We start from the raw sequence: 57,239 nt of genomic DNA, 5'->3' as shown, positions 1-57,239 counted from the left end.
CCTGAAGCAAGGTACGGTCATCCAGCAAGTACAGGGTATTTGCTGCGTAACTCCCCGATTCCACCATCTGCTGCGACTGAGCCTGCGCAGATTCGGTGGCCACCGTACTGACCCTCCCCAGGTAGACGGCATTGGTCGGCAGATGATGAGTCCCCGCATAGTCGGCCAGCGTCATCCACTGTTCCGAGTAATTCTGCGGGCGAAGCCAGCGCACAGACTGGTAATGCTTCGCGGCTTGCTGCCAGAACGGATCGACCAGCGGCGTCTTCCATGTGGACGACGGTGCGGTCATGAAAAACCCACGCGATACCGCCCACCCGGCACGGGTATCCAATACCTGAATCACCAGAGCGATGCTCAACAGCAACACCGCCGTGCGTGACGAATGGCCCCGCACCACCAGATAAAGGATGGCAAAAATGGCCATGTACATGACCGGCCAGATCATCCGTCCCGAACCGCGAAAAATGGTGGCGACTGCCACCAGGGCATCAGGCAAGGGAATCTGGAACTCGAACGTCCCGATACCGATGTTGTTGGATACCGCGAATATCGCCAGGCCTGCCAGCGCAAGCAGCAACAACGGGTATCGACGCACCTTGGCGCCGAGGTCACTGGAGCCTTGCAACAGCACCACCAGCGCGCAGACCAACAGGAAGATCACACCAAGACCGGGGAACGCGAAACCCTCGCCGTCACCCAGTACACCCGGCATGTCCCGCAAGGTGTAGGACCAGGTACCCGGGTCGAAAAAGGTCAGGACATTGGCCCGAAACAAACCGTATCCCATTAACGCCAGGCCACCGTCACCGACACTGAAGTAACCCGCCTGCCAACAACACAGGCTAACCAGCAGGAACAGACCGACGAACTCGATCAGTGCCTTGGCCGGGGTCAGACGGCGCTGGAGGGCTTTGGCGGCAAGGTCCGCAATCCAGATCAAGGCGACCATCGCCAGCAAATAAGCGTGCACCAGTGCTGTCGCAGCCAGCAGCACTCCCCACGCCAGGCAGCGTTTGTGCGTAAAGGGTCGCAGCGCCAGATAGAGCGCCGCCAACACCAGAAAATGACCACCCAGGGACAAATGCACACCCATCCGGATAATCATCGCCGGCATGAACAAAAACAGCCCGGCGCCGAGCAGTTGCACCGCCACATTGCGGCTGGCCAGCCCCATCAGTTTCCAGGCGAACCAGCTCTGCAGGATGAAACACGTCAGGAACCACAATCCAAAATACTGAAATGGCTCCGGCAGCAGGGCCGAAAACGGCTTGAAGATCAGCGCAAACAGCGGATTGGAATCGGAGAAAATGACCGCGTTGCTCAACTCGAGCCCATAAGCAGGGTTGAGCCCCAACGGAAATGTCCACGGCGAATGCCTGAAAAATACCCAGCCCAGATAATGAGTGGCCGGATCGCCAGCGCCCAGCCAGGCAATGTTCTGTGGATTGAGCGCCCGCGGCCCAATCACGATGAAAAAAGCCAATACCCCAATCAGCAATGGCAGCAGCGTGACAGCCAAGCGCTTTCCCGAATCCTTCATCGATACGTCCAGAAGTTATGCAATACAAAGGTGAAGGCCGGAATGGTCAACGCCACCGCACCAATCCCCAGCAAATAATTGAGCCCGGCGATTTGCGCCGCCCAGGCCACGAACATCGCCAACAAGAAGCCTGCGCCCGAGACCGTCATGAAGCGCATCAAGGTGCGGCCATGCAACCGAGCGGAGAAGCTCCAGGTCGTATTGATCAAGTAAGACACCACGGTCGCCACGGCAAATGCCACGCCATTGGCCAAAGGTGGCATCGGCACCACGAAATTGATGAATAGCACGGCGACCACCGCGTGAAGCGCCGTGACAAACAACCCGGTCACGGCAAACCTCAGTGCTCGCTTGATCAATGCGGATTTTTCAGCGGATGTCACGGCTTCTGCGCCAGCACGAACACCGTCAGACCGGCCAGGCGATTCGCGCCCATGAAGGGCAACTCGATGCTGCACAAGGTCCGCAGAATCGAATTCACCACCGGATGATGTTGTTTGAGCTGCGAACGCGGCGGCGACGGTTGCGCGCCTTTGGGCAACAGCCGCAACGTCGCCGCAATCGGGAACACCGCACCAAAATAGTAAGCGCCCTGCTTCACCGTCAATCCGGCGTCCCGGGCTACTGTTTCAAATTGCGCCAAGGTGTAGCGGCGTTTGTGTTCCAGGAAGTCATCGTGCCCGCTCCAGAGAAACTGAAACGCCGGCACCGTCATCAAAAAACGGCTGCCGGACGGGACTTTATCGACGTATGCCTTGAGCAACCCGACGTCGTCGTCGACATGCTCAAGCACGTCCATCAGCAATACGAGATCGGCGTCGACCGAATCGATGCCGCGCCGATAGTGCACCGGTTTTCCACTGGTGCTGGCGTCCGAATCGGCGTCGTAACTGATGTCGACGCACCAGGCTTCGTTCGCGGCCGTGTGGGTCAGCAAATGATGGGTAAAAAACCCGGAGCCGGCCCCGACGTCGAGGATCTTTTTGATCGGGGCATCGCCCAGCAGACGCTTGGTCGCCGCCGCTTTTGACGCGTAGTACCAATGCTGGTCAATGCTTGAACCGAGGATGTCGGTTTCCTTGAGATCCATGGTTCAGTCCTTCGGGTTATAGACGCGACGCACCAGGTAAACCGGTCGGCGTTTTGATTCGATGTAGGTGCGGCCCAGGTATTCGCCGAGCACCCCGATGCCGATAAGTTGCAGGCCACCCAGAAAGGTCACCGCCACCATCAGCGAGGCATAACCCGGCACATCAATGCCGGTGAACAACGTGCGCACCACAATGAAAATGGCGAAGGCAAACGACACCACGGACACGAGCAGCCCCAGATACGTCCAGATCTTGAGCGGGTCGGTACTGAAACTGGTGATGCCTTCCAGCGCGAAATTCCACAGGCGCCAGCCGTTGAACTTGGTTTCACCCGCCACCCGCTCCGGACGCTCGTAATCGACGTGCGTGGTGCGAAACCCGACCCAGGCGAACAAACCTTTCATGAAGCGCCGGGACTCGGGCAACGATTCCAACGCCTCGACCACACAGCGATCCATCAATCGAAAATCACCGACATCCTTGGGCAGCGGTTGATCAGAGATTTTGTTGTGCAGACGATAGAACCAGTTGGCCGAGGTTTTCTTGGCCCAGGAGTCGGTCTTGCGACTCACACGATGGCCCAGCACCACTTCATAACCTTGCCGCCACAGGGCAATCATTTGCAGGATCACTTGCGGCGGGTCCTGCAGATCGACATCAATCGGCACCACCACCTGACCGGAGGCGGTTTGCAAGCCAGCGGTCAACGCCGCTTCCTTGCCGAAATTGCGACTCAGATCGACGACACGCACACGCGGATCAGACTGCTGATGCTCAAGCAGCAAGTCCAGTGTCGTGTCGGTGCTGCCGTCATTGACGAACACCATCTCCAGACCGACCAACGCCTCATCTTTAAAGACGTCAGTAATCCGCGCGATGAATAAATCAATGGTCGCCGCTTCATTGAATACCGGGATGACGAGCGAAAGCGCCACATGCCCGGTCAGTTGCGTTCCGTGCTGATGAGTCAATTGATTGCTCTTTTTTATAGTGTTTTCTCAACAATCTTCGGGCGCCGGGGTGTTTTCCAGCGCCATGAGCCGAGTCGTATTAAGCAGGAGCAAGGGAGGTGATGCAAGGACGAAACAGCGGCGGTTTTGGCCATTCTCCCAGACCCCGCCAGCTGTAGGAAAAGCCTTCAAATCATTGGAAACAAATGCCCGATAGCCAAAAAAACCAGCTCCGCTAGGCTTGCTGACATGCGGCACACAGGTTTTCGCAAATAACGAATCGCATGGAGCGAGCTGAATGTATTTCGAGATTTACAGGCAATCGAAGGGCACCCCGAGCACAGGGCAAGGACAGTGGCGCTGGCGGTTACGGGCGGGGAATCATGAGACGGTTGCCAGTGGCGAGTCGTATGTGAACAAGGCGGATTGTTTGCATGTGATTGAGTTGATCAAGGGGGTGCATGGGGCGACTCCGGTCAAGGAGATTTAAGGGCGAGGCGAACGCCCCTCCCCTCAAAAAGAATGGCCTCGTGGCGTTTCAGCGACGAGGCTTTTTCAGTACTTCACGCCCTCTTGCTCATCCTGTTTTCAACGATTATCAATGCCCAACGCAACGCAAAGCACCCCGTTCCCAGCCTTGATCCAGACGCTTGCGATGCTGTATACCTAAAAAGACCTACCGCCACACCGCAGGAAATAACACCGCCTTATGCATGGAATCACACGTATCGATCGCCTTGTCGGCCCACTTTCCGCATCCCTGATTGCGCACTGTGGGCCTCACGTCAAACGCTGCGCTGGCGCAGCCACAGGGCTTGTTTCCCGTCTCGTTGCACTCCTCGCTTTACACCGCTTGCGACCTCGTTTGTCGGACTGGTGCGCCCATCGGCGCCATTGCTCCGTCCCTCCGCCCGCTTGTTTCTGATCGTCAGCCACTGAATCGACGCCTGCATCTCCCGTTTTTTCGCGGAGTTTGTGCTCGCTTGGCTTTTCTATCTGAACCCATCACTTCCTGAGCGAGACATCGCCCGGTCGGCCTTTGCGCCTCGAACCGTGCCCGTCAGCTCCAGGCCACCACATTTTGCTGGCGCAGTGCCCCTCATGAGGCGGATTTGCGTCGAGCCTCCCCACGGTACAAGGAGTATCAATCGATGATTTATTTCCAGGGAAAAAGAATATTCAGCGCCATCTTCGACATGGATGGCACCATGTTTGACACCGAACGCCTGCGTTTCAAAACTCTCAAGCAGGCATCCAGCGAGATTTTCGGCAAGCCGCTGAGCGAAGAAACCCTGATCGGCTCGCTGGGCCTGAGCGCCAAGAAGGCCGAGGCCCTGGCGAAGGCGCATAACGGCGAAGACTTCCCCTATGCCGAGATCCGCCAGCGTGCCGATGAGCTTGAGTTGGCGTATGTGCGCAATGAGGGCGTGCCGATCAAGCCAGGTTTGCTGGAAGTGCTGGAGCGCTTGCGCAAGTACGGCCTGACCATGGCGGTCGCAACCTCAAGCCGTCGGGCGATTGCCGAGGAGTATTTGATCAATGCCAACGTGCTCAAGTATTTCGACATCACCGTGTGTGGCGACGAAGTCAGCCAGGGCAAGCCGCATCCCGAGATTTTCCTGCGGGCCGCCAGTGCGCTCAATTGCGAGCCGGGCCACTGTTTTATGGTCGAAGATTCGGAAAACGGCCTGCTCTCGGCGATCCGTGCCGAGGGGCAGCCGATCCTGATCGAGGACATCAAGCCACCCGCGCCGGAGGTCAAGGCCGGTGCGCTCAAGGCTTACGGCAACATGCAGGAATTTCTCGGTGACCTGACCGAATGCATGCCCGACCTCGGCACGCCCGAACTGACCGAAACTTTTCCTCAGGCACTCAACCAGTTTCGCGTGGGCATCCACGGCTTCGGCGCCATGGGTGGTGGTTACCTGACGCAGATTTTCTCCCACTGGGATGGCTACACCCGCCCCTGTGAAATCATCGGCGCCACCCGCTCGCGGATGCTGCGTGAAACGGTCGAGGCTTTCGGCCGATTCAGCGTGCGCTACAGCGCAACATCCTTCGACCAGACCATCGAAAACCTGCGAATGATCGACATGGACGACGCCGAAGCGGTGATCGATATGTATGACGTCGCAGAAATCGTCGGCCTCAGCCTGCCCGAGCCTGCCATTCGCAAACAGGCGGATGTGATCGCCAAGGGCTTGGTCCGCCGCTTCGAACGCCGTCGACGCGAGCTGACCATCCTGATTGTGCTGAACAAGGTCGGTGGCGCCGCCTTCGTCCGTCGCCACGTCGAAGCGCAGCTGCTGCTTCTGGTTTCACCAGAGACCTGCGCGCAGATACTGGAAAAGACGCACTTTGCCGAAACAGTCGTCAGTCGCATCGTCTCGAAGATTTCCAACGAGGCCCTGCTCCGGCAACTGCGGATCAAATCGAAGATCTTCCAGAACAGCTTGAGCGATGAGCCGACCGCCCCACAGACGACAACGACCGACAAGGCGCCTGAATACGAACGGCTGATCGGCCGCTTCCGGCCCTTCGCCCAGTCCAGCAACGCGCTCAGCCAGATGCACCTGATCCTGTTCAACAGCGAACCGGACATGCCTCTCTATGTCGAGCGCGGTAGCAACTTGCTGGAGCGATTGCGCCAAGTAAAAACCGTGGAAGACATCACCCAGACCCAGGTGATCAAGAATCTCCTGTGGAACGGCCCTCACGCCATCATTGCCTGGTACGCCAGCCTGCTGGGTTATTCGTGGCTGGGCCAGGGCATGGGCGACCCGCGCGTCAGTGCCTTGGCCGAACGCTTGATCCGCCAGGAAGTCGGGCCGGCCCTGGTCGCCGACAACCCGCACATGAGCGACGCCGTCGCCGGTTTCGCCAAAACCTTCCTCGAACGCTGCAACACGTCCTTTAAAGACCCGTGCGCCCGCGTCGGCCGCGACCCGCTGCGCAAACTGCAACGCAACGAACGCATCCTGCGCAGCATCGACCTGGCCAAAAAACACGGCATCGACTCATCCGGCCTGGAGTTCGGCACTGCGTTGGCACTGCACTACGCGCTGCGCTCGACGGACAGCAAGGATCAGGAGAGCCAGTTGATGCGCTCGCTTTATGAAAAAAGCGCAAGTGTCGAGGCGATGTTGACGTATACGGGGAGCTACAACGGAAAACCCTATCCGGGATTGGAGCCAGTCAGGGATGCTGGGTTGATTGAGGGGATTGCCGAGCATTTCGAGCGGCTGGTGAAACCGGATTCCGTACATTGGGGATGGCCGGTGCAGGATTAACTAAAAGTGGACTAACCGTAGCAACGTGTCTGTCCTGAAACAGGTTTACACCTGTTTCCCCCTGACGCCCGATGCACCGCATCGGGCGTTTTGTATTTTGAAGACTGCCGCGGCCTTCTCACTCAAGACTCGCTGAACCCGGCTCTTACGCAGGAGTCACAATAAGTGACGGCATCGCGACTGATCTCAGGCTTTGGGCCTGTTTCATTCAAGCGCGAAGCTTGCGACTCACACAGTTTAGGGTGCGCCGGATAACGTTCAGTAGGCTCGATTCCTGTTTGATGCAGGCGCGGACTGCTGCTCCCCTCCAATGCTCCCTTATCGGAGTACGGATATGACTCAGTCAATGCGCTTCTTTCTATCGATCTTCCTCGCCACTGCATCATTGGCATCGACAAGCCTCCTGAACACGGCAGGTGCGGCCACTGCCGAGGATCTGAATACCGACTCTCGGCAAGCGTTGCAAAGGCTCTATAAGACCACTCCCTTCGCCGAAACCGTTGCACACAATGCCAAAGCTATTCTTGTCTTCCCGAAAATCATCAAGGCGGGCCTGGTGTTCGGCGGTAGCTATGGCGAGGGCGAATTGTTACAGGGCAAGCAAGTAGACGGTTACTACAACTCCGTCACCGGCTCATGGGGACTGCAGGCAGGCGCCCAGTCGTATGGCTATGTGGTTTTTCTGATGACCGATAAAGCGGTGAAATATGTCCGCGAAACCAAGGGTTGGGAAATCGGTGTAGGGCCAACCGTTGTTGTGGTTGATGAAGGTGTTGCGAAGAACTTGTCCAGCTCAACGCTGAAAGACGACGCTTACGCGTACATCTTCGACCAACAAGGGTTAATGGCCGGGGTCAGCATTGAAGGTACGAAGATTTCACTGATCAAGCGCTAAAACCGGCTGTTTAGTTAAGTATCGGGTGAGTGATGACGGCGCATGGACGCGCCTCGCCACGTCCACTTGGTGTGGCAACCCCTTTGCCCCCGAGAAAAAAATGAACAAGAAAGAACTCATAGACACGCCTCCGGCTGTTGCCCATCGCTCATGGATTAAAAAACTGGGGCCTGGCCTTATCACGGGCGCGGCGGATGATGATCCAAGCGGTATAGCGACCTATTCGCAAGCGGGCGCGCAGTTTGGCTTGAATACACTTTGGACCTTGTTTTTCACCTATCCCCTGATGGTCGGCATTCAGATCATCAGCGCCAAAATAGGCCGAGTCAGTGGCCACGGACTCGCTACCAATATCCGCTGCCATTACCCTCGGCCGCTTCTATATGGCATCGTCGCTCTATTGATGTTTGCCAATACCATCAATATCGCAGCCGACATCGCAGCAATGGGTGCGGCGTTGAAGCTGTTGATCGGCGGATCGCCCCATTTTTATGCAATTGGCTTTGGCGTTGTTTCTCTGCTTCTGCAGGTGTTCATCCCATACAAGCGTTATGTGCGAGTACTCAAGTGGCTGACACTCGTGTTGTTCGCTTACGTGGGCATTATGTTTGCCGTGCACATTCCATGGGTGCAGGTCTTTCGCCAGACCGTATGGCCTCACATGTCCTGGAAACCGGAGTACATCACAATAGTGGTGGCCATCTTTGGAACAACCATCAGCCCTTATCTGTTTTTCTGGCAAGCATCTCAGGAAGTTGAGGACATGGCGGCCGACCCTGAAGCTCAGCCGCTGATCAATGCGCCACACCAGGCAGGAGCCAACTTCACCCGCATCAACATAGACACGATGGTGGGGATGGGCATTTCTAACATCATTGCTTATTTCATTATGTTGACCACCGCTGTCACGCTAAATATGCATGGCCTTACAGACATTCAATCATCCGAACAAGCAGCGAGTGCATTACGACCGATCGCGGGGGAGTTTGCTTTTTGGTTATTCAGCGCAGGCATCATTGGCACAGGAATGTTAGCGGTTCCCGTGCTGGCAGGCTCTGCGGCGTATGCAGTGGCCGGAACGTTTCGATGGCGAAATAGCCTGGCGGCCAAACCGCAGGCAGACAAAGCGTTTTACAGCATCATCACCGCCGCAACATTACTGGGTGTGTTGATCTGCTTTGCGCCGATTGACCCCATTAAAGCGTTGCTTTGGAGTGCCGTCGTCAATGGCGTGATTGCGGTGCCCATCATGTTCATCATGATGTTGATGGCATCGCACAAAAAGATAATGGGATCTTTCGTCATTCACCCTGTGTTGAGGGTATTGGGCTGGAGCTGCACCGTTGCGATGGCTTGTGTCGTCATCGGTATGTTCTGGGGGATGTTTTCTGCGTAGAACTGAAAACGAAAAAGCCCCGTAGATTTTCATCTACGGGGCTTTTTCTATGTAATGGCGGAGAGATAGGGACGTTCAGAAACATACTCTGCAGCCCGCCAAAACCAATAGACACAGGAAATTTAGACTATTTTGCTACAAAACTCTGCTACAAAATGACGTACCTCCTGCTGTTAGGTTTTTTTGGTATCACGAACTTTTTTCAGGATACTTGCCCAAGCTAGATGAGCTTAACGACGCACCTATTACTTCATAATATTATCCAGGCTTAATTTTCCGCGACCATTAAAGCCATTAGCAAACCAAACACTAGACTTGGTAAGTAATCAATATTTATGGCTTAGTAATTACTCGCCAGATGAAAAACATCACCCCCTCAAAACAAAGCCCCCATCACCCAAGCTAAAAGTAACCTTTGTCTCTTGATTCGAGTACAAATTAACAAACAAAAAACCAGAATCCTCTCCACATATACCATAATAAAGAGCCACTTCAAAACCCTCATAAGAAGCGACTACCGGCGGACACTCTATAAAATTACCAAAAACTTCTATTAGAACCCTGACTCCATCACTAATACTAAAATAAACACCCTCAACCCCAGAACAAAAATAGCTAGCTAATTCAGGGTCAATCGAATCCATCCTTTGTGAAAAAATAAGCGAGCCATATTCTAACGGCTGCAGCACTGCCCCCTTTTCAAGCTGCAAAAAACTCTGTGAGAGCAGTACTGAGTCCGTATCCAAAGGGGAATGCTTTATATATAAATTATCAGATAATATTTTTGAAAATCCGTGCAACGCACACAGGGCACTCAAACACTTCTTAAAACTTATCGTTGATTCATTATTTTGTATATAGCACTCAGCCTTGGCAGGTGGAATCTGAACAAGGGTGTCCGCATTTTCATATTCAATTAGAAAGCCGAATTCTGCAACCGAGTCAAGGTACCTACTAGCCACTAAGTATTTTGGAAGATGCTTGAGCCCTGAAACCAAATTCCCAAACCAAGACTCAATTGATGTCTTAAATTCAATAAATACATTTGAATCTATAGCGTTAACTTTAAAGCAAAAGCTTAAGAATCCATCTAGCGTCTCACCATCGACCGTTATCACCTTCTCCCCACCGACATAACTACTTTCAAATGTACAAAGAAAATGACGAGAATTCGCAGACACCAGATACAAAGAGCTTTGAACCATTAAAACAGCAGGCTTTAGATATAGATATGAACCGGGACGTGATTGTTTGAACGCCTGAAAAATATCATTATTTATAAAATTTATTTTTGATGAGTCAATTTTGAACCCTTGGCCTGTCAGCCGATGATTTTCAATTTTGTCCTGTAATTCAGACGCAGCTTCACCGGTTGCAACAACTGAAAACCGGGAATCAGAAATGTTTTTGGCCGACAGTACGTGAGTGATAGCACCATCAACTACTGTCTTAACGCTGAAGCGTGGATCAAGCTTCTCTATTGCTTCGCTATAAGAATGATGAATGGACTGAACAGGAAATTCGAAAGGATTGACCATATTATTAAAATTGCACGTCAAAGCTCTAACCACTTCAGCACGAATACTATCAGCCAATTCAAACTGGGTCAGAGATTTGGTTCCAACCATAGTCATTGCACGTTTTTCAGCCTTAGCCTTCCACTCACAGAGTAGATCAACCGGATAGCGTGACTCATCCCGATCGATGATGATGGAGCAAGACCCGCAGAGCCAAATCCCATTCTTGTACGAGCTACGCTCTTCTTTCGTCTGATGTTTATTGTAGCGAGCAGCACCGGGGCCGGGAGCGGCAGCACAAATGTGAGCGGCGACACCGTTACCTGCATAATCGTTTCGCTTAAGATTCGAGCCTATGGTGTGACTCAGGCAATCAGGGTTGGAGCAGACACCTGCCGCCATATGTTGCAAAAGCAAACGTGTTGGCTTATCGAAATTATGGCGTGGATGCATATCAACAATCGACCCATCCGCCAAGATGACTTTGTCATTCTTTATTTTAACTTTGCTAAGCTTAGCCACCCCAACTCCTTGTAAAGCTTAAATCTGGCTTTCAGTTAATTACTTGGCATGTTTACGCAAACCAAAGACGCTCTATTTGATTCCGATTATAAAGTAACGCCTAGCTCACAGGCCTACACCTCAAGCCGATCGAGCCTCTATTGCAATGGCTCACCTAAGCTTAACTGCCCTCGCTTTTGCAAATCATTGGCCAGCCAGAGTCCGGCTTTTGTCATTAAAAAGTAAGTAGCAGCAGTAAACCCAGCTTGAAAATTATCTACGGCATTTACTACCTTGCCATCCGAACTAATTTTTTCCTCCCTCACTGGCCCTTCACAACCGTGGATCATACCGACATCCACTTTAAACAAATCCACCAGCTCAAAATATTTATCCATATCAGACTGCATGATTTTATGATCGAGGTTGTGAGCAAAATGGTTTCTAATTTTATTTATATGCTTTAAAGCCCTTGCCAACTCAGCAGGCAAGCCAGAAGCTATCGATGTAGTTAGTCTTTCATTAAAATGGCGGAGAATTTCAGCACTCTTGCCTTTTCCACTAACGAAAAACTCAATATTTTCTGGAGAAATCCTTTCTTTCAAATAGACGCTTAAAAACCGCTCGCATATCAGCTGCAGCCTTATCACGCAAATCCCATCATCACTTTTATTAAGAACATCGGCATACAAACCTGGATCAATAAATTTTATAAAATCGTGATTTACCTGAACATAAGTCATGTTTTTTCTCGACGAGTTAAAATTTTTTATAAATTATGATGCCAGCAAAGCTTTTATTTTTTGTGCTATTTCGTCTGGATTGTCTTGCCACACAACATAAAGCTTGTCGCTCATCAAAAAATTATTATTGAGGATTTTTTCTTTATCTCCATGAATTAATGGCAGCAGTCGTTTGGTTCCACCAGAAATATCCCCATTGAGAACGGCGTTGATTTCCTTTTGCGGCCACGCTTTCACAACAGAGTTATCAGTCATTACCGCAATCACATATTGCGACTTAATAAGGGCTTTGTTGATTGTTTCGATAAGAGAATCACCCCACGCAATTTCCTTAGAGTCATAAAATGCATGAACACCAATTTTCGTAAGTGCTTCATACAACGGCTCCACAATGGCTGCTTTGTCTTCTGATGCATGACAGAGAAAAACATCGTACATTTTATATTCTTCCTTAATGGATTTTAAAAATTTAGGAGGGGTTTTATCATGCTCGGCCATTTTCAATATTAGTTTAACGTATGTTGGATCGTCTTTTCCTTTCACCATTGCGATAAAAGATAATCTACCATATATGTTATGCTTTAGTTTTCGCCCATCTTCCGTCAGCTCCACTTCGTCGGGATTAAGCTTTAGTATATCAATGAAATACTTACGCTCCGCCTCTTTTGGGTCTTGAATCCAGTGGTATATCGCGGTACGGACTTTGTTTTTATACTCAGCAGGAATGTTTACTTTTTTATTTGTTATTAGCCCTGTCACTTCCTGCCTATCATATTTTGATTGAAGCCGACTCTTTTTTTCATTTATTTCAAAGCTGGCCCTCGAAAAAATATTGGCTAAATCTTCCCCAATGATTGTTCGTCCGTCGCTAACATGAGCTATTTCTCGGGGAAAATTCCTTTTCGCGGAAAGTGTTATATCATCAGCGTATCTTGAATAAATAAGACGATGGCTTCTAACATGTTTTATAATTCGATTATCCAAAATACTGGCAACAATATTCGACACAACTGGAGAGGTTGCAGCACCTTGGGGAAGATAATTATTGAAACAGCAGATTTGAGCAATAACTGTCGCTACGTCCGGATGAATTTCGAAAGGCTTGGCGATGAAAACAGCACGAACCCTACCAAAATTAATTGAACCAAAAAAATCTTTAATATCTACGTTTAACACCCAGTTAGATTTTTTATGCAAAATGGCATTTTGAAGTATGCCCCTTCCTTTAATAAAACCCTGAACGCAAGGTTTGAACTCTAAATTCTCAGTCAAAAGCTCTGCCAACTTTTGCTGAACCACCCTCAATCCCTTTTGAGGTGAATCAATCTTACGAAGACCGCCACGTTTTTTGGGAATCTCAAAGGATTTATATTTTTGTTCATCTGCTCGCTTGTAGCAGATATAAAGAAGTTGTCCTTTTTTTACACCCAGAAGGTTGCAAAGAAGATCAAGAGAATCGAGCTTATGGATAGATCGACTTGGGGGATTCAGTAGCTTCAAGGCAGCCTCCGGCCTGTACGCTACCGGAGTAAGAAGCGGCACCCCCCGCTATTTACCTTACGCCCCGCGAGACTCATAACATTGCGAATCGATAGTCTCAGCGTAACTCACAGTAGCATATGTCCTTACATTAACGATCATTGCAGTGGTAGCACTGCATAGTTAAAGCTTGGAGGGGTGCCCTCGCCCTTTATGCCCGAAAGGCAAACACATGGCAATAGGACATTAGGACAAAGAGAGAAAAGCCAAAATAGACAAGTGGCTCCCCGGGTGTACCCAGTCAACCACCGGCAGCCAAGCAGGCACACCAGACACCCTCCAATACGTCTCAACGGGTCCGGACGCACCTTCCCCGGTCGACACCCTTTCACAAACCATAGACGGCCACAGAGGGTAACGGCTGATGGACAGGGCGTTAACACTCATAACTCAATCGAAAAAGGACAGACGAAAAAAAACAGCGATTTATTCGCTGTGTTTTGCAAAACCTGCTGCAAACCACTGCTACAAATCGCTGTTTCTTAACCTTCGCAACTCATTGATTTACAAAGGTTTTTTAAATATGGCGGAGAGATAGGGATTCGAACCCTAGGTACCGGTGAAGGTACAACGGATTTCGAATCCGTCCCATTCGGCCACTCTGGCATCTCTCCAACGGCGCGCATCATAACAATACTTTCGCAGGAAGCGAACCCCCCTAAGCGAAATTTTTCCGTGCTATCAGATGCTTGCGTCGATTAAAGCGGTACGCCCAGACGATTGGCGACTTCTTCGTAGGCTTCGATGACGTCACCGAGGCCCTGGCGGAAGCGGTCTTTGTCCATTTTCTTGCCGGTGGCCTTGTCCCACAGGCGGCAGCCGTCCGGGCTAAATTCGTCGCCCAGGACGATGGAGCCATCGGAGAACACGCCGAATTCGAGTTTGAAGTCGACCAGCAGCAGGCCGGCGTCGTCAAACAGTTTGCTCAGGACTTCGTTGACCTTGAGCGACAGTTCTTTCATGCGAACCAGTTGCTCGGCGGTGCCCCAACCGAAAGCCACGACGTGGGATTCGTTGATGAACGGGTCGCCCTTGGCGTCGTCCTTCAGGAACAGTTCGAAGGTGTAAGGGTTGAGCTTCATGCCTTCTTCGACGCCCAGGCGCTTGACCAGGCTGCCAGCGGCGTAGTTACGCACGACGCACTCGACCGGGATCATGTCGAGTTTTTTAACCAGGCATTCGTTGTCGCCCAGTAGTTTGTCGAATTGGGTCGGCACGCCGGCTGCTTCGAGTTTCTGCATGATGAAGGCGTTGAACTTGTTGTTCACCATGCCTTTGCGGTCGAGCTGCTCGATGCGCTTGCCGTCGAACGCCGAAGTGTCGTTGCGAAACAGCAGGATCAAGCGGTCAGCGTCGTCGGTCTTGAAAACCGATTTGGCTTTGCCGCGGTAGAGTTCTTCACGTTTTTCCATGATGGGCTCCGCTTGCTAAGTAGGTGGGCTAGGCGATGTGTCGCCAGTCGAGCCCTGAATCTTGATCGGCCAGTTGCAGCCAGTCCGGGTCGCACCCGAGGGTGTCGACAAAACATTGCCGGGCCAGCTGCGGCAGGTTGTTCTTGCTGCTCAGATGGGCCAGGACCAGGTGTTGCAGGCCTTGCCAGCCCAACTCAGACACCAGGAATGCCGCCTGGTGGTTGTTCAAATGTCCCAGTTCACCGCCCACCCGCTGCTTCAGGAAGTAGGGGTAGTGACCGCGAGCCAGCATGTCACGGCAATGGTTGGACTCGATCATCAACGCATCGAGGTCCCGATAGCCGTCCAGCACCTTGTTGCAATACGAGCCCAGGTCGGTCAACAGGCCGAAGCGCCGCTCACCGTCATTGAAAACGTACTGGGTCGGTTCCTGCGCATCGTGGGCCACGGCAATGACTTCGATGTTCAGGGCGCCGATTTGCAATTGCTCGCCGCCGGCCAGGAAGCCTGCGGGTTCAATCGGTTTGCGCATCCCGCGCAGGGTGCCGCGACTGAGGTAGACAGGCAGATTGTAGCGCCGAGACAGCAAACCCACGCCATGCACGTGGTCGGCATGTTCGTGGGTCACGAGTATCGCGCTCAACTGCGCCGGGTTTACACCCAGGCGCAGCAGGCGTTTTTCGGTTTCCCGCAGGGAGAAACCACAATCCACCAGCACATACGTATCAGCGCTGGCTATCAGCGTGCCGTTCCCTTGGCTACCGCTGCCGAGAACGGCAAAACGCATGTGATCAGCCCAGGTTGTCCTGAATCACGCTCAACACTTTGCGGGCCACTTCTGCCGGCGCCACGGTGTTGATATTTTTCTCGACGGTGACCTGGACGTTCTCGCCAACCTTGCTCAGGCGAACCTGATAACGCTCGGCACGGGCTTCAACTTCTTCCTTGTTCGGCTTGCTGCCGAACAGACTGCTGAAGAAACCAGGCTTCTCGTCTTTCTTCTCGGCTTTTTCAGCCAGGTTGATGTAGTACAGGCCCAGGCTGCGGTTGATGTCTTCAACGCGCCATTCGCCCTGTTCAAGCGCACGGCCGACGCTCGACCAGGCGCGATCCAGGTCCGGACCAACGTTCAGGATCGGGTTGCCGCTGCCGTCTTCGCTCAGGCTGACGCGATTAGGTGTATCGAAATCACGGGAAGCCAGCATGGAGACCGAACCGCCCTTCTCGGACGTGCGGCTCATGCTCGCGAGCATGTCATCCACCAACGCCGCGTCCAGGCCAGTGTTGACCGAACGGTTGGTGAAATCGACGTTGGCGGTGCTGCCAGCAGGACGCTGGGCACTGACCACGTAGATTTCACTGGTGTTGCGCTGCACGCCTGGCTCGATGCGGACCCGTACACGGGTTTCGTTGTCGGCGCTGATACCGGCTGCGCTCAGGCGCTTGGCCATGGCCGCGGACAGTTCGTCGGAATGCTGCCAGGTCGTGGTGAATTCGCCGGTTTGCGGGCGTTGTTCGTCCAGGCGGAAGCCGTTGTCCTGGAAGAATTGCACCGCCACTGGCCAGACTTCGGCCGGTGGGTGCTGGCCCATGACCCAGCTCGAATCACCGCTTTTTTGCAGGGTGTAGTCACTGGCGTCAGCAAGCGCCGACAGCGGTTGCGGGCGCGGTACGATGTATTCGCCCTTGGCGGTGTCATCGGCCACGTTACGCGGGATCGGCAACAGCGGATCCAGACGTTTGGCGGTGCTGACATCCGGTGGCAGTTGCATTGGTGCTGTCTGTTGCGCTTCCAGGTAATCGCTACCACGGTCACGGAAGTAACCTTCCGGGCCCCAGATCCATCCGCAGCCACTGGTGCTGGAGATAATCAAGGCAAGTGCGGAAAGTCCGGCCATTCGCTTCATGCGTTGTACTTCCTCAATTAAACCAGGACGCCGGACTGGCGCATGGCCTGCCGCAGCGGTTCGTGACAGGCAGCGCTGAGCCAGGTGAGCGGCAGACGGATACCGTCCGGCATCAAGCCCATTTCATGCAGTGCCCATTTCACGGGGATAGGGTTGGATTCGATAAACAGGGTCTTGTTGAGCGGCATCAGCTTTTCGTGGATGGCTCGCGCAGTTACGGCGTCGCCCTTGAGCGCGGCGTTGCACAGGTCGGCCATGTCACGCGGGGCAACGTTGGCGGTTACCGAGATGTTGCCTTTGCCGCCCAGCAGGATCAGCTCGACAGCGGTGGCGTCGTCACCGGAGATCACCAGGAAGTCTTTGCTGACGCCGTCGATGATTGCCTTGGCGCGACTCAGGTCGCCGGTGGCTTCCTTGATGCCGATGATGTTTTTCACGGTCGACAGGCGGATCACGGTCTCGGCCTGCATGTCGCACGCGGTGCGGCCAGGCACGTTGTAAAGGATCTGTGGGATATCGACGGCTTCGGCGATGGCCTTGAAGTGCTGGTACAAGCCTTCCTGGGTTGGCTTGTTGTAGTACGGCGTGACCAGCAGGCAGGCGTCGGCGCCGGCGACCTTGGCATTAGTGGTCAGCTCGATGGCTTCGCGCGTCGAGTTGGCACCGGTGCCGGCGATCACCGGGATGCGCCCTGCAACCTGCTTGACCACGTAACGAATCACTTCGATGTGTTCGTTCACGTCTAGCGTGGCCGATTCACCTGTCGTGCCGACCGCCACGATGGCGTGGGTGCCGTTTTGCAGGTGAAAGTCCACCAGTTTGCTCAGGCTATCCCAGTCGAGATTACCTTGTGCATCCATGGGTGTGACCAGTGCCACCATACTGCCCGCAATCATGCAACCGCTCCTGCCGGAAAAAGAGAGCCGTAATGGTACTGGCGCCAAGATGCTTGTACAAGCTAAGTACTGCGCTGCTGCCATTCCCCTTGGCGCTGCTTTTCGCTACCCTTCAGACTTTGATCGGTACTGATAAGCTCGTACGCCGGGTTCCAGCCTCCATTTTCGGCATCACAAGCCCCGATCCAGCGTTGCCACCCCTCGCTCCCGCCACTCTGGAGCACGTTGCAACCTTCGGCTCGGGTTTTCTGAATTCGTCTGCGCAGGGTCGCCCCCGGTAAAAAAAGCCCGTAGAAGTATCGACCGCTCATCGCTTTAGGAATGCTGCATGTCCACCCCCACAGTTCGCGAACAATTCCTTGTCATCAGTGCCCTCGGCGCCAACCCCATGGAGCTGACTAACGTCCTGTGCCGCGCCAGCCATGAAAACCGCTGCGCCGTGGTCACCTCTCGCCTGACCCGTCATGGCGAGTGCAGTGCCCTGATCCTCGAGATCTCCGGCAGCTGGGACGCTCTGGCCCGCCTGGAAGGCAGCCTCCCAATCCTCGCCAAGAAGCACGCTTTCACGGTCAACGTGGTGCGTAGCGCGGCGTTGGAAAACCGTCCGCAGGCTCTGCCTTACGTCGCCTATGTCAGCTCGGCCTACCGCTCGGACATCATTAACGAGTTGTGCCAGTTCTTCATGGACCACAACGTCGAGCTGGAAAACCTGACCTGCGATACGTATCAGGCACCACAAACCGGCGGCACCATGCTCAATGCCACGTTTACCGTGACATTGCCGGCCGGCGTGCAAATCAGCTGGTTGCGCGATCAGTTCCTGGATTTCGCCGACGCGCTGAACCTGGACGCCCTGATCGAGCCGTGGCGCCCACAAAACCCAATGTAAGGAAGCTTTCATGGCCGTTGCTATCGACCAACCGGTTACCGATTTCGAAGCACCCGCCACCAGCGGGCAGACCGTCAGCCTCGCGAGCCTCAAAGGCAAGCAGGTGGTGATTTACTTCTATCCGAAGGACAGCACGCCGGGCTGCACGACCCAGGGCCAGGGCTTTCGCGATCAACTGGAGGCTTTTAAAGCCGCCAACACCGAAGTCTTCGGCGTGTCCCGCGACAGCCTGAAATCCCACGAGAACTTCAAGGCCAAGCAGGCATTCACTTTCGAGCTGATCAGCGACAAGGAAGAAGCGCTCTGCCAGCTATTTGATGTGATCAAGCTGAAAAAGCTCTACGGCAAGGAATACATGGGCGTTGATCGCAGCACCTTCCTCATCGACAAAAACGGTGTGTTGCGTCAGGAATGGCGCGGCGTGAAGGTGCCGGGGCATGTGGATGCGGTTTTGGCTGCGGCTCAGGCGCTGAACAAGGCCTGATTCATCTGGCGTCTATTCGGACGCCTTCGCGGGCAAGCCTCGCTCCTACAGGTTTTGAGTCGCACCCAAGAACCTTGTAGGAGCGAGGCTTGCCCGCGAAGAGGCCCTAAACGATTAAAGCAACGGCGCCACCACCGGCTCCTTGCGCGGCCACGCATCGAGCACAGCCTTGAACAGCGTTGCCAGGGGAATCGCAAAGAACACCCCCCAGAAGCCCCACAACCCGCCAAACAACAGCACTGCGCAGATGATCGCCACCGGGTGCAGGTTGACCGCCTCCGAGAACAGCAGCGGCACCAACACGTTGCCGTCCAGCGTCTGAATGATCCCGTAGACCGCCATCAGGTAGATGAACTGATCACTCCAGCCCCACTGGAACAACGCGATCAGCAGCACTGGCACCGTCACCACCACCGCGCCGACGTACGGCACCACCACTGACACCCCCACCAGCAAAGCCAGCAGCGCCGCGTAATTGAGGCCCAGCGCGACGAATGCGATGTAGGTCACGCCGCCGCAAATGATGATTTCAATGACCTTGCCGCGAATGTAGTTGGCAATCTGCCGGTTCATTTCTTGAGCGACCCGGGTGATCAACGCCCGCTCCCGCGGCAGGTAACCGCGTACCCACTGCCCGATCATTTCCCGGTCCTTCAGGAAGAAAAACACCAGGATCGGCACCAGCACCAGGTAGATCATGATGTTGACCAGCAACGGCAGGCTCGACAACGAGAAGGTCAGCGCCCACTGACCGAACTTGCCGATCTCGCCCCGGGCCACTTCGATGGCTTGCAGCACTTGCTCGTCGGACACCAGATGCGGATAGCGCTCAGGCAGCAGCAATAACAGCGACTGCCACTTGGCGAGCATGCCAGGCAACTCGTTGAACAACGTGATCAGTTGATGCCAAAGCAACGGCACTACGACCACGATGAACACCAGCAACAGCCCCATGAACAAGGCGAAAACCAGCCCCACGGCCACGCCACCGGGCATGCGCAGACGCTCGAGGGTGACGACCAACCCCTGCATCAGATACGCCAGCACCATCCCGGCCAGCACGGGCGCGAGCATGCCGCCCAACGTGAGCACCGCGGTGAACCCCAAGACCAGCAGCACCGCCAGCACCACGGCCTCTTCGTCGGAGAAGTAGCGCTGAATCCAGTCGCGTAACACTTTGAACATTAAAAATCCTTAGCAACGAACGCAGCCGGTTTCAGGCTTTTTTCAACCAATAGCGGTAAACACCCGCCTCGTCTTCTTCACGCAGCAGCGTATGACCGGCCAATCGGGCAAAGGTGCGGAAGTCGCGCTGGGAGCCCGCATCCGTGGCGATCACCTTGAGTACCGCGCCGCTGTCCATCCGATTGAGCTCCAACTTGGCCTTGAGCAATGGCAACGGACAATTCAGACCACTGGCGTCCAGCTCAACGTCATGGGCTACAGCATCTGTCATTGCATCACTCCGGTTCAGGTGGTTGAGCGGCTTAGAATATCTGGTCCGAAGCCCACTGTCCGGCTACAGTAAGGTCTTTGTCGACTAAGGCTTTGTGCATGACTTTTTTGCGCCCTACCCTGCTGACGCTCGCTTGCCTGCTCGCCTCACCAGGCTTCGCCGACGACCTGCCGTCACTCGGTGATGCCAGCTCTGCCATTGTCTCGCCGCAACAGGAATACCAGTTGGGCCGCGCGTGGCTGGCGATGTTGCGCAGCCAGGTCTCGCAGCTCAACGACCCGCAGCTCAAGGATTACGTCGAATCCAGTGTCTACAAACTGGTCGAAACCAGCCAGGTCACTGACCGACGCCTGGAATTCATCCTGATCAACAGCCCGCAGCTCAACGCCTTTGCCGCGCCCGGCGGAATTATCGGGGTCAATGGGGGGTTGTTCCTCAATGCCCAGACCGAGGGCGAATACGCTTCGGTACTGGCCCACGAATTGGCTCACTTGTCTCAACGCCACTTCGCCCGAGGCGTTGAAGCCTCGCAACGCATGCAAGTACCGATGATGGCCGCGCTGCTGGCCGGGATCGTGATTGCAGCCGCCGGCGCCGGTGATGCCGGGATCGCCACCATTGCCGGTACACAGGCGGCAGCGATTCAGGAACAACGACGTTTCTCGCGCCAGAACGAGCAGGAAGCCGACCGGATCGGCATTCTCAATCTGGAAAAGGCCGGTTACGACCCGCGCTCGATGCCGAATATGTTCGAGCGCTTGATGCGTCAGTACCGCTTCGACGCCAAGCCACCGGAATTCCTGCTGACTCACCCGGTAACTGAATCGCGGATCGCCGATACCCGCAACCGTGCCGAACAAGCCAAACAGGGCGGCATCGAAGACAGCATGCGTTATCAGCTGATTCGAGCACGGGTGCAGCTTATCTATGAAGAAACCCCAGGCTTGGGCGCCAAACGCTTCCGCGCCCAACTCGATGAAAACCCAAAAAACGATGTCGCCCGTTACGGCCTGGCGATCGCCCAGATCAAGGGTGGTCAGTTGAATGAGGCCCGGGAAAATCTCAAGCAACTGCTGGCCACCGCGCCAAACGAGATCATCTACAACCTGGCTCAGGTTGATCTGGACATCACCAACAATCGCCTGCCGGACGCTCAGTCCCGGGTTGACCGGTTGCTCACCCAGTTTCCGGGTAATTACCCGCTGAATCAGGTGCGAGTCGATTTGTTACTCAAACAGAACCGTACTGCCGACGCGGAAAAAGCCCTGGAAAACCTGCTCAAGTCCCGTCCGGACGATCCGGATGTCTGGTACATGGTGGCGGAGACTCGCGGCCTTTCGGGCAACATCATCGGCTTGCATCAGGCTCGGGCCGAATACTTTGCGCTGATCGGCGACTACCGCCAGGCCATCCAGCAACTGGACTTCGCCAAGCGCAAGGCCGGCAGCAACTTCCCATTGTCGTCGCGTATCGACGCACGGCAGCGGGAGCTGATGGACCAGGAGCGCATGATCAAGGACATGATGGGCTGATTCTTTTTATAAAATCCGCGCACAAAAAAACCGCCTCTTTCGAGGCGGTTTTTTATTCAGCCAACAACCGGTTTATTCAGCCAGTTTGAAGGTGATGAAGCTCGCACGGTTTTGACGCAGAACCCGCATCGACACCGAGCGGTTCTTCGGCAGCGCCTTGGCAATCTCGGTGAACTCCTTGGTGGAGCCGATTGCCTGGTTGTTCAGGTGCGTGATTACATCGCCAGGCTGCAAGCCAATCAGCGAAGCAGGACCGTCCTGAACGTCCTTGATCACCACACCGCCCTTGAGGTCGTAGGTTTTCTTCTGCTCATCGGTCAGTTCGGTAACAGAAACACCCAAGCGGTTGCTGCTGCCCTCGACACCGGCTTTCGGCGAAGCATCCAGCTCTTTGCCTTCTTCCGGGATAGCGCCCACTGTCAGCTCGACATTCTTGCGTTTGCCCTCGCGGATCACTTCAAGATTGGCCTTGGAGCCCGCCTTGAGCGCACCGACCAGATGTGGCAGATCGGCAGACATGACGATCGGTTGACCGTTCATGCTCAGGATGACGTCGCCAACCTGCAGGCCACCCTTGGCTGCCGGGCCGTCGTCCTGAATCTGAGCCACCAGCGCACCGGCCGGTTTTTCCAGGCCGAACGATTCAGCCAGATCCTTGTTCACTTCCTGAATCACCACGCCCAGCCAGCCACGGCTGACTTTGCCGCCGCTTTTCAGCTGATTGGACACATCCATCGCGACATCGATCGGGATTGCGAACGACACACCCATGAAGCCGCCGGAACGGGTGTAGATCTGCGAGTTGATCCCGACCACTTCACCGTTCAGGTTGAACAGCGGACCACCGGAGTTACCCGGGTTGATCGGCACGTCGGTCTGGATGAACGGGACATAGTTTTCGTTAGGCAGGCTGCGACCGATGGCGCTGACGATGCCTTGGGTCACGGTGTGGTCAAAACCGAACGGCGAACCAATGGCGACGACCCATTGACCGGCCTTCAGGTCCTGGGATTTGCCAAGTTTCAGAACCGGCAGGTCCTTGCCCTCGATTTTCAGCAACGCCACGTCAGAACGCGGGTCGGTGCCGATCAGTTTGGCTTTCAACTCACTGCGGTCGGCCAGACGGACGAGAATTTCGTCGGCATCGGCGATGACGTGGTTGTTGGTCAGGATGTAGCCATCAGGCGAGATGATGAAACCCGAGCCTAGGGATGTGGCCTCGCGCTGACGATCGCCACGAGGCGAACGCTGTTGCGGCATGCCGCGTTCGAAGAACTCGCGCAATGCTGGTGGCAAGCCTTCAAGATCCGGCATCTGGCTCGACACCTTGCGATCAGGCAGTTTTTGCGTGGTGCTGATGTTCACTACCGCAGGCGAGGCCTGTTCAACCAGTTGCGTAAAATCAGGCAATTCGGCTGCTTGAGCAGAGACCGCCTGACCGAGCACTAGCACGGTGGCAAAAATGGAAAGATAGGACTTCAAGCGTGGTATCGACATACGGCTCCCGTTACGACGAGCATGGTTAAGCGATATGGAGCAAGGAACACCGGGAACGATACGCCGGTATTTTTGTTCCGGGAACAACAAACAAGGCCAGAGCCGAGAGGCTCTGACCTATAGAAAAAATTGGGGGTATTTGCAAATTGAAATGCTCACCAAACATTTCGACATCTCAACGGTGGGATGGGCATCGCTGACCTCTCGCACTATCAAATCGTCGATCCATGAGCATAAAGGCATTCAGCTCACTGTTTGGCCGTAGCGTCGGAGCGCATGGAAAGCGCAATCCGTTCGGCGGTACCGATCGGAATCTCACCGACCACCGTTACCATCATTTCACCCTGAGGGGTGGTCAATCGTCGGGAAACAGCGACGGTTGGGCCCAGTTGGGTACGCGTATCGGTAACAGTTGCACCGTTCAACGGTTCAAGGAATACCGAAAAACGGGCCAGGCCGTCGTCATACATCAGACTGCTGACTTGTGTTTTGGTCTCTGGGTCTTTGCGCGAGGAACTGCTGCTGAGTTCGAAACCCGGTGGCAACCAGTCCGAATGCCAGACTTCAGCCGTTTTCAAGGCAGAAGCCTTGTCGACGTCAAGAGTGAGTGCCTTGCAATCAGGGCCTGCCTGCAAATCATTGTCGGACGGGACATCGGCGGTATCCAGCTGCGTAAACTGGAAGCGCTCAAGCAACTGCCCCTTGTCATTGAGCAACAATGACTTGAGGGGAAGGCCAGTTTCCTTGTCCAGGTGTAACTCGAAACCGTAACGATGCTGGTCACGCGGCGTCAGTGAAACAATCACCGCCGAGCGCCCAGCCACACGCGACTTGCCGATAACGGCAAGGTCGTACCAATTCTTGAGCTTTTGTGGATCGAGTGCACGAGCGGCAGAGTTGGGAGAGTCCCCCAGCCCTGCGATCAGGGTGCCGCTGACGCATTGAGTATGTCCATCAATGCGCACGACTTCCTGTGCCGAGCCGTCGAGCTGGAGTAAACGCTCGCGGACCTTGCCATCCTGGACGCGGTGCCAGATGTTATGGGTAGAAAAACTACCGTTACGCTCGTAAACAAAAGTACCGTGAAAGCTTTGCTGTTGCTCGGCCTGCCCCAGACGTGTCAACCAGTCTTGGGCTTCATCGGCGTGGGCTGGAACAACGAACCAGCCACCGAGCAGAAGCGTAAGTAGAGGTATGGCGCGCATGATCCTCCTTAGCGGTTTTCCAGGCTTGCTGCACGAGCGTAAGGCAGAGCGCTTTCAGTGCCTTTCAGTGCAGCCTGTTGAGCATGTTGGCGCAAGTAGCTTGGCAGACGCTGATCGTGCCAGCCCGGCTGACCTTGCAATACGCCGTTGGCCATAGGACCAGTGGCTTCCGAACTCTCACTATAGCCTGCTAATACAGCCGGACCTTTGACCTGTGGAGCGGCCAGAGTGGACTGCGTGGATTGCTGAGCCAGTTCGACGCCAGCAATTTCGTCCTGGTTGTACAGACGAACACCCGCCAATACAGCGACGGTTACCGAAGCAGCGACGGCCAGACGACCCAGGCTGCGCCATGGACCGCGAGAGGCCTTGGCCGGGACGGCTTCATCTTCCAGCGCAGCAGAGACTGCCGCAGCGATGTCCAGACGTGGAAGCAGCAGATCCTTATGCATGACTGCCCGAGCGATCTGGTAACGAGCCCAGGTTTCGCGGGTTTCAACATCGTCAAAGGCATTCAGTACCCGACGCAATTCCAGCTCGTCCGCTTCGTTATCCATCACTGCGGACAGCGATTCCTGCAGGGCTTCACGACTCATGGCGTTCCTCTCTTGGCTGTCGCCGCTGTCTCAGTTTTCCTGCAACAACGGCTGCAGGGCTTTATCGATGGCTTCCCGAGCCCGGAAAATCCGGGAGCGCACGGTACCCACCGGGCATTGCATGACGGCTGCAATGTCCTCGTAACTCAGACCATCGAATTCACGTAAAGTTAAGGCCGTACGTAAATCTTCTGGAAGTTGCTGGATGGTTCGATGGACGGTGCCTTCGATCTCATCCCGCAGCAATGCGCGTTCTGGCGACTCGAGATCCTTGAGGCCATGATCGCCGTCGTAGAACTCTGCGTCTTCGGAACTGACATCACTATCCGGCGGCCGACGGCCGCGTGAAACCAGATAGTTTTTCGCCGTGTTAATGGCGATGCGGTAAAGCCACGTGTAAAACGCGCTGTCTCCGCGGAAATTACCAAGTGCACGGTATGCCTTGATAAAGGCTTCCTGTGCGACATCCTGGGCTTCATGGGTGTCGTGCACGAAACGCACGATCAACCCGAGAATTTTGTGCTGGTATTTCAGCACTAGCAGATCGAAAGCTCGCTTGTCGCCGCGTTGAACGCGCTCGACCAGCTGCTGATCCTCTTCCTGGGTTAGCATGAACACTCCTCGATAAGCTCGAAGGAGGCTTGCATAACTAAACGACCAGACTTGCAAACATAGACTCGGGCTTTTCGCAAAAGTTCTCCCCCTCCAAGCAAGTTTCCTACGGGCTCTGATTTGGCACGCACGAAAAACGCAGCTCGGGATGACCCGGCTGCGCGAATAATCTTGTCATCGGATTCGCCGGCAGGGACCAAATCGCAGATCCCGCTTCGAAGCCGACACTGTCCCTTGATTCAGGCAACCAGCTATTGATCTTGGGCCTTTGGCAAAAGTTCCAAATATTTATAGCTGCGTGTACCCGACATTGTGCAACCGTGAATCGAAAAAGACTGTTAAATCCACGATACAGTCGCCTTGTCGCCGAACCGACGAAAAAAACTTCCGACGAAGCGCCCGGTCTTTTTCCTCACAGTAGTCTCACAATGCCATGTAGGCCTGGCTATTGTGCCGCTCCCCCCCTCTATATACTAGTGGGCTGTGTGGCTGCCTGACTCGCCGATCCAGGTGTCTTGCGCCAACCCCGACCCGGGTCGCTTTGAGCGGAATCCTGAAATGAGCCAACAGTTTCAACATGATGTCCTGGTGATTGGCAGCGGTGCTGCCGGCTTGAGCCTTGCGCTGACCTTGCCCGGCAACCTGCGCATTGCCGTACTGAGCAAAGGCAACCTCGCCAATGGCTCGACGTTCTGGGCCCAGGGCGGTGTCGCCGCGGTGCTCGATGATACCGATACCGTTGAGTCCCACGTCGATGACACGCTAAACGCTGGCGGTGGCCTGTGTCATGAAGACGCCGTGCGATTCACCGTCGAGCACAGTAAAGAAGCCATCCAGTGGCTGATCGACCAAGGCGTCCCGTTTACCCGCGATGAACAGTCCGGCACTGAAGACGGCGGTTTCGAATTCCACCTGACCCGCGAAGGCGGCCACAGCCATCGGCGCATCATCCATGCCGCCGATGCCACCGGCGCGGCGATCTTCAGGACTTTGCTCGATCAGGCCAAGAAGCGCCCGAACATCGAACTGCTGGAGCAAAGGGTCGCGGTCGACCTGATCACCGAAAAGCGCCTGGGCCTTGAAGGCGACCGCTGCCTCGGCGCCTACGTGCTCAATCGCGCCAGTGGCGAAGTCGACACCTACGGCGCACGTTTCGTGATCCTCGCATCCGGTGGCGCCGCCAAGGTTTACCTCTATACCAGCAACCCCGACGGCGCGTGCGGCGATGGCATTGCCATGGCCTGGCGCTCGGGCTGCCGGGTGGCGAATCTGGAGTTCAACCAGTTTCACCCCACCTGCCTGTATCACCCGCAGGCCAAGAGTTTCCTGATCACCGAAGCCCTGCGCGGCGAAGGTGCGCACCTCAAGTTGCCCAACGGCGAACGTTTCATGCAGCGCTTCGACCCGCGGGCCGAGCTCGCGCCACGGGACATCGTCGCTCGGGCCATCGACCATGAGATGAAGCGTCTGGGTGTCGACTGCGTCTATCTGGACATCAGCCACAAGCCCGAAGCGTTCATCAAAACCCACTTCCCGACGGTGTACGAGCGTTGCCTCGAGTTTTCCATCGACATCACCAAGCAACCGATCCCGGTGGTGCCGGCGGCGCACTACACCTGCGGTGGCGTGATGGTCGATCAGCACGGCCGCACCGATGTGCCGGGGCTGTACGCCATCGGTGAAACCAGCTTCACCGGCCTGCATGGCGCCAACCGCATGGCCAGCAACTCACTGCTGGAATGCTTCGTCTACGCCCGCTCGGCGGCGGCGGACATCCTTGAGCAGTTGCCGCAGATTTCGATCCCCATCGCCCTGCCCGTCTGGGATGCGAGCCAGGTGACCGATTCCGACGAAGACGTGATCATTGCGCACAACTGGGATGAACTGCGGCGATTCATGTGGGACTACGTCGGCATCGTGCGCACCAACAAGCGTCTGCAACGGGCCCAGCACCGGGTGCGGCTGTTGCTCGACGAAATCGATGAGTTCTACAGCAACTATAAAGTCAGCCGGGATTTGATCGAATTGCGCAACCTGGCCCAGGTGGCCGAGTTGATGATCCGCTCAGCCATGGAGCGCAAGGAAAGTCGCGGCCTGCATTACACCCTCGACTACCCGAACATGCTGCCGGTCGCCCTGGACACTATTCTGGTGCCGCCCACCTACGCCGACTGAATGTCAGCCGTACTCGCAGGCGTCGGTGCAGATCCGCCGCCTGCGAATCCCGAGGCACGCAGGTCGACCTGACCCGCCACTCGCCCCGCAGACGAAACCGCAGCACCACGACCAACGGTAACGCCAGGCTGTCCGGCCGTAGCTGCACCGGTTGCCAGCCCTTTGCCTGATTCCACAACTGCCAGCCATCGGCATCGCGGCGCAAACCGCGAAATGCCCGTGGATGCGTCAGCAAAATTTGTCGCGGCAACGCCCAGGCAGCATGAACCGCGCACAGCAAAACGCCGAGCAGACTGGCCCAGATGGGTATAGAAAGAAAAAACAACGAACCCAGCGCGAACAGCTGGGCTAACACATAAGCCGCCAGCAACTGCCGCGAGGCATGCCAGCGGCATTCGAACGCATTACTTGGGCTGGACACGATCCAGGATCATGCGAACCATGCGCTGAAGCTCCGGATCTTCCGATTCGGCGCGTTCCATGAACCAGCCGAACATGTCCTGATCTTCGCATTCGAGCAGCTTGCGGTAGCAGTCGCGGTCGACATCGTTGAGGTGCGGATAAACCTCTTTCACGAACGGCACCAGCAACACGTCTAGCTCAAGCATGCCGCGGCGGCTGTGCCAGTAGAGGCGATTCAGTTCAACATCTTCGACCATGGAGCGCTCCTCAAATAGGCGGCAAGTATACAGCCCAAAGCCTGAGCGAACAGTCGGCTTTGGTCGGGCCTCCCGACCTTTTGTGAACTACCCATTTCATGGGCGCCCCCTTATGATGTCTCCCAGACTCTTTACCCTGCGATGACCCATGGCCGATTCTGCTTTTTTCTGCACCCTGTCACACGAAGGCGTTCTCGCGGTCCGCGGCGCGGATGCCGGTAAATTCCTGCAGGGCCAACTGACCTGCAACCTCAATTACCTGAGTGATACACAGGCCAGCCTCGGTGCCCGTTGCACGCAAAAAGGCCGGATGCAATCGAGCTTCCGCATTTTGCTGGAAGGCGACGGCGTGCTCCTGGCCATGGCCAGCGAACTGCTGGAACCGCAACTGGCGGACCTGAAAAAGTACGCGGTGTTCTCCAAATCGAAACTGACCGACGAAAGCGCCGCCTGGGTTCGCTTTGGCCTCGATCATGGCGACGCGGCACTGAGCAGCCTGGGTCTTGAGTTGCCGGCAGACACCGACAGCGTTGTGCGCAACGATGGTCTGATCGCCATTCGCGTCTCGCCTGAACGCGCCGAACTGTGGGTCGCCGCCGACCAGGCCGACGCCATCAAGGCCAAGCTCTCCGCTGTTCTGCCAGAAGGCGAGCTGAATCAATGGCTGCTGGGCCAGGTCCGCGCAGGGATCGGCCAGGTCATGCCGAGCACCCGCGAGCTGTTCATCCCGCAGATGCTCAACCTGCAAGCCGTCGGTGGCGTGAGCTTCAAAAAAGGCTGCTACACCGGCCAGGAGATCGTCGCGCGGATGCAATACCTGGGCAAACTCAAGCGTCGCTTGTATCGCCTGCAACTGGACGCCAGTGACTTGCCCGAGCCCGGCACCCAGTTGTTTGCCCCTAGCCACGGCAGTTCCATCGGTGAAGTGGTAATCGCCGCACGCGGCGAGCAAAACATTGAACTCCTGGCCGTGCTGCAAGCCGAAGCAGCAGAGTCAGGCGACATCCATTTGGCGGCGCTCGAAGGCCCCGCGTTGCACTTGCTCGACCTGCCTTACGCGCTGGATCGCGATAAAGAAATCCAGCGCTGACAGCAGTATTTTTATGCAAGACCCTAGAGAACAGAAATGAGTGAGCTGGCGGATAAGGTCCAACAGGATTTGGTTGAGGCCATCGATAACGATGACCTGGTTCTGCCAACATTGCCGGAAGTGGCCCTGCAAATTCGCAAGGCTGCTGAAGATCCGGAAATCAGCGTTAGCACCCTGAGTAAAGTGATCGGTCGCGATACCGCGTTGTCGGCGCGCCTGATCAAAGTGGTCAACAGTCCGTTACTGCGAGCAACCCAGGAAGTCACCGATCTGCACACCGCCATCACCCGGCTGGGCGTGAACTACAGCAGCAACCTGGCCATTGGTCTGGTAATGGAGCAGATTTTCCATGCCCGTTCGGAGGTGGTGGAACAGAAAATGCGCGATGTCTGGCGCAAAAGCCTGGAAATCGCCGGAGTCAGCTACTCGCTGTGCCGCAGCTACACCCAACTCAAACCCGATCAGGCAGCTTTGGGCGGATTGGTGCATCAGATTGGGGTCTTGCCGATTCTGACGTACGCCGAAGATCACTACGAGTTGCTCTCTGACCCGGTCAGCCTCAACCACGTGATCGACCGCATTCATCCGCTGCTCGGCGACAAACTGCTCAGCGTCTGGGAGTTTCCGGAAATGCTGGTGAAGTTGCCGGGGCAGTACCTGGATTTCAAGCGTGATTCCAAACGTGTCGATTATGTCGACGTGGTGCAAGTCGCCAGCCTGTATTGCCACAAAAACACCGACCATCCGCTGGCCCACATAGATGTTTTCAATGTGCCGGCGTTCAAGAAGCTGGGGATTGATCCTGAGAACGAAGTGATGTGCAGGGATCTGGAAGAGTCGCGGTCGATGTTTTATTGATTGTGAACACAAGCAATTGTGGCGAGGGAGCTTGCTCCCGCTCGGCTGCGCAGCAGTCGTAATCGGATAACTCGGTTTGACAGAAATACAGTTGCGCATGGTTTTGGGGCTGGTTCGCAGCCCAGCGGGAGCAAGCTCCCTCGCCACAGGTCCTGTGTTCACTCCCCCGCAATAAAACTCACCCGAACCTTCAACCCCGCCCGCTCCCCGTCATGCAAGCTGATCTGGGCCAAATGCGCGCGGCAAATCTCCCCGACAATCGCCAACCCCAAGCCTGATCCCGCGACCTGCTGGTTGCGTCGATAAAAGCGCTCGAATACCCGATCGCGCTCTTCCAGGGGAATGCCTGGTCCATCGTCCTCGACTTCCAGCACCGCTGGCGCCGTCACGCGCAGGATCACATTGCCCCCCGGCGGTGTGTGCGCCAAGGCGTTATCCACCAGATTGCTCAGCAGTTCGTTCAACAGCGTCGGCTCGCCGCGCAGCCACACCGGCTCCTCCGCCTCCAGCGCCAGCGCCACACCCCGAGCGTGGGCCAGCGGCGCCATGGCCATGCCCAACTCTCGGGCCAATTGACTCAAGTCCAGCAACTGCGCGCCGCCCTCGGCAATCGCTCGCGCGCCGTTTTCGACCCGTGCCAGGGACAGCAACTGATTCGCCAGGTGCGTCAGGCGATCCGTGCCTTGAGCGGCAGTCTCCAGGGTGCTACGCCAGGTTTGCGGTTCGCTGGCGCGCAGGCCCAGTTCGAGTCGCGCCTTGAGCGCCGCCAGGGGTGTGCGTAATTCATGTGCCGCATCGGCAATGAACTGCGCCTGACGCTCGAACTGCCCGCGCAAGCGTTCGGTAAAGTGATTGAGCGCCCGCACCAACGGCCACAACTCCCGCTGCACTTCCACCAGCGGCAAAGGACGCAAGTCATCCGATTGCCGCTCCTCCACCGCCGTGCGCAACCGCTCCAGCGGACGTAGCGCCGCACTCACCGCAAACCAGACCAACAACAACGCGCCAATCGCCAACATGCCCAGACGCAGCAACGTATCCGCCGCCAGGCTGCGCGCCATGCTGACCCGTGCTTCATCGGTTTCCGCGACACGGATTTCCGCCATGCCATTCATGTTCGGTTCGCTCACCGGCTTGAGCAGGCTCACCACGCGCACATTCTGCCCGCGATAAACGGCGTTGTAGAAACGTGCCAGCGCCGGATAGTCATCGGTGCGCGGGGTCCCCGGCGGTGGCGGTGGCAGGTTTTCGTAACCCGAGATTAAGTTCTGGTGGATGTCGTTGACCAGATAAAAAATTCGCCCGGCGCTGTCGTAGGCAAAGGTGTCGAGCGCCACATAAGGCACGTCGGCGCTGAGTGTACCGTCGCGCTGGGAAACACCGGCGGCAATGGTCCGTGCCGAGGCCAGCAAGGTGCGGTCATAAGCGGTGTCGGCGGCTTCGCGACCGTTCCAGTACGCGCTCAAACCACTGGCCAACATCAACACCACCAGCAACAACGCCAGGTTCCACAGCAACCGCCAACGCAGGCTGCTGGGCTTATGCATCGCGGCTTTCCAGCAAATAGCCGAGGCCGCGGAAGGTCACGATCGCCACCGGTTGGCCGTCGAGCTTCTTGCGCAAACGGTGGACGTAGATTTCGATGGCGTCGGGGCTGGCTTCCTCATCCAAACCGAACACCTGGGACGCCAGTTGCTCCTTGCTCATCACCCGACCGGGACGAGCGATCAAGGCTTCAAGCACGGCCTGTTCGCGAGAAGTCAGGGTCAGCAATTCTTCGCCAAGGGTGAAGCGCCGGGTGTCCAGGTCATAGGCCAGCACGCCACAGCGTTGCTGACGCTCGCCACCCAACACGCTGCGCCGCAGCAAGGCTTTGACCCGGGCTTCGAGTTCAGTCAATTCAAACGGTTTGGCCAGGTAATCGTCGGCGCCCAGGTTGAGGCCGTGGACCCGATCCTTGACGTCACTGCGGGCGGTCAACATCAACACCGGCAGGTTCTTACCCCGGGCCCTCAGACGCGCCAGCACTTCGAAACCATCCATGCGCGGCAGGCCGACGTCGAGGATCGCCATGGCGTATTCCTCGCTGCTCAAGGCCAGGTCGGCCGCCACGCCGTCGTGCAAAACATCCACGGTCAACCCGGTGCTCTTGAGCGCCTGGGCAACACTTTCGGCGAGCTGCAGATGGTCTTCGACGAGCAGGACACGCATGGGTATTCACCTCATTCAGGGATGGTCGACGCCATTCTTTGGCGCGGAGTTTACAGCCGCATCCGCCGCTGTGAAGCCCGAAAACCTTGAAAGTCAGCTGAAAGGTTAGCGAAAGGTTGGCCGGTTAGAGTGCAGCCACGGACAGTTTCGACTGCCCGTCGCTAGCGCATTTAGCGAGTACGAAAAACGCCACGAAGCGTTTTCGCCAATAAGAACAATAACGGAGTACTTCACGATGCTGTCCATGCAGCTTCAGGCTCGCCCGCCTGTTCGTTTTTCCCGCCTCAGCCAGACCGCCCTTGCCAGTGCCGCCGCCTTCGCCGGCTTTTCGCCGTTGAGCCAGGCTGCCTTCTTCGAAGACAGTACGGCAACCCTCGAAACCCGCAACATGTATTTCAACCGCGACTTTCGCGACGGCACCAGCGCGCAGCAATCCAAGCGTGACGAGTGGGCCCAGGGTTTCCTGCTCAATCTGCAATCGGGTTACACCGACGGCACCGTAGGGTTCGGTGTCGATGCGCTGGGCATGCTGGGGGTCAAGCTCGATTCGAGTCCCGACCGCACCGGCACCGGTCTGTTGCCGACCCACGATGACGGCCGCGCGGCCGATGAATACTCCAAGCTGGGCCTGACCGGCAAAGTGAAAATCTCCGCCACCGAGCTGAAAATCGGCAGCCTGATCCCGGAACTGCCGATCCTCAAGCCCAACGACGGACGCATCCTGCCGCAGACCTTTGAAGGCGGCTTGCTGACTTCCAAAGAGATCAAGAACCTGACCTTCACCGGTGGCCGTCTGGAGAAAGCCAAAGACCGCGACAGCACCGATTTTGAGGACATTGCCCTCAACAACAAGAACAGCCGTTTTGCCGGCACGGCCGCTGGCAAGCACTTCGACTTTGGCGGCGTGGACTACAAGTTCACCGACAAGATCATCGGCAGCTACCACTTCGCGCAACTCGATGAAGTCTATAACCAGCACTTCCTCGGCGTGGTCGCCTCGCAACCCTTCGGCCCGGGCACGTTCGGCACCGACCTGCGACTGGCTATCAGTGATGACCAGGGTGCGGCCCGTGGCGGCAAGATCGACAACAAATCCCTCAACGGCCTGGTGAGCTACGCCTTGAGCGGGCATAAATTCAGCGCCGGTTATCAGCACATGTCCGGCGACAGTGCGTTCCCGTATGTCGATGGCAGTGACCCGTACCTGGTCAACTTTGTGCAGATCAACGACTTTGCCGGCGCCGAGGAACATTCCTGGCAAGCGCGTTACGACTTCGACTTCGCCAAACTCGGCATCCCCGGCCTGAGTTTCATGAGCCGTTACCTGAGCGGCGACAACATCAAACTCAAGAACGGCGACGAAGGCAAAGAGTGGGAACGCAATACCGAGATCAAATATGTAGTACAAAGCGGCGCGCTCAAAGATGTCGCCGTGCGCCTGCGTAATGCCACCTACCGCTCCAACTACTCCGCTCGCGATGCCGATGAAGTGCGTCTGCTGGTGAGCTATAGCGTTGCACTTTGGTAATTGATTGAACCGCCCAAAGCTAAAAGATCGCAGCCTTCGGCAGCTCCTACACACATCCATACAATAAGAAATCTGTGGAGAACCCAATGAATTTGTCACTGCGTAAAGTTGCTCTCACCGCCAGCGCCCTGCTGTTCGCCGGCCAACTGATGGCCGAGCCCAAGCGCCCGGAATGCATTGCCCCGGCCTCCCCCGGCGGCGGTTTCGACCTGACCTGCAAACTGGCGCAAAGCGCGCTGGTGAACGAAAAACTGCTGACCAAACCGATGCGCGTGACCTACATGCCCGGCGGTGTCGGCGCGGTGGCGTATAACGCGGTGGTCGCCCAGCGCCCGGCCGATGCCGGCACGTTGGTGGCGTGGTCCAGCGGCTCGCTGTTGAACCTGGCCCAAGGCAAGTTCGGCCGTTTCGATGAAACCAACGTGCGTTGGCTGGCAGCGGTCGGCACCAGCTACGGCGCCATCGCGGTGAAAAGCGATTCGCCTTACAAAACTCTCGACGATCTCGTTCAAGCGTTGAAAAAAGATCCGAGCAAAGTGGTAATCGGTTCCGGCGGCACCGTCGGCAGCCAGGACTGGATGCAAACCGCGCTGATCGCCAAGGCCGCCGGGATCAACCCGCGCGACCTGCGTTACGTCGCCCTCGAAGGTGGCGGTGAAATCGCCACCGCCCTGCTTGGCGGCCACATCCAGGTCGGTAGCACGGATATTTCCGACTCCATGCCGCACATCCAGAGCGGCGACATGCGTCTGTTGGCAGTGTTCTCCGAGAAGCGCCTGGATGAGCCGGAAATGAAAGACATCCCGACCGCCAAAGAGCAAGGCTACGACATCGTCTGGCCGGTAGTTCGCGGCTTCTACCTCGGGCCAAAGGTCAGCGACGAAGACTACGCCTGGTGGAAAGACGCCTTCGACAAACTGCTGGCTTCCGAAGAGTTCGCCAAGCTGCGCGATCAACGTGAACTGTTCCCGTTCGCCATGACCGGCCCGGAGCTGGACACCTACGTGAAGAAGCAAGTCGCGGACTACAAAGTGCTGGCCAAAGAGTTCGGCCTGATCCAGTGATCGCCTCTGTCTAGCGGCTGCGGCCTCGCTTGCGCGGGGTCGCGGCACAGGAGTTCCTCATGCTCTTACAACGCATTTTTGCTTCGGTGCTGCTGGCGGTCTGTATCGGCCTGGCGCTGATGGCGTGGCCGTATCAAGCGGCTTTTTCCTACGAACCCGTGGGGCCTCGGGCCTTTCCGCTGTTGATGCTCGGGCTGATGGGCCTGGGTTTGCTGTACATGCTGTTTCGCCCGACGCCGATCGTGCACAGCGATGACGACCCGAAACTCGACCGCGAAACCCTGAACAAAATCGGTATCTGCATCGTCTTGCTACTGATCTTCGCCGGGTTGTTCGAACCGTTGGGCTTCATTCTCAGCAGCATCCTGATCGGCATTCCGATGGCGCGTCTGTACGGCGGTCGCTGGGTACCCAGCATCGTCGTCACCACGCTGATGAGCATTGGTCTCTACCTGCTGTTCGACAAGTTGATGGACGTGCCGCTGCCCCTGGGCCTGCTCGACGTTCTGGAGAACTGATATGGATACTTTTGGCTATTTGGGCCAGGGTTTCGGCGTCGCGCTGAGCCCATACAACCTGGTGACCGCGCTCTGCGGCACGCTGATCGGCACCGTGGTCGGGCTGTTGCCGGGCCTGGGCCCGATCAACGGCGTGGCGCTGTTGATCCCGATTGCCTTCGCTCTGGGTCTGCCGCCGGAATCGGCGCTGATCCTGCTGGCGGCGGTGTACCTGGGTTGCGAATACGGCGGGCGGATCAGCTCGATCCTGCTGAACATTCCGGGCGAAGCTTCCACTGTAATGACCACCCTCGACGGTTACCCGATGGCCCGCAAAGGCCTGGCCGGTGTGGCGTTGTCGCTGTCGGCGTGGAGTTCATTCATCGGCGCGTTCATCGCCACTTGCGGCATGGTGCTGTTCGCCCCGCTGCTGGCGAAATGGGCGATAGCCTTCGGCCCCGCGGAATATTTCGTGTTGATGGTGTTCGCGATTGTCTGCCTCGGCGGCATGGCCGGTGATCGTCCGCTGAAGACCTTTATCGCGGCGCTGATCGGCCTGTTCCTGTCGAGCGTCGGGATCGATGCCAACAGCGGCGTGTATCGATTCACCGGGGACAACATCCACCTGACTGACGGCATTCAGTTCGTCGTGTTGGTACTGGGCCTGTTCTCCATCAGCGAAATTCTCCTGCTGCTGGAAAAAACCCATCGCGGCCAGGAAGCGGTGAAAGCCACCGGCCGGATGATGTTCAACTTCAAGGAAGCGTCTTCGGTGTTCGTGGTGAACATCCGCTGCGGTCTGTTGGGCTTCATCATGGGCGTGTTGCCGGGTGCCGGCGCAACCCTCGCCAGCGCCGTGGCCTACATGACCGAGAAACGCATTGCCGGTGCCAAAGGCACGTTCGGTCAAGGCGACATGCGCGGCCTCGCGGCACCGGAAACCGCGATCGGCGCGTCGGCCTGTGGCGCGCTGGTGCCGATGCTGACCCTCGGCGTTCCGGGTTCGGGCACCACGGCTGTGATGATCGGCGCACTGTCGCTGTACAACATCACGCCGGGCCCGCTGCTGTTCCAACAGCAACCGGACATTGTCTGGGGCCTGATCGCCTCGTTGTTCGTCGCCAACATCATGCTGGTGATCCTCAACATCCCGATGATCCGCATCTTCACCCGCATCCTCGCCGTGCCGAATTGGGCACTGGTGCCGGTGATCGCGATCATTACCGGGATCGGCGTCTACGCGGTGCACGCCACCACGTTCGACCTGTTCCTGATGGTCGGCATCGGTATCTTCGGTTACATCCTGCGCAAACTGGACTTCCCGTTGTCCCCGGTATTGCTCGGGTTCATCCTCGGCGGCTTGATGGAGCAGAACCTGCGGCGCGCCCTGTCGATTTCCAACGGAGCACTGGAAATCCTCTGGTCGAGCCCGATCACCTTTGGTGTCTGGGTGCTGACTGCGCTTATGCTGCTGATGCCGATCCTGCGGATCTGGCGTAAACGTTCGGTTGCGAGGCGCGCCATTGCCGATGTCTGATCGCCCCTTCAAAACCTGGTGGGGAACACCGCTGGTCGGCCTGCTCGGCGGCTACCTCGCCAGCCAGGTCGGCTGGCCGCTACCGTGGATGGTCGGCTCGTTGCTGGCGATCATCCTGGTGCGCTGCCTGACGCCATGGCAATTGGCGGAAATCCCTGGAGGGCGCAAATGCGGCCAGTGGATCGTCGGCATCGGCATCGGCCTGCACTTCACCCCGGTGGTGATGGAGCAGGTATTGAGCCACTTCGGTTTGATCTTTTTCGGTGCGTTGGTCACCAGCCTGTCCAGTGTGGTCGGCGTCTGGTTGATGCGGCGCACCGGGGAGGACCGCGCCACCGCATTCTTCTCGAGCATGCCAGGCGGGTCCGGCGAGATGGTCAACCTCGGCGCGCGCAATGGCGCGGTGCTCAGCCGGGTCGCGGCGGGGCAAAGTCTGCGGGTGCTGGTGGTAGTGCTGTGCGTACCGGCGGCGTTCAAGTATTTGCTGGGGGACGGCACGCCGATCTCCCACGCCACAGTCGTTGATTGGCGTTGGCTGGCGATTCTATTCCCGGCGGGCGCCCTGCTCGCCTGGGGCTGGCAGCGGTTGCGCCAGCCCAATCCCTGGCTGTTCGGGCCGTTACTGGTGAGCGCGGCGGTGAGTATCGGCTGGGATCTGCACATCGGTTTGCCCAACGGCGGCAGTCAGATCGGCCAATGGCTGATTGGCAGCGGCTTGGGGTGTCACTTCAATCGACAGTTCTTCCGGCGTGCACCGTCCTTTATGGGACGGACGCTGATCGGCACGGTGCTGACCATGTTGATTGCCACGGCGGCGGCGCTTGGATTGAGTGCGCTGACTCATCTGGATTTGCGTTCGCTGACGCTGGGTATGATGCCCGGCGGGATTGCGGAGATGAGTTTGACGGCAGAGACGCTGCAATTATCGGTGCCGCTGGTGACGGCGATGCAGGTGATGCGGTTGTTGTTTGTGTTGTTTCTGGCGGAGCCGTTGTTCAAGTATTGGAATCGAGTGCCCGAGGAGCCTCGGACCTGACTCAGACCTGTGGCGAGGGGGCTTGCCCCCGTTCGGCTGCGCAGCAGTCGCAAAATCGGCCTATGCGGTGAGTCTGACAAAACAAAAGCAGGGGCCGCTGCGCGACCCAACGGGGGCAAGCCCACTCGCCACAAAAGCCCACTGACGACATCAAACCGGCGGCAACCGCCACTCAATCGGCGTCTCGCCATTCTGCGCCAGGAACTTGTTGGTCCGGCTAAAGTGCCCGCAACCGAGGAAGCCACGATAGGCGGATAACGGCGACGGATGCACCGACGTCAACACCAGGTGCTTGGTGGCATCGATCAGCTTCTGCTTGCCTTGGGCATGCGCGCCCCACAGCATGAACACCAAATGCGGCTGATGCGCGCTGACCACCTCGATGATCCGATCGGTAAAGAACTGCCAGCCCTTGTCCTTGTGCGCATTGGCGTTGGCACGTTCGACGGTCATGGTGGTGTTGATCATCAACACGCCCTGATCGGCCCAGCTTTGCAGGCAGCCGTGGCTCGGGATGTCGATGTTCAGGTCGCGTTTCAACTCTTTATAAATGTTCACCAGCGACGGCGGCGCCGGTACACCCGGTTGCACCGAGAAGCACAAGCCGTGGGCCTGGCCCGGTCCGTGATACGGGTCCTGGCCAAGAATCACGACCTTGACCTTGTCCAGCGGCGTCGAATTGAGCGCGTTGAAAATCATCGGCCCTGGCGGATAGATTTCCTTGCCCGCCGCACGCTCCTGTTGCAGGAATGAGCGCAACTCTGCCATGTAAGGCTGGTCGAATTCAGCACGCAGTGCCTCCTTCCAGCTCGGTTCGAGTTTGATACGGTCGTCAGCAGTCATGGTCATACCCGGCAAAAACAATGGGGCGAACCCTAGGAAAGCTGGGCATGCTTGTCAATTGATCTGACACAGAACCGGCACTTTCCTGCAATGCGATCATACTGAACGCTCAAATTCGCAATCGAGGTCACGATGAATTTGCACTTCGAAGAACTCACCGGTACCGACGGCGCCCGCATCGGCGTCGCCAGCCTGGATGCCGAAAAGTCGTTGAATGCCCTCTCCCTGCCGATGATCAACGCCCTGCGCGATCAAATGGACGCTTGGGCCAAGGATCCGCAAATCGTTTGCGTTCTGCTGCGCGGCAACGGCGCCAAGGCCTTCTGCGCCGGCGGCGAAGTGCGCAGCCTGGTCGAAGCCTGTCGCAATCACCCGGGGGAAGTGCCGCCCTTGGCCGCGCAGTTCTTTGCGGCGGAATATCGCCTGGACTTCAAACTGCACACCTACCCCAAACCGCTGATCTGTTGGGGTCACGGTTACGTTCTCGGCGGCGGCATGGGCCTGCTGCAAGGCGCGAGCATCCGAATTGTCACGCCGAGCAGCCGTCTGGCGATGCCGGAGATCAGCATCGGTTTGTACCCGGACGTCGGCGCCAGTTGGTTCCTGTCGCGCCTGCCCGGCAAGCTCGGGTTATTTCTCGGCTTGACCGGCGCACACATGAATGCCCGGGATGCGATCGATCTGGATCTGGCCGACCGCTTCCTGCTCGAAGAACAACAGGAAGAACTGGTCGAAGGCCTGCTGCAACTGAACTGGCAGGAACAGACCTCGATGCAGCTCAACAGTCTGCTCAAGGCATTGCAACAGGAAGCCGTCGCGCAAATGCCCGAAGCGCAATGGCTGCCGCGCCGTCAGAAAATCGACGAGCTGCTGGATGTCAGCGACGTGCGCTGCGCCTGGAAAGCCATCAGTTTGCAGCGCGATTCCAGCGATCCGCTGCTCAGCCGCGCTGCGAAAACCATGAGCGAGGGCTCGCCCGTGACCGCTCATTTGGTCTGGGAGCAAATCGCCCGGGCCCGGCATCTGTCGCTGGCGGAAGTCTTTCAGATGGAATACACCCTGAGCCTCAACTGCTGCCGTCACCCGGAGTTCAGCGAAGGGGTGCGGGCGCGGTTGATCGACAAGGATCAGAAGCCCCATTGGCACTGGCCGGACATCAATAACGTGCCGGACGCGGTGGTGGAGGCGCACTTCCATAAGGTGTGGGAAGGTCGGCATCCGTTGGCGGATTTGTCGGATTATTGAAATCCGGGCATAAAAAAAGCGGCGCTCAAAGCGCCGCTTTTTTGTAACTAGCTATAGGAAAAAATTAGCGGTGGTTGCCCCGGCCATCGCGACCGTCATGATCGCCACGTCCACCGTGATCTCGTCCACCATGACCACCGCGGTCATTGTCCCAATTGCCCCGATTGCGGCCATCCCAACCGCCTCGGTCATGTCCTTGCCAGCCACGGTTCTGGGACTGGTAGTAGCGCGGTTGCGCCTGGTAATAACGCGGCGCCGAGTAGTAACGGGGAGCCGGTTGGTAGTAACGCGGTGCTGGCTGGTAATAGCGTGGAGCCGAGTAATAGCTGCCACCGCCCGAGTAGTAAGCCGGCGCAGGGGACGAGTAGACCTCAGAACTGTAGTAGCTGCCTCCATCTCCGTAGGAATAGGGAACGCATGCACCAAGGGAAAAACTCAACACGACCAGCATCAGGATTCGGCGATACATGGCGGCCTCCTGGACCGCGAGTGAGCCACACCAGCGACGCTGGCAGGCGACAGTCAATTGTTGGCGACTGTCGAAAGATCAGACATCGATTTCTGAATCTGGTGCGTTCTTGAAACACATTGAAACAAGTCGCCGATGAAAGGTTTTTCATCTTTGCCATAAAAAAACGGCGCTTCCTTTCAGTGGAAGCGCCGTCGTGATTAATGGCGACCGTAACGGCCGCCACCGTGGTAATAACCCGGACCGTGACCGCCGTAATAGCCGTGGCCGCCGTAGTAATAGTAGCGATAGCGCCCGTAATACCGGGGGTAGGAATAGCCGTAGTAATAAGGCGAGTAGTAATAACCTGGGTAGTAATACGGCGTGGCGTAAATGTCAGCGGTGCCGGCGTAGTAATAGCAACCCGACAGCCCCAAGCCCAGCACCCCGCCCAGCAGTAATCGACGAAGCAATTTTTGGTAAACCATGGCGGCCTCCTGAAAGACCCGCGACAGCAGCCGGCACTGGCCGACTCACATCTGTTTTGACTGTGAAACCTTGATCAAGTGCGCGATGGCAAAAACCTTCGGATCAGCGGCCCATTGCGGTGCGCCGGCGCACCATGACAAGGCAATCATGCGCCCTCTTCCACCGGACCATCGGCGTCATCCCCCAGCCCAGAGGCTTCGCAGCGACTTGGCACGGCTCTCGCTTTAGTAAAAGCGTGCAGGAGTCATCACAGGTTCGCGGCACCACAATTTGCAATGGCTGACTAGGGTTCCGGCTCGCTTAGGCGAGTGACTGGTCCGAGAGTTGGCGACCTCCAGTTGAGGTTACACGGCGGGACAAAAGCCCGGGAGACAAGCCACCGTTCGCGGTGCCGCGTTGACTCCTGCCCGCCCTTGTTCAACTGGAGAACCATCCCATGACCCGACTTCGTTTACCCGCCCTGCTCGCCGCCGCATTCGCCGCGCTCGTCAGCGTCTCGTCCCACGCCGCCCAGAAAGATCACTTCAGCGTCTGCTGGACCATCTACGCCGGCTGGATGCCCTGGGAATACGCCGGCAGCCAAGGCATCGTCGACAAATGGGCGAAAAAGTACGGCATCAAGATCGATGTGGTGCAGCTCAACGACTACGTCGAATCCATCAATCAATACACCGCCGGTCAGTTCGACGGTTGCACCATGACCAACATGGATGCGCTGACCATTCCGGCGGCCGGTGGCGTCGACAGCACCGCGCTGATCGTCAGCGATTTCTCCAACGGCAACGACGGCATCGTGCTCAAGGGCGAAGGTAAGAAAGTCGCCGACCTCAAGGGCATGGACGTCAATCTCGTAGAACTCTCGGTCTCCCACTATCTGCTGGCCCGCGCCCTCGATTCGGTGGACCTCACCGAGAAAGACCTGAAAGTGGTCAACACTTCCGATGCCGACATCTCGGCCGCGTTCAACACCGCTCAGGTCAACGCCGTCACCACCTGGAACCCGATGCTCTCGGACATCAAGGCCAAGCCCGGCGTGACCGAAGTTTTCAACTCCAGCCAGGTGCCCGGCGAAATCATGGACATGATGGTGGTCAACAGCGCCACCCTCAAAGACAACCCGGCGCTGGGCAAAGCCCTGACCGGCGCCTGGTTCGAAGTGGTCGAGTTGATGAGCGCCAAGAATGCCGCGAGCAAAGCCGCCCTCGAACACATGGCCAAAGCCTCGGGCACCGACCTGGCCGGGTTCCAGTCGCAACTCGACACCACCAAGCTATTTGCTACTCCGCAGGAGGCGCTGGCGTTCTCCACCAGCAAGCAACTGCCGGAAACCATGCGCAAGGTCGCCGAGTTTTCCTTCCAGCACGGCTTGCTGGGTGAAGGCGCCAAGGACACCAGCGCCGTCGGCATGGCCTTCGCCAACGGTGTGACCAGCGGCGACAAAGGCAACCTCAAGCTGCGCTTCGATCCGAGCTACGTGCAGATGGCTGCCGACGCCAAGCTGTAATCAGGAGGAGCTGGCCATGCGCCTGATCAATCGCCACCCGGATCGCTCGAGTCGCTTGCTGTTGGTGATCCTGCCGTTCGCCCTGGTGCTGCTCGCCTACTTCCTGGGCTCGGCCGAGCGGCTGACGGACAACCCCAACGACAAACTGCTGCCCAGCGCTGTGCAGATGACCGATGCAGTGAAACGCCTGGCCTTCGTCGCCGACAGCCGCACCGGCGAATACCTGCTCTGGCAGGACAGCGCGTCCAGCCTGCGACGACTGGCCATCGGCCTCGGCATCAGTGCGTTGGCCGGGTTGTGCCTGGGCATGGCGGCCGGAACATTGCCGTTGTTCGGCGCACCGCTGTCGCCGCTGCTGACGGTGTTGTCGATGGTGCCACCGCTGGCAATCCTGCCGATTCTGTTCATCGTCTTTGGCCTGGGCGAGTTGTCGAAAGTGATGCTGATCGTGATCGGCATCACCCCGGCACTGGCCCGTGATCTGGAACAACGCGCCCGTGAAATTCCCGTCGAGTTGTTGATCAAGGCCCAGACGTTGGGCGCTTCGACCTGGACCTTGATGCTGCGGGTGGTGCTGCCGCAATTGCTGCCTCGGTTGTTGATCTCGTTGCGGCTGATGCTCGGCTCGGCGTGGTTGTTTCTGATCGCTGCCGAAGCCATCGCCTCCACTGACGGTCTCGGCTACCGGATTTTCCTGGTGCGTCGCTACCTGGCGATGGACGTGATCTTGCCCTACGTGGTGTGGATCACCCTGCTCGCCTGGCTGATGGATTGGGGGCTCAAGCGCCTGACTCAGCGTGCGTTCCCCTGGCACGAAGGTGCCCCTAAATGAGCTATGAAGGAGCGCGGGCATGAGCTTCATCACAGTGAAAAACGTCTGGCAGCAGTACGCCGATCAAGTGGTGCTCGAAGGGCTGAATTTGAGCGTCAACGAAGGTGAGTTCTGCACCCTCGTCGGCGCGTCTGGTTGCGGCAAATCGACCTTCCTGCGCCTGTTGCTGGGTCAGGAAAAAGCCAGTCGCGGCGAGATCTTGCTGGACGGCCAGGCCCTGGCCGGCGAACCGGATTCGAGCCGTGGCGTGGTGTTCCAGCGCTACTCGGTGTTCCCGCACCTTACCGTGCTGGACAACGTCGCCCTCGGCCTCGAGCTGCCGCGCTCGCCACTGCTCGGGCGCCTGTTCGGCAGCGCGAAAAAAGACGCCCGCGAACAGGCCTCGGTGCTGCTGCACAAAGTCGGCCTCGGCCATTCGCTGGACAAGTACCCGGCGCAGCTCTCCGGCGGCATGCAACAACGATTGGCCATCGCCCAGGCGCTGATCATGAAACCGCGGGTGTTGCTGCTCGACGAACCGTTCGGCGCTCTTGATCCGGGCATCCGCAAAGACATGCACGGCCTGCTGCTGGAGCTGTGGCGCGAGACGCAACTGACGGTGTTCATGGTCACCCATGACCTGTCCGAAGGTTTCAGCCTGGGCACTCGTTTGCTGGTGTTCGACAAGGTCCGCGTCGACCCGCACGCCCCCGGCGCCTATGGCGCGCGCATCACCTACGACATCCCTTTGAACAGCGACCGCCGCGCCACTCGCGCCGCCGTCGATGCCTTGCCGGCTGAGCTGGCAGGCACGCTTCGCACCGCTTAAGAGGAGTTTGCAAATGAATGATTCGACCCAACTGTTCCCGCCCTTCGCCGAAGAAATGCTCCCCGGCGGCGGCCATCGTTCCTTCGTGTTGAAACGCGGCCAATTGCTGCGCCTGACCGACCTGCGCGGCGGCGCCAACGTCAGCCTGACGCTGCTCAACGCCAACGAAAAAACCGAACGCCTGAATCTGCCCGACAGCCTCAAATGCCAACACACCGCCAAGCTCACCGCCGGCCATTGTTTGTACTCGGACATGGGCCGCGTATTGGCCGCTATCACCGCCGACACCTGCGGTTGGAGCGACAGCCTCGGCGGCGTGCTCTGCGCTGAGGAAGTCGCGCAAAAGTACGGCGCCGGCCGCTATCAGGAACTGCGCAACGGCTTCTTCCGCAACGGCACCGACAACCTGTTGGTGGAACTGGGCAAGTGGGGGTTGGGCCTCTCGGATTTGCTGATGACGCTCAACCTGTTCAGCCGCGTGAACGTCGATGAGGCCGGACGTTTCCACTTCATCGAAGGCAATTCCATGGCTGGCGACTACATCGAGTTGTACGCGCCGATGGACACGCTGGTGGTGCTCACCGCGCTGCAACATCCGATGGACCCGTCACCAGAGTACGCACCAAAACCACTGAAGTTGAGCTGGGTGAACGCCGACGCCAGCGTCGCCGAACACTGCCGCACCTCGCGCCCGGAAAACGAGCGCGGCTTCATCAACACCGACCGTTTGTTCGCCTGAGGATCGCTGCCATGTCACTCGCCATCGCTACCGCCACCAAGCAGCCAGAAACCGCGATCTACCGCGCCACCATCCCCGCCGGCGAACCCTGGCTGATGGAGGTCAAGGCCGGCCAGACCTTGCGCATCCTCGACCTGGAAGGCAATCAAGCCGTCGACACCTTGTTCTACAGCGTCGCCAACCCAAAGGAACGCTACGACGTGCAACGCACCTTGCGCCGGCAGAACAGCGTCTACCTGAGCACGGGCAGCGTGCTCTATTCCAACCTCGGCCAACCGATGCTGACCATCGTCGCCGACACTTGCGGGCGTCACGACACCCTCGGCGGCGCCTGCGCGCAAGAGAGCAACACCGTGCGTTACGCGCTGGAAAAACGCTACATGCACAGCTGCCGCGACAACTATCTGCGGGCCTGCGTGCATGACGGGCGACTGGGCAAAAGTGACATCGGGCCGAACATCAATTTCTTCATGAACGTGCCGGTTACCGCTGATGGTGGACTGACCTTTGAAGACGGGATTTCAGCGCCGGGGAAATACGTGGATTTGCGGGCGGAGATGGACGTGATTGTGTTGATTTCCAACTGCCCGCAGCTGAACAACCCGTGCAACGCCTACAACCCAACGCCTGCGGAGTTACTGGTATGGAACTGAAAATAGCGCGGTTGCGTAAGTGGTTGTTTGCCCTGTGCCAGGCGCGTTCGGGGCAATGCATTAAATCCCCCAAACACCACTAATCCCAATGTGGGAGCGGGCTTGCTCGCGAAAGCGGTGTGCCAGACACATTGATAGCGACTGACACGCCCTCTTCGCGAGCAAGCCCGCTCCCACAGGGGTTCAGCGGTATTTTCAAGTTTGGTGATTTTGCCGTCGGGGACGACCTCGGCGCCTATCGAAAAACTGCGGGACGGCCCGCATCCCAGGTCGAGGCTGATGCGTTATCGCCTCCGGGGGTTTTGCCATGTTCGAAAAAGTCCTGATTGCCAACCGTGGCGCGATTGCCTGCCGCATCCTGCGCACCCTCGGGGAATTGCAGGTCAAAGGTGTCGCCGTCTACTCCGAAGCTGATGCCGCGAGCCTGCACATTCTGCAAGCCGATGAAGCCCACAGCCTCGGAGACGGCGCCGCCGCTGGCACCTATCTGGCGGTGGATAAAATCCTCGCCATCGCCCAAGCCACTGGCGCCACGGCGATTCATCCCGGCTACGGTTTTCTTTCGGAAAACGCCGCGTTCGCCGAAGCCTGCGAAGCGGCCAACATCGCCTTTATCGGCCCGACGCCAGAACAACTGCGGGTGTTCGGCCTCAAGCACACCGCCCGCGCCCTGGCCAAGCAACACGGCGTGCCGATGCTCGAAGGCACCGAGCTGCTCGATAGCCTCGACGCGGCGCTGATTGCCGGTGAACAAGTCGGCTACCCGGTAATGCTGAAAAGCACCGCCGGCGGTGGCGGCATCGGCATGCGCGTGTGCCGCAGCGCTGCGGAGTTGAGCGAGTCCTTTGAGGCGGTCAAACGCCTGGGCCAGAACAATTTCAGCGACGCCGGGGTGTTCATCGAGAAGTACATCCAGCGCGCCCGGCATCTGGAAGTGCAGGTGTTCGGCGACGGTCGCGGCGAGGTGATTGCCCTCGGCGTGCGCGACTGTTCGGTGCAGCGGCGTAACCAGAAAGTCCTCGAAGAAACCCCGGCGCCGAACCTGCCCGAGGGCATGGCGGATGAGCTGTGCCTGGCGGCAATCAAACTCGCCAAAGCGGTGAATTACCGTAGCGCCGGCACAGTGGAGTTTGTCTTCGACAGTGAGGATCAGCGCTTCTACTTTCTGGAAGTGAACACGCGGTTGCAGGTGGAGCACGGGGTCACCGAACAAGTGTGGGGCGTGGACCTGGTGCGCTGGATGGTCGAACTGGCGGCCGGTGATTTACCGCCGTTGAGTGAATTGAGCCGAGGCTTGAAAGCTGAAGGTCATGCGATTCAGGCGCGGCTGTACGCGGAAGATCCGGGCCGGGATTTCCAGCCGAGTCCGGGCCTGCTGACGGCGGTGAACTTCCCTGTTGCTGATGGCAAACACCTGCGTATCGATACCTGGGTCGAAGCCGGTTGCGAGATCCCGCCGTACTTCGATCCGATGATTGCCAAGGTCATCAGTTGGGCGCCGACCCGCGACGAAGCGGCTGCCGATCTGCATCAGGCCCTGGGCGACAGCCTGCTCTACGGGGTGGAAACCAACCGCGATTATTTGCGGCAGATTTTGCTCGATGCGCCCTTCGCCAGCGGTCAGCCGTGGACGCGTTGCCTGGAAGGTCTGGTGTATCAGGCGAACACGTTTGAAGTGTTGAGCGCGGGTACGCAAACCAGCGTTCAGGATTATCCGGGGCGCCTCGGTTACTGGGCGGTCGGCGTGCCGCCGTCGGGGCCGATGGACAGTCGGGCGTTGCGTTTGGGTAACCGGTTGCTGGGTAATGACGAAGGCGTGGCGGCGCTGGAAATCACCATGAGCGGGCCGTTGCTGCGCTTCAATTGCGAAGCCGTTGTGGCGGTTACCGGTGCGGTGATTCCACTGACGTTGAATGGCGAAGTCGTGCCGATGAACAGCGCATTGCTGATTCCTGCAGGTGCCACATTGAGCCTTGGGACAATCGCCGGGGCTGGCGCCCGTAGCTATCTGTGCCTGCGCGGCGGGCTGCAAGTGCCGGATTATCTGGGTAGCAAAAGCACCTTCACCCTTGGTCAGTTTGGTGGTCATGGCGGTCGGGCGCTGCGGGCCGGGGATGTGTTGCATGTGCCGGTGTTGAGTGATCGCAGCGTTGGAGGGCAATTGTCTGAAATCGCTGAGTTGCCTGCCGTGCGGCAGATTCGGGTGATCTACGGCCCGCATGGCGCGCCGGAGTACTTCACCGAAAACTACATCGGCACTTTCTTTGCGACGCAGTGGGAAGTGCATTTCAACTCCAGCCGCACCGGCGTGCGCTTGATCGGGCCGAAGCCGCAATGGGTGCGGGCGGATGGTGGTGAGGCTGGGCTGCATCCGTCGAATATTCATGACAATCCGTATGCGATTGGGGCGGTGGATTTCACCGGGGATATGCCGGTGATCCTCGGCCCGGATGGCCCGAGCCTGGGTGGGTTTGTGTGCCCGGTGACGGTGATCGAGGCGGATCTTTGGCAGTTGGGGCAGCTTAAGGCTGGGGATAAGGTTCAATTCCTGCCAGTTGATCTCAAGACCGCCCGAAATCTCGCCTTGAAATGGGATACCCCCTGTGGGAGCGGGCTTGCTCGCGAAAGCGGTGTATCAGACACATTAATACCGACTGACATGACGCCTTCGCGAGCAAGCCCGCTCCCACAGGGGATTGAGTCGCCTGTTGTGTTGGATATCGGTCAGGGGGATACAAGGCTGGTAGCGCGATTGTCGGGCGACACACACCTACTCCTGGAAATCGGCGCCCCCGAACTCGACCTGGTCCTACGCTTCCGCGCCCACGCCCTGATGCAGGCCCTGGAATCCAAACACCTGCACGGTGTCATCGACCTCACGCCCGGCATTCGCTCCCTGCAAGTCCACTACCAACCCGAGCAACTCCCCCTCACCGACCTGCTCGGCATCATCGCCGGAGAATGGGACTCCGTATGCGCCGCCAAGGACCTGCAAGTACCCTCGCGCATCGTGCATCTGCCGCTGTCCTGGGACGACCCGGCGTGTCAGTTGGCGATCGAGAAATACATGACCACCGTGCGCAAGGACGCACCGTGGTGCCCGAGCAATCTGGAGTTCATCCGTCGCATCAACGACCTGCCGAACCTCGACGAAGTGCAGCGCACGGTGTTCGACGCCAGTTATCTGGTGATGGGCCTCGGTGACGTTTACCTCGGCGCACCGGTCGCCACCCCGCTCGATCCGCGCCATCGTCTGGTGACCACCAAATACAACCCGGCGCGCACCTGGACCGCCGAGAATTCGGTGGGCATCGGTGGCGCGTACATGTGCGTGTACGGCATGGAAGGCCCTGGCGGTTATCAGTTCGTTGGCCGCACGTTGCAGATGTGGAATCGCTACCGCGAGGTCGCCGCGTTCGACGGCAAACCGTGGCTGCTAAGGTTCTTTGATCAGATTCGCTTCTATCCGGTGAGCGCCGATGAGTTGCTGCGCATTCGCCGGGATTTCCCCCTCGGGCGCTTCGAGCTGAACATCGAACACAGCCAGTTGAACCTGGCGGATTACCAAGGTTTTCTGGCGCAAGAAGCGGAGAGTATTGCCGCGTTTCGGGATCAACAAAAAGGCGCGTTCAACGCTGAGCGCGAACGCTGGATCGCCAGCGGCCAGGCGCATTTCGACAGCGAGGAACTGGTCCCCGAAGCCACCGAAGACGCGCCGCTGGCCAGCGGTCAACAGAGCGTCGACAGCCACATCGCCGGCAATCTCTGGCAGGTGCAGGTTGAAACCGGCGCGCGGGTCGAGGCCGGGGATGTGCTGGTGATTCTGGAGTCGATGAAGATGGAAATCCCGTTGCTCGCGCCGATGGCCGGGGTGGTGCGGGAGATTCGCGTACAACCGGGTTCGGCGGTGCGCGCCGGGCAGCGGGTCGTGGTGCTGGACCTCGACTGAACTCATTTTGAAAAGGATCGAATCATGAATTTCAATCTGCAACTCGACGCCCTGCGCAGCGTCTATCGCGATGGTCAAATCACGCCTCGGCAATTGCTGCTGGGCCTGCGGGACAAAGCCGCGGCGCTGAACCCGGATTATCACTTGTTCATTCATTTGCTGAGCGTCGAGGAACTGGAGCCGTATCTCGCCGCACTCGACGGTCGCGACCTCGATAGCCTGCCGCTGTATGGCGTCCCGTTTGCGATCAAGGACAACATCGACCTCGCAGGTATTCCCACCACTGCCGCGTGTCCCGCGTTTGCTTATGTTCCGGAGCGCTCGGCGACCATCGTCGAGCAGTTGCTGGCGCTGGGGGCGATTCCATTGGGCAAGACTAACCTCGACCAATTCGCCACCGGACTGAACGGCAGTCGCTCGCCGTATGGCGCGTGCCCGAACAGCGTGTTGCCGGAGTATCCATCGGGCGGTTCCAGCGCCGGGTCTTCGTTGGCGGTGGCGTTGGGCGTGGCGAGTTTTTCCCTGGGGACGGACACGGCGGGCTCCGGCCGGGTGCCGGCGGCGTTGAATAATCTGGTGGGGTTGAAAGCCACCAAAGGGCTGATTTCCACCGGCGGTGTGGTGCCAGCCTGTCGCACGCTGGATTGCGTCACGACCTTCACTGCGACCGCTCGCGAAGCCAGTCAGTTGCTGGCGCTGACCGCGCGTCTTGACCCACGGGATTCGTACAGCCGCAGCAATCCGTTGTGGAATGACGGCTCGGCATTTGGTGCGCCTCGGCCCTTCCGTTTCGGTGTGCCCCGTGCGCAAGACCTGGAATTTTTCGGCTGCCCCGAAGGCCCGTTGTTGTTCGGCGATGCCATCGATCAGCTCAAAGCCATGGGCGGTGAAGCGGTGGAGCTGGATCTGTCGCCGTTCCTCGAAGCCGCGCAGTTGCTCTACGAAGGCCCATGGGTGGCCGAGCGCTACAGCGTGGCCGGTGAGTTGATGGAGCAAAATCCGGAAGCGGTGTTGCCGGTTATTCGCGCCGTACTGGCCAAGGCCCCGGCGGTGACCGGCGTGCAAACTTTCCGCGCGCAGTATCGATTGCAAACCTTGAAAGCCCTGTGCGACCAGGCGCTGGAAGGACTGGATTGCGTGCTCACGCCAACCATTGGCCGCCCTGTCACTTTGGCGGAACTGGCGGCGGAACCGGTGCTGCGCAATTCGGAACTGGGTTACTACACCAACTTCATGAATCTGCTCGACTACGCCGCCGTTGCCGTGCCCAGCGGGTTCATGGGCAACGGTTTACCGTGGGGCGTGACGTTGTTTGGCCGGGCGTTTACCGATCAGTATTTGTTGAGCGTGGCGGATGCTCTGCAACGTCAGCAAGGCTTGGCTTCGCAGGCGCCGACGACGGTGGCACGCCATGATTACGCGCGGCTGGTGGTGTGTGGTGCGCATCTGGATGGGTTGGCGTTGAACTGGCAACTCGAGCAGCGTGGGGCCCGGTTGGTCGAATCAACGTTGAGTTCGCCGGACTATCAGTTGTACGCGTTGGCCGGCGGCCCGCCGTTTCGTCCGGGAATGGTGCGGGTGAAGGACGGTGGTGTGGCGATTGCGGTGGAAGTATGGGAATTGCCGAGCAGTGAATTGGGTTCGTTCCTGACCGGGATCCCGGCGCCGCTGGGGCTGGGCAAGGTGCAACTGGCGGATGGGCGGTGGGAGAGCGGGTTTATTTGTGAGGCTTACGGACTAGAGGGCGCGGTGGATATCAGTCATCTCGGCGGGTGGCGGGCTTATCTTGAGACTCGCGACTGATCCGACATCCACCCCTCACCCTAGCCCTCCCGAAACGTCGGACCGCCCCAGAGGGGCGAGGGGACTGACCGAGGTGTTCATACGACTTACATCGACCTGAGCTATCGAGCCGAACGTAATATCTGAAAAGCATACGGTCTGCTCCCTTTCCCCTCTCCCCTCTGGGGCGGTCCGACGTTTCGGGAGGGCTGGGGTGAGGGGTGGCTCTTACTTTCACCACAACTCTCAATTAACCCAAATCACCCATCATTCCCCCCACAAATCCCGCAGTTATTTCCCCGCCATCCCACTAGAATGCATGCCATCGGGTCACTGCCAACGGAACCACCATGCCGCTTCGCTCGCCGCTGTATTCCCAACGTTCGTTGGTCCTCACGCTGATCGCGTTATTGGGCGCCGGTTTCCTCGCCACCTCGTTTCTCAGCTACTACGCCTCGCGAGCCTCGATCCGCGACAACATCGTCAACACCGAACTGCCGCTGACCTCCGACACGGTCTACTCGGAAATCCAGAAAGACCTTGTCAGACCGATCCTGATTTCCTCGATGATGTCCCGCGACACCTTCATGCGTGATTGGGTGGTCAATGGCGAGCACGAGCCCGACCAGATGACCCGCTACCTCAACGAAGTCATGACCCACTACGGTGCCTACACCGCGTTTTTCGTCTCCAACAGCAGCCTGACCTACTACCACGCCAAAGGCGTGCTCAAGCAGGTCAGGATCGATGAGCCGCGTGACGCCTGGTATTTCCGCGTTCGCGACATGAAAGAACCCTACGAGATCAACGTCGACCCGGACCTGGCCAACAAGGACAACCTGACGTTCTTCATCAACTACAAGGTCTACGACTACAACAAACGCTTTATCGGTGCGGCCGGCGTCGGCTTGACGGTGGATGCGGTGATCAAGTTGATCGACAAGTATCAACAGCGCTATCAACGCAGCGTGTACTTCGTCGACACCTTCGGCCGCTTGGTGCTTACCGGTGCCGAAGGTGGTCCCGACGGTGCGCGGGCCGGCCGGAGCCTGGGCGATCTCGACAGCATGAAAGGCCTGGTCAGCCAGTTGCCCAAACCTCACAGCGGCAGCTACGAATATTCCGTCCAGGGCCAGGGACATTTCCTCAACGTGCGGTTTATTCCGGAGCTGAACTGGTACCTGTTTGTCGATAAACGCGAAGACGGTGCCCTCAGTGAAATCCGCCAGTCGCTGTACCTCAACCTGCTGATCTGCTTGCTCGTTACCTCGATTGTGCTGGCGCTGCTCAACCGCGTAATCAAACGCTATCAGGGCAAGATCCAGGCCCAGGCTACCCTCGACAGCCTGACCGAACTGCCCAACCGTCGCGGTTTCGACCTGTTGGCGGCGCAAGCCATGCATGAAGCCCAGCGCGAACCGAAACCGCTCACCGCGCTGTTGCTGGACCTCGATCATTTCAAGGTGTTGAACGATACCTACGGCCACCTCGCCGGTGATCAGGTGCTGATCGGTTTTGCCCGGGACCTGGAAAGCTGCCTGCGGCACTCCGACATCGTCTGCCGTTGGGGCGGTGAGGAATTCATCGTGCTGCTCAAAGACACCGACGGTGAGACCGGTCAGAAAATCGCCGAGAAAATTCGTCAGCATGTGGAAAAACAGCGCTATGCCTACAACGACAAGGAACTGCAGCTGACCGTCAGCATCGGCCTGACCACCCTGCAACCGGATGAAACCTTGCATACGCTGCTGTCCCGGGCCGATCATGCGATGTACCGGGCCAAGCAAGCCGGCCGCAACCGCACCTGCGTGGAAATGTCTCACTCTGTTTATGACTGATTATTTATGAACCGGCCTGACCACTGCCCGGCCTGCGGCGCGCCCAACGACTGCAGCCTGGCCGACCCACGAACCGCCGACCGCGCCTGCTGGTGCTACGGCGTCAGCATCGACCCGGCGGTTCTTGAAGCACTGCCGGCCGAACTGCGCGACCTCTCCTGCCTGTGCCCGCGTTGCGCCCAGGTCGAGGCGCAGTTGCAAGCAGCCGCCCGGCCGATCACGTAAGATGCGCGCCCCTTCTCCGTCCGATTTTTAACCGATGCGTGTAGACCGTTTTCTCAGCAACCTGCCGCGCTTCAACCGTAAGCAGGTTCGTCTGTTGCTGGTGGAAAAACGCGTGCGCATCGACGGAGAGGTCGTCAGCGATCCTCACAGCGAAGTGCTGGAATTCAGCTGTGTCGAAGTCGACGACGAAGTGCTGCAAGTCGGCAAACCGGCGCGCTACTTCATGCTGAACAAGCCACCCGGCTGCGTCAGCGCCACCCGCGATCCGCAACACCCGACGGTGCTCGATCTGATCGACGAACCGGACAAGGATGACCTGCACATCGCCGGGCGCCTGGACTTCAACACCACCGGCCTGATGATCATCACCAATGACGGCAGTTGGTCGCGACGCCTGACCCAACCGCAGACCAAACTGCCGAAGGTCTATTACGTCGAGACCGAACAGGACATCGGCCCGGAGTATGCAGTCACCTTTACCGAGGGGCTGTACTTCGCCTTCGAAGATCTCACCACCCAACCCGCCGAGCTGGTGCTGCTCGGTGCGAAGTCCGCGCGGCTGAGCATCGTCGAAGGTCGTTATCACCAGGTGAAGCGCATGTTCGGCCACTTCGACAACAAGGTGCTGCGCCTGCACCGCGAAAGCATGGGCCCGCTGGTGCTCGATAACGCGCTAAAACCGGGCGAGTATCGCGCGTTGCGCACCGAAGAGATTCAATTGATCTAAGCAGGCGACCGCTCAGCAGAAGTTGTCGAACAATTTACGAATGACACTTGCGCGATGCCGTCCCCCCTGCTTGAATCAGGACGTCGGCCAGATTGTGACCGACGAGTCACAACATACTTCTAAGAAACTTTTTGCCGGCAGAGAACCCTCAGGTTCCGCCTTCCCCCGGCAGACTGCCCGCCAATAATAAAACCCGTCGACCGGCTTTCAATGGATCGACATGGGCTCCAAATTCCAGGCGTATGCCTACCTGTCACAAAGCTCGTGCAATCTCATTTGCGCGCATACCCGCTTGCCCAGGAGTCTTATGACATGAGGCCAGAAATCGCTGTGCTGGATATACAGGGTCAGTATCGGGTTTACACGGAGTTCTATCGCGCAGACGCCGCAGAGAAGACCATTATTCTGGTCAACGGCTCGATGGCCACGACTGCGTCGTTTGCTCAGACCGTGAAAAACCTTCACCCGCAGTTCAATGTGGTTTGCTACGACCAGCCCTACGCGGGCAAATCAAAAGCCCACAACCTGCATGAGAAATTGCTCACAAAGGAAGTCGAAGGACAGATCTTGCTTGAGCTGATCGACCACTTCGCTGCGGAACACGTGCTGTCGTTTTCCTGGGGTGGCGCCGCGACCCTGGTCGCCCTCGCCCACCGGCCACGGCGCATCGAAAAAGCCGTGATCAGCTCGTTCTCCCCGGAGATCAACGAGCACATGCGCGACTACCTGGAACGCGGTGTCGACTACCTCGGCAGCCGGGACGGCGACCGGGTCGGCAACCTGGTCAACAGCACCATCGGCAAGCACCTGCCGTCGCTGTTCAAGCGCTTCAACTATCGCCACGTGAGCAACCTGGCCGAGCACGAATACGGGCAGATGCACTTCCACATCAGCGACCTGCTGCACAGCGATCGCCAGTGCTTCCTCAAGGCTGCCGAGAAAATCGACGTACCGGTGCTGTTCATGAACGGCGAATGGGACGAATACACCGCCGCCGACGGCGCCCGGTTATTCGCCAACCATGTGAAACACGCCACCTTCAGCACCCTGCAAGCCACCGGGCACTTTCTCGACATGGAACACAAAGCCGCCTGCCGAGACAGCCAAAACGCACTGCTGGGCTTCCTGAAACCGGCGCAACACACCAGCCGACCGCGTTACCAATTTGTCCAGGACCACCATGCACTGGCAATCTGAAACAGAGTCATCGCGAGCAAGCCTGCACCCATAGAAGCCACCGCCTCTGTAGGAGCAAGGCTTGCCCGCGAATGGCCATCACGCGGTCCATGCCTTCGTGTCACCTCGTGCTAAATGCAGCGCACATAAAGAAAAACTTCAAATCCGCGCGCACATCTGGTACAAAGTCAGCCGCTCTGAGCGGGTGTCGTATAATGGCATTACTCCAGCTTCCCAAGCTGATAACGAGGGTTCGATTCCCTTCACCCGCTCCAATCGAATTTTGGTCTCGCGTTGAGGTTTTCTGACGGGGGATGTAGAGATAGACAAAAAACCGGTCCTATGTGGCCGGTTTTTTTGTGGGCGGGATTTAATCTTTCCCTTTCAACAGCCGGCAAACACCCGTCCAATGGAGAGCCAACAGCCCATTATTCGGGGCTCTGCTGAGGTCAACTCTCGAAATAGCAACGTCCTACACTACTCTAGGAATTGTCCGTAGACTTGCGGATTGCTGTGTCTTTGTCACGAGGCCTATAGTCGATCCGCGCCCTAATGGCGTGTCGGGTTTGGCGACTCGATGACAACGACCCAGAAAACTCCGGGATTTTTCGGAGCTTTTTCTGACTGCATTTTGCTACGCTTTTTTTGGTGGCTGTGCGTGGGAGATCTTCGGGTCTGCCGGTTTTACCGTTGTCCGGTTCGCCAACCCGCGTACAGCTACCACCCTATTGTTTGGCGACGATTGAGTGGTAGGTCTTTTACCTACAACCGGTAATCACTCATGAACGAATACATGGCTTTAACCAGCAACGCCGACGATCTTCCTTCCCTGTTCGTCAACACGACACAACCGCTGCACTCACTGCTCAGCACGGCCAGTTACAGAATCCGGGCCGTGACGCAGCTGCTTGAAAACCTCGCGATGCGCGGTGACATCACATCTGATTCGGTGGTCCTCAGCGATTTCGCATTGCTCTGCTGCGTGCCCTTGCGCGACGGCTGCGATGTGCTGGACGTGATCGCTCGACGCATGGATGCGCAATAGTTCTGACGTTAGATTGGGCGCCTTTTGGGGCGCCCTTTTCGTTTGCCTGGATGGCCTATCCCGATCAGCAAACGCGCAATCCTGTGGGAGCGAGCTTGCTCGCGATAGCGAACTGGCTGGCAGTACATCCATTGAATGTTGAACCGTCATCGCGAGCAAGCTCGCTCCCACAGGGGTGGTGGTGATCAATGCATTTAACTGACCGGCATAAACCGCAACGGTGCTTACAAATCCCCAACGCACACGCCATTTCCCTTCCGTGCTCGCCCCGCTAGCATTCCCTCACCTGCAACCACCCTCCCCCCTGCGCGGCCATCGACGAATACGCGC

52 protein-coding genes, 2 tRNA genes and 1 riboswitch (1 of these 55 only partly in view) are annotated in these 57,239 nt (G+C 57.7%); of the genes, 29 read left to right on the top strand and 25 right to left on the bottom strand.

Features of this window, described 5'->3' with window-relative positions; translation table 11 throughout:
- The 4 genes in view from ACWIKB_RS09170 to ACWIKB_RS09155 are tightly spaced (at most 3 nt apart) and all read right to left on the bottom strand, a layout consistent with a single transcriptional unit that may run on beyond the window.
- On the bottom strand, positions 1–1,543 hold the 5' portion of the coding sequence (locus ACWIKB_RS09170) for a DUF6311 domain-containing protein (protein ID WP_475266303.1). It extends 563 nt beyond the left edge of the window; only the first 1,543 of its 2,106 coding nucleotides appear in the window; the start codon lies at positions 1,541–1,543; its stop codon lies off the left edge, out of view.
- On the bottom strand, positions 1,540–1,926 hold the full coding sequence (locus tag ACWIKB_RS09165; protein ID WP_475266302.1) for a GtrA family protein: 387 nt from the start codon (positions 1,924–1,926) through the stop codon (positions 1,540–1,542). Before ACWIKB_RS09165 ends, ACWIKB_RS09170 begins: the two co-directional genes overlap by 4 nt.
- Positions 1,923–2,633 (bottom strand): class I SAM-dependent methyltransferase, encoded by a 711-nt coding sequence (locus ACWIKB_RS09160; protein WP_475266300.1) that lies wholly within the window; start codon positions 2,631–2,633, stop codon positions 1,923–1,925. Before ACWIKB_RS09160 ends, ACWIKB_RS09165 begins: the two co-directional genes overlap by 4 nt.
- A 3-nt stretch (positions 2,634–2,636) precedes the next feature.
- Positions 2,637–3,605: a glycosyltransferase family 2 protein gene (locus ACWIKB_RS09155; RefSeq protein WP_475266298.1), complete on the bottom strand. Its 969-nt coding sequence runs from the start codon at positions 3,603–3,605 to the stop codon at positions 2,637–2,639.
- 277 nt (positions 3,606–3,882) lie between these two features.
- Here ACWIKB_RS09155 and ACWIKB_RS09150 point away from each other — a divergent pair, with 277 nt between their 5' ends.
- The 4 genes from ACWIKB_RS09150 to ACWIKB_RS09135 all read left to right on the top strand — a co-directional run bounded on the left by ACWIKB_RS09150 (position 3,883) and on the right by ACWIKB_RS09135 (position 9,165).
- Entirely contained in the window at positions 3,883–4,074 is a 192-nt protein-coding gene (locus ACWIKB_RS09150; RefSeq protein WP_475266296.1) for a YegP family protein, read from the top strand.
- A 661-nt stretch (positions 4,075–4,735) separates the two neighbouring features.
- Positions 4,736–6,874 (top strand): bifunctional mannitol-1-phosphate dehydrogenase/phosphatase, encoded by a 2,139-nt coding sequence (gene mtlD / locus ACWIKB_RS09145; protein WP_475266294.1) that lies wholly within the window; start codon positions 4,736–4,738, stop codon positions 6,872–6,874.
- 334 nt (positions 6,875–7,208) lie between these two features.
- Complete coding sequence (locus ACWIKB_RS09140) at positions 7,209–7,769, top strand: lipid-binding SYLF domain-containing protein (protein WP_475266292.1); 561 nt, start codon at positions 7,209–7,211, stop codon at positions 7,767–7,769.
- Positions 7,770–7,869: 100 nt separating this feature from the next.
- Positions 7,870–9,165, top strand: a complete 1,296-nt coding sequence (locus ACWIKB_RS09135; RefSeq protein ID WP_475266290.1) for an NRAMP family divalent metal transporter — start codon at positions 7,870–7,872, stop codon at positions 9,163–9,165.
- Between the two features lie 368 nt (positions 9,166–9,533).
- Here the strand turns inward: ACWIKB_RS09135 and ACWIKB_RS09130 are convergent, their stop codons facing one another.
- The 8 genes from ACWIKB_RS09130 to dapA all read right to left on the bottom strand — a co-directional run bounded on the left by ACWIKB_RS09130 (position 9,534) and on the right by dapA (position 17,680).
- On the bottom strand, positions 9,534–11,204 hold the full coding sequence (locus tag ACWIKB_RS09130; protein ID WP_475266288.1) for a hypothetical protein: 1,671 nt from the start codon (positions 11,202–11,204) through the stop codon (positions 9,534–9,536).
- A gap of 137 nt (positions 11,205–11,341) precedes the next feature.
- The gene (locus ACWIKB_RS09125; RefSeq protein ID WP_475266286.1) at positions 11,342–11,926 is read right to left on the bottom strand and encodes a hypothetical protein; all 585 of its coding nucleotides are present in this window, start codon (positions 11,924–11,926) and stop codon (positions 11,342–11,344) included.
- A 33-nt stretch (positions 11,927–11,959) separates the two neighbouring features.
- Complete coding sequence (locus ACWIKB_RS09120; RefSeq protein WP_475266284.1) at positions 11,960–13,426, bottom strand: TIR domain-containing anti-phage reverse transcriptase; 1,467 nt, start codon at positions 13,424–13,426, stop codon at positions 11,960–11,962.
- 563 nt (positions 13,427–13,989) lie between these two features.
- Positions 13,990–14,079: transfer RNA gene (locus tag ACWIKB_RS09115), tRNA-Ser, on the bottom strand.
- Positions 14,080–14,163: 84 nt separating this feature from the next.
- Entirely contained in the window at positions 14,164–14,877 is a 714-nt protein-coding gene (purC, locus tag ACWIKB_RS09110) for a phosphoribosylaminoimidazolesuccinocarboxamide synthase (protein WP_008034929.1), read from the bottom strand.
- Between the two features lie 28 nt (positions 14,878–14,905).
- A complete protein-coding gene (locus tag ACWIKB_RS09105; RefSeq protein WP_123406244.1) occupies positions 14,906–15,664 on the bottom strand; it encodes an MBL fold metallo-hydrolase in 759 nt (252 codons plus the stop codon).
- A gap of 4 nt (positions 15,665–15,668) precedes the next feature.
- Positions 15,669–16,784, bottom strand: coding sequence for an outer membrane protein assembly factor BamC (bamC, locus tag ACWIKB_RS09100; RefSeq protein WP_475266282.1), 1,116 nt, complete (start codon positions 16,782–16,784; stop codon positions 15,669–15,671).
- Between the two features lie 17 nt (positions 16,785–16,801).
- A complete protein-coding gene (gene dapA, locus ACWIKB_RS09095; protein ID WP_475266280.1) occupies positions 16,802–17,680 on the bottom strand; it encodes a 4-hydroxy-tetrahydrodipicolinate synthase in 879 nt (292 codons plus the stop codon).
- A gap of 328 nt (positions 17,681–18,008) precedes the next feature.
- Here dapA and ACWIKB_RS09090 point away from each other — a divergent pair, with 328 nt between their 5' ends.
- Together ACWIKB_RS09090 and ACWIKB_RS09085 are read left to right on the top strand one after the other, a co-directional pair.
- Positions 18,009–18,569, top strand: a complete 561-nt coding sequence (locus tag ACWIKB_RS09090; RefSeq protein WP_054046705.1) for a glycine cleavage system transcriptional repressor — start codon at positions 18,009–18,011, stop codon at positions 18,567–18,569.
- A gap of 10 nt (positions 18,570–18,579) precedes the next feature.
- The gene (locus ACWIKB_RS09085) at positions 18,580–19,053 is read left to right on the top strand and encodes a peroxiredoxin (RefSeq protein ID WP_123597202.1); all 474 of its coding nucleotides are present in this window, start codon (positions 18,580–18,582) and stop codon (positions 19,051–19,053) included.
- A 114-nt stretch (positions 19,054–19,167) separates the two neighbouring features.
- Here ACWIKB_RS09085 and ACWIKB_RS09080 read toward each other — a convergent pair whose 3' ends face one another.
- Both ACWIKB_RS09080 and ACWIKB_RS09075 read right to left on the bottom strand, forming a co-directional pair.
- On the bottom strand, positions 19,168–20,238 hold the full coding sequence (locus ACWIKB_RS09080) for an AI-2E family transporter (protein WP_475266278.1): 1,071 nt from the start codon (positions 20,236–20,238) through the stop codon (positions 19,168–19,170).
- A 31-nt stretch (positions 20,239–20,269) separates the two neighbouring features.
- Complete coding sequence (locus ACWIKB_RS09075) at positions 20,270–20,509, bottom strand: sulfurtransferase TusA family protein (RefSeq protein WP_475266276.1); 240 nt, start codon at positions 20,507–20,509, stop codon at positions 20,270–20,272.
- 98 nt (positions 20,510–20,607) lie between these two features.
- Between ACWIKB_RS09075 and ACWIKB_RS09070 the strand changes: the two genes are divergently transcribed.
- The gene (locus tag ACWIKB_RS09070) at positions 20,608–22,041 is read left to right on the top strand and encodes a M48 family metalloprotease (RefSeq protein ID WP_475266274.1); all 1,434 of its coding nucleotides are present in this window, start codon (positions 20,608–20,610) and stop codon (positions 22,039–22,041) included.
- A gap of 72 nt (positions 22,042–22,113) precedes the next feature.
- Here the strand turns inward: ACWIKB_RS09070 and ACWIKB_RS09065 are convergent, their stop codons facing one another.
- The 4 genes from ACWIKB_RS09065 to rpoE all read right to left on the bottom strand — a co-directional run bounded on the left by ACWIKB_RS09065 (position 22,114) and on the right by rpoE (position 25,951).
- Positions 22,114–23,538: a DegQ family serine endoprotease gene (locus tag ACWIKB_RS09065; RefSeq protein WP_475266272.1), complete on the bottom strand. Its 1,425-nt coding sequence runs from the start codon at positions 23,536–23,538 to the stop codon at positions 22,114–22,116.
- A 248-nt stretch (positions 23,539–23,786) separates the two neighbouring features.
- Positions 23,787–24,743 carry a MucB/RseB C-terminal domain-containing protein gene (locus tag ACWIKB_RS09060; RefSeq protein WP_475266271.1) on the bottom strand — a complete coding sequence of 319 codons (957 nt, stop codon included), beginning with the start codon at positions 24,741–24,743 and terminating at the stop codon, positions 23,787–23,789.
- Between the two features lie 8 nt (positions 24,744–24,751).
- Positions 24,752–25,339: a sigma-E factor negative regulatory protein gene (locus ACWIKB_RS09055; RefSeq protein WP_054046719.1), complete on the bottom strand. Its 588-nt coding sequence runs from the start codon at positions 25,337–25,339 to the stop codon at positions 24,752–24,754.
- Positions 25,340–25,369: 30 nt separating this feature from the next.
- A complete protein-coding gene (gene rpoE, locus ACWIKB_RS09050) occupies positions 25,370–25,951 on the bottom strand; it encodes an RNA polymerase sigma factor RpoE/AlgU (protein ID WP_007944079.1) in 582 nt (193 codons plus the stop codon).
- A 558-nt stretch (positions 25,952–26,509) separates the two neighbouring features.
- On the opposite strand from rpoE, the gene nadB reads away from it, so the two are divergent.
- Positions 26,510–28,126: an L-aspartate oxidase gene (nadB, locus tag ACWIKB_RS09045; RefSeq protein WP_475266269.1), complete on the top strand. Its 1,617-nt coding sequence runs from the start codon at positions 26,510–26,512 to the stop codon at positions 28,124–28,126.
- Here the strand turns inward: nadB and ACWIKB_RS09040 are convergent.
- Entirely contained in the window at positions 28,095–28,547 is a 453-nt protein-coding gene (locus ACWIKB_RS09040; RefSeq protein ID WP_475266268.1) for a protein YgfX, read from the bottom strand. The two genes, nadB and ACWIKB_RS09040, sit on opposite strands and share 32 nt — an antisense overlap.
- Complete coding sequence (locus tag ACWIKB_RS09035; RefSeq protein ID WP_007944081.1) at positions 28,531–28,785, bottom strand: FAD assembly factor SdhE; 255 nt, start codon at positions 28,783–28,785, stop codon at positions 28,531–28,533. The genes ACWIKB_RS09040 and ACWIKB_RS09035 overlap by 17 nt, the downstream gene beginning before the upstream one ends.
- Before the next feature lie 148 nt (positions 28,786–28,933).
- Here ACWIKB_RS09035 and ygfZ point away from each other — a divergent pair, with 148 nt between their 5' ends.
- Positions 28,934–29,875 carry a CAF17-like 4Fe-4S cluster assembly/insertion protein YgfZ gene (gene ygfZ / locus ACWIKB_RS09030; RefSeq protein WP_475266267.1) on the top strand — a complete coding sequence of 314 codons (942 nt, stop codon included), beginning with the start codon at positions 28,934–28,936 and terminating at the stop codon, positions 29,873–29,875.
- Positions 29,876–29,911: 36 nt separating this feature from the next.
- Positions 29,912–30,733, top strand: coding sequence for an HDOD domain-containing protein (locus tag ACWIKB_RS09025; protein ID WP_475266265.1), 822 nt, complete (start codon positions 29,912–29,914; stop codon positions 30,731–30,733).
- Between the two features lie 158 nt (positions 30,734–30,891).
- On the opposite strand, the gene ACWIKB_RS09020 is transcribed toward ACWIKB_RS09025, so the two are convergent.
- Together ACWIKB_RS09020 and ACWIKB_RS09015 are read right to left on the bottom strand one after the other, a co-directional pair.
- Entirely contained in the window at positions 30,892–32,280 is a 1,389-nt protein-coding gene (locus ACWIKB_RS09020; protein WP_403017872.1) for a sensor histidine kinase, read from the bottom strand.
- Positions 32,273–32,944, bottom strand: a complete 672-nt coding sequence (locus ACWIKB_RS09015) for a response regulator (protein WP_054046730.1) — start codon at positions 32,942–32,944, stop codon at positions 32,273–32,275. The genes ACWIKB_RS09020 and ACWIKB_RS09015 overlap by 8 nt, the downstream gene beginning before the upstream one ends.
- Before the next feature lie 235 nt (positions 32,945–33,179).
- Between ACWIKB_RS09015 and ACWIKB_RS09010 the strand changes: the two genes are divergently transcribed.
- The 5 genes from ACWIKB_RS09010 to ACWIKB_RS08990 all read left to right on the top strand — a co-directional run bounded on the left by ACWIKB_RS09010 (position 33,180) and on the right by ACWIKB_RS08990 (position 38,606).
- Complete coding sequence (locus ACWIKB_RS09010) at positions 33,180–34,472, top strand: OprD family porin (protein ID WP_475266263.1); 1,293 nt, start codon at positions 33,180–33,182, stop codon at positions 34,470–34,472.
- A gap of 86 nt (positions 34,473–34,558) precedes the next feature.
- Positions 34,559–35,536 carry a Bug family tripartite tricarboxylate transporter substrate binding protein gene (locus ACWIKB_RS09005; RefSeq protein ID WP_475266262.1) on the top strand — a complete coding sequence of 326 codons (978 nt, stop codon included), beginning with the start codon at positions 34,559–34,561 and terminating at the stop codon, positions 35,534–35,536.
- 59 nt (positions 35,537–35,595) lie between these two features.
- Positions 35,596–36,054: a tripartite tricarboxylate transporter TctB family protein gene (locus ACWIKB_RS09000; protein ID WP_475266261.1), complete on the top strand. Its 459-nt coding sequence runs from the start codon at positions 35,596–35,598 to the stop codon at positions 36,052–36,054.
- Position 36,055: 1 nt separating this feature from the next.
- Positions 36,056–37,570, top strand: a complete 1,515-nt coding sequence (locus tag ACWIKB_RS08995) for a tripartite tricarboxylate transporter permease (RefSeq protein ID WP_054046736.1) — start codon at positions 36,056–36,058, stop codon at positions 37,568–37,570.
- The gene (locus tag ACWIKB_RS08990; RefSeq protein ID WP_475266260.1) at positions 37,563–38,606 is read left to right on the top strand and encodes an AbrB family transcriptional regulator; all 1,044 of its coding nucleotides are present in this window, start codon (positions 37,563–37,565) and stop codon (positions 38,604–38,606) included. The genes ACWIKB_RS08995 and ACWIKB_RS08990 overlap by 8 nt, the downstream gene beginning before the upstream one ends.
- A gap of 150 nt (positions 38,607–38,756) precedes the next feature.
- On the opposite strand, the gene ung is transcribed toward ACWIKB_RS08990, so the two are convergent.
- The gene (ung, locus tag ACWIKB_RS08985; RefSeq protein WP_475266259.1) at positions 38,757–39,449 is read right to left on the bottom strand and encodes a uracil-DNA glycosylase; all 693 of its coding nucleotides are present in this window, start codon (positions 39,447–39,449) and stop codon (positions 38,757–38,759) included.
- Positions 39,450–39,581: 132 nt separating this feature from the next.
- On the opposite strand from ung, the gene ACWIKB_RS08980 reads away from it, so the two are divergent.
- On the top strand, positions 39,582–40,694 hold the full coding sequence (locus tag ACWIKB_RS08980) for an enoyl-CoA hydratase/isomerase family protein (protein WP_475266258.1): 1,113 nt from the start codon (positions 39,582–39,584) through the stop codon (positions 40,692–40,694).
- Positions 40,695–40,758: 64 nt separating this feature from the next.
- On the opposite strand, the gene ACWIKB_RS08975 is transcribed toward ACWIKB_RS08980, so the two are convergent.
- Positions 40,759–41,163, bottom strand: coding sequence for a hypothetical protein (locus ACWIKB_RS08975; RefSeq protein ID WP_475266257.1), 405 nt, complete (start codon positions 41,161–41,163; stop codon positions 40,759–40,761).
- A 200-nt stretch (positions 41,164–41,363) separates the two neighbouring features.
- Positions 41,364–41,630: a hypothetical protein gene (locus tag ACWIKB_RS08970; protein ID WP_475266256.1), complete on the bottom strand. Its 267-nt coding sequence runs from the start codon at positions 41,628–41,630 to the stop codon at positions 41,364–41,366.
- A gap of 273 nt (positions 41,631–41,903) precedes the next feature.
- Positions 41,904–42,004, top strand: a riboswitch (guanidine-I (ykkC/yxkD leader).
- Positions 42,005–42,067: 63 nt separating this feature from the next.
- Between ACWIKB_RS08970 and ACWIKB_RS08965 the strand changes: the two genes are divergently transcribed.
- From ACWIKB_RS08965 to ACWIKB_RS08905, 13 genes are all read left to right on the top strand, one after another.
- On the top strand, positions 42,068–43,135 hold the full coding sequence (locus ACWIKB_RS08965; RefSeq protein ID WP_475266255.1) for a putative urea ABC transporter substrate-binding protein: 1,068 nt from the start codon (positions 42,068–42,070) through the stop codon (positions 43,133–43,135).
- Between the two features lie 16 nt (positions 43,136–43,151).
- Entirely contained in the window at positions 43,152–43,967 is an 816-nt protein-coding gene (locus ACWIKB_RS08960; protein WP_475266254.1) for an ABC transporter permease, read from the top strand.
- A 19-nt stretch (positions 43,968–43,986) separates the two neighbouring features.
- The gene (locus ACWIKB_RS08955; RefSeq protein WP_475266253.1) at positions 43,987–44,775 is read left to right on the top strand and encodes an ABC transporter ATP-binding protein; all 789 of its coding nucleotides are present in this window, start codon (positions 43,987–43,989) and stop codon (positions 44,773–44,775) included.
- A 13-nt stretch (positions 44,776–44,788) separates the two neighbouring features.
- Positions 44,789–45,514 carry an urea amidolyase associated protein UAAP1 gene (locus ACWIKB_RS08950; RefSeq protein WP_475266252.1) on the top strand — a complete coding sequence of 242 codons (726 nt, stop codon included), beginning with the start codon at positions 44,789–44,791 and terminating at the stop codon, positions 45,512–45,514.
- Between the two features lie 11 nt (positions 45,515–45,525).
- Complete coding sequence (locus ACWIKB_RS08945; protein WP_475266251.1) at positions 45,526–46,167, top strand: urea amidolyase associated protein UAAP2; 642 nt, start codon at positions 45,526–45,528, stop codon at positions 46,165–46,167.
- A gap of 307 nt (positions 46,168–46,474) precedes the next feature.
- The gene (gene uca, locus ACWIKB_RS08940; RefSeq protein WP_475266250.1) at positions 46,475–50,116 is read left to right on the top strand and encodes an urea carboxylase; all 3,642 of its coding nucleotides are present in this window, start codon (positions 46,475–46,477) and stop codon (positions 50,114–50,116) included.
- A 24-nt stretch (positions 50,117–50,140) separates the two neighbouring features.
- On the top strand, positions 50,141–51,919 hold the full coding sequence (gene atzF / locus ACWIKB_RS08935; RefSeq protein WP_475266249.1) for an allophanate hydrolase: 1,779 nt from the start codon (positions 50,141–50,143) through the stop codon (positions 51,917–51,919).
- Positions 51,920–52,248: 329 nt separating this feature from the next.
- The gene (locus ACWIKB_RS08930; RefSeq protein ID WP_475266248.1) at positions 52,249–53,736 is read left to right on the top strand and encodes a sensor domain-containing diguanylate cyclase; all 1,488 of its coding nucleotides are present in this window, start codon (positions 52,249–52,251) and stop codon (positions 53,734–53,736) included.
- A 6-nt stretch (positions 53,737–53,742) separates the two neighbouring features.
- Entirely contained in the window at positions 53,743–53,961 is a 219-nt protein-coding gene (locus tag ACWIKB_RS08925) for a cysteine-rich CWC family protein (RefSeq protein ID WP_475266247.1), read from the top strand.
- Positions 53,962–53,995: 34 nt separating this feature from the next.
- Entirely contained in the window at positions 53,996–54,688 is a 693-nt protein-coding gene (locus ACWIKB_RS08920) for a pseudouridine synthase (protein WP_475266246.1), read from the top strand.
- Between the two features lie 312 nt (positions 54,689–55,000).
- Positions 55,001–55,885 (top strand): alpha/beta fold hydrolase, encoded by an 885-nt coding sequence (locus ACWIKB_RS08915; RefSeq protein ID WP_475266245.1) that lies wholly within the window; start codon positions 55,001–55,003, stop codon positions 55,883–55,885.
- 180 nt (positions 55,886–56,065) lie between these two features.
- A tRNA-Gly gene (locus ACWIKB_RS08910) sits at positions 56,066–56,139 on the top strand.
- A 506-nt stretch (positions 56,140–56,645) separates the two neighbouring features.
- Positions 56,646–56,909 carry a short-chain dehydrogenase gene (locus ACWIKB_RS08905; RefSeq protein WP_475266244.1) on the top strand — a complete coding sequence of 88 codons (264 nt, stop codon included), beginning with the start codon at positions 56,646–56,648 and terminating at the stop codon, positions 56,907–56,909.
- Positions 56,910–57,239: the final 330 nt, after the last annotated feature.

This window comes from Pseudomonas sp. 5Vm1k (assembly GCF_056161485.1).
This window is presented reverse-complemented; position numbering and strand designations above follow the sequence as displayed.

Bases quoted from the DNA above. Each gene is read 5' to 3' on its own strand.
- ACWIKB_RS09160 (WP_475266300.1), bottom strand. From the start codon at position 2,633: ATGGATCTCAAGGAAACCGACATCCTCGGTTCAAGCATTGACCAGCAT.
- ACWIKB_RS09150 (WP_475266296.1), top strand. From the start codon at position 3,883: ATGTATTTCGAGATTTACAGGCAATCGAAGGGCACCCCGAGCACAGGG.
- mtlD (WP_475266294.1), top strand. From the start codon at position 4,736: ATGATTTATTTCCAGGGAAAAAGAATATTCAGCGCCATCTTCGACATG.
- ACWIKB_RS09140 (WP_475266292.1), top strand. From the start codon at position 7,209: ATGACTCAGTCAATGCGCTTCTTTCTATCGATCTTCCTCGCCACTGCA.
- ACWIKB_RS09135 (WP_475266290.1), top strand. From the start codon at position 7,870: ATGAACAAGAAAGAACTCATAGACACGCCTCCGGCTGTTGCCCATCGC.
- ACWIKB_RS09125 (WP_475266286.1), bottom strand. From the start codon at position 11,926: ATGACTTATGTTCAGGTAAATCACGATTTTATAAAATTTATTGATCCA.
- purC (WP_008034929.1), bottom strand. From the start codon at position 14,877: ATGGAAAAACGTGAAGAACTCTACCGCGGCAAAGCCAAATCGGTTTTC.
- ACWIKB_RS09105 (WP_123406244.1), bottom strand. From the start codon at position 15,664: ATGCGTTTTGCCGTTCTCGGCAGCGGTAGCCAAGGGAACGGCACGCTG.
- bamC (WP_475266282.1), bottom strand. From the start codon at position 16,784: ATGAAGCGAATGGCCGGACTTTCCGCACTTGCCTTGATTATCTCCAGC.
- dapA (WP_475266280.1), bottom strand. From the start codon at position 17,680: ATGATTGCGGGCAGTATGGTGGCACTGGTCACACCCATGGATGCACAA.
- ACWIKB_RS09090 (WP_054046705.1), top strand. From the start codon at position 18,009: ATGTCCACCCCCACAGTTCGCGAACAATTCCTTGTCATCAGTGCCCTC.
- ACWIKB_RS09085 (WP_123597202.1), top strand. From the start codon at position 18,580: ATGGCCGTTGCTATCGACCAACCGGTTACCGATTTCGAAGCACCCGCC.
- ACWIKB_RS09080 (WP_475266278.1), bottom strand. From the start codon at position 20,238: ATGTTCAAAGTGTTACGCGACTGGATTCAGCGCTACTTCTCCGACGAA.
- ACWIKB_RS09075 (WP_475266276.1), bottom strand. From the start codon at position 20,509: ATGACAGATGCTGTAGCCCATGACGTTGAGCTGGACGCCAGTGGTCTG.
- ACWIKB_RS09070 (WP_475266274.1), top strand. From the start codon at position 20,608: ATGACTTTTTTGCGCCCTACCCTGCTGACGCTCGCTTGCCTGCTCGCC.
- ACWIKB_RS09065 (WP_475266272.1), bottom strand. From the start codon at position 23,538: ATGTCGATACCACGCTTGAAGTCCTATCTTTCCATTTTTGCCACCGTG.
- ACWIKB_RS09060 (WP_475266271.1), bottom strand. From the start codon at position 24,743: ATGCGCGCCATACCTCTACTTACGCTTCTGCTCGGTGGCTGGTTCGTT.
- ACWIKB_RS09055 (WP_054046719.1), bottom strand. From the start codon at position 25,339: ATGAGTCGTGAAGCCCTGCAGGAATCGCTGTCCGCAGTGATGGATAAC.
- rpoE (WP_007944079.1), bottom strand. From the start codon at position 25,951: ATGCTAACCCAGGAAGAGGATCAGCAGCTGGTCGAGCGCGTTCAACGC.
- nadB (WP_475266269.1), top strand. From the start codon at position 26,510: ATGAGCCAACAGTTTCAACATGATGTCCTGGTGATTGGCAGCGGTGCT.
- ACWIKB_RS09035 (WP_007944081.1), bottom strand. From the start codon at position 28,785: ATGGTCGAAGATGTTGAACTGAATCGCCTCTACTGGCACAGCCGCCGC.
- ygfZ (WP_475266267.1), top strand. From the start codon at position 28,934: ATGGCCGATTCTGCTTTTTTCTGCACCCTGTCACACGAAGGCGTTCTC.
- ACWIKB_RS09025 (WP_475266265.1), top strand. From the start codon at position 29,912: ATGAGTGAGCTGGCGGATAAGGTCCAACAGGATTTGGTTGAGGCCATC.
- ACWIKB_RS09020 (WP_403017872.1), bottom strand. From the start codon at position 32,280: ATGCATAAGCCCAGCAGCCTGCGTTGGCGGTTGCTGTGGAACCTGGCG.
- ACWIKB_RS09015 (WP_054046730.1), bottom strand. From the start codon at position 32,944: ATGCGTGTCCTGCTCGTCGAAGACCATCTGCAGCTCGCCGAAAGTGTT.
- ACWIKB_RS09010 (WP_475266263.1), top strand. From the start codon at position 33,180: ATGCTGTCCATGCAGCTTCAGGCTCGCCCGCCTGTTCGTTTTTCCCGC.
- ACWIKB_RS09005 (WP_475266262.1), top strand. From the start codon at position 34,559: ATGAATTTGTCACTGCGTAAAGTTGCTCTCACCGCCAGCGCCCTGCTG.
- ACWIKB_RS09000 (WP_475266261.1), top strand. From the start codon at position 35,596: ATGCTCTTACAACGCATTTTTGCTTCGGTGCTGCTGGCGGTCTGTATC.
- ACWIKB_RS08995 (WP_054046736.1), top strand. From the start codon at position 36,056: ATGGATACTTTTGGCTATTTGGGCCAGGGTTTCGGCGTCGCGCTGAGC.
- ACWIKB_RS08990 (WP_475266260.1), top strand. From the start codon at position 37,563: ATGTCTGATCGCCCCTTCAAAACCTGGTGGGGAACACCGCTGGTCGGC.
- ung (WP_475266259.1), bottom strand. From the start codon at position 39,449: ATGACTGCTGACGACCGTATCAAACTCGAACCGAGCTGGAAGGAGGCA.
- ACWIKB_RS08980 (WP_475266258.1), top strand. From the start codon at position 39,582: ATGAATTTGCACTTCGAAGAACTCACCGGTACCGACGGCGCCCGCATC.
- ACWIKB_RS08975 (WP_475266257.1), bottom strand. From the start codon at position 41,163: ATGTATCGCCGAATCCTGATGCTGGTCGTGTTGAGTTTTTCCCTTGGT.
- ACWIKB_RS08970 (WP_475266256.1), bottom strand. From the start codon at position 41,630: ATGGTTTACCAAAAATTGCTTCGTCGATTACTGCTGGGCGGGGTGCTG.
- ACWIKB_RS08965 (WP_475266255.1), top strand. From the start codon at position 42,068: ATGACCCGACTTCGTTTACCCGCCCTGCTCGCCGCCGCATTCGCCGCG.
- ACWIKB_RS08960 (WP_475266254.1), top strand. From the start codon at position 43,152: ATGCGCCTGATCAATCGCCACCCGGATCGCTCGAGTCGCTTGCTGTTG.
- ACWIKB_RS08955 (WP_475266253.1), top strand. From the start codon at position 43,987: ATGAGCTTCATCACAGTGAAAAACGTCTGGCAGCAGTACGCCGATCAA.
- ACWIKB_RS08950 (WP_475266252.1), top strand. From the start codon at position 44,789: ATGAATGATTCGACCCAACTGTTCCCGCCCTTCGCCGAAGAAATGCTC.
- ACWIKB_RS08945 (WP_475266251.1), top strand. From the start codon at position 45,526: ATGTCACTCGCCATCGCTACCGCCACCAAGCAGCCAGAAACCGCGATC.
- uca (WP_475266250.1), top strand. From the start codon at position 46,475: ATGTTCGAAAAAGTCCTGATTGCCAACCGTGGCGCGATTGCCTGCCGC.
- atzF (WP_475266249.1), top strand. From the start codon at position 50,141: ATGAATTTCAATCTGCAACTCGACGCCCTGCGCAGCGTCTATCGCGAT.
- ACWIKB_RS08930 (WP_475266248.1), top strand. From the start codon at position 52,249: ATGCCGCTTCGCTCGCCGCTGTATTCCCAACGTTCGTTGGTCCTCACG.
- ACWIKB_RS08925 (WP_475266247.1), top strand. From the start codon at position 53,743: ATGAACCGGCCTGACCACTGCCCGGCCTGCGGCGCGCCCAACGACTGC.
- ACWIKB_RS08920 (WP_475266246.1), top strand. From the start codon at position 53,996: ATGCGTGTAGACCGTTTTCTCAGCAACCTGCCGCGCTTCAACCGTAAG.
- ACWIKB_RS08915 (WP_475266245.1), top strand. From the start codon at position 55,001: ATGAGGCCAGAAATCGCTGTGCTGGATATACAGGGTCAGTATCGGGTT.
- ACWIKB_RS08905 (WP_475266244.1), top strand. From the start codon at position 56,646: ATGAACGAATACATGGCTTTAACCAGCAACGCCGACGATCTTCCTTCC.